The organism is Mesorhizobium sp. ORM8.1 (assembly GCF_053005525.2).
On sequence record NZ_JBRKPX020000002.1, the window covers coordinates 230,289 to 287,959 of the forward strand.

Sequence of the window (57,671 nt, forward strand, 5' to 3'; positions counted from 1 at the left end):
CTCTCCGCAAATTTTCCATGGTTCATGCTGTCGTCGCTTTGCACCTTAGTGAGATCGATGGCGGTGATCCCAGCCTGTTCGAGTTTGGTTCTATAGGGCTCCACCGATGGGTTAATCCCACCTAACCGAGCCACCCGGCCGGTGATAAAACTGGATGCTGCTAAGGCGCGATCATCCTGGGATACAAAAATCGTGAATTTTGGCTTCGGGGAGCCCATTTCGACATATTGCTTGGCAAACACTTGGATATCGATATCCGGCGAGGCGAGAATGACATTGTGGATTTTGGAATTTACGTGACCGTCGCGGATACCCATCTGTCGGAGAGACTCCATAGCCAACCACGTGCCCATGGAGTGGGCTAGGATGGTGATATCCTTGACGGCGGGATCTTCGATCAGAATTCGCAGGCACTGCTCAAGTGCAGTGCGCGAATAATTGGTGCTCTCTTTGTCGTACTCATAACCAAAGACGCTTGCGCGAGAGGGCCAGGTGAACAGGAACGGCGTCGCGCGCATGCCGCTGTCGTGAACGATCTGCGCCAATCGAAACACCGAGTCCTCATATGTGTTGTTGAAACCGTGGATGAACACCAGCGCGTGTCCGTCCTCAATGTGCGCTCGGAACCAGGCGCGACCTTCTGATACAGTGGAGATTTGCTTTACATGGGTGACGGCAAAGTCCGTTGCCAAATTTGGCGGCATTTTTAGTGGCCATTGCACTGTCCCTACCTGCCGCGTTGAGGGGATCGAGACTGATATGTCGGTCAGATATGCCGTTGGGCTGCGTTCTCCGTTGAAGAGCGTTGCCGGATCACCGGACGGCTGACGAGTCGTTGCCACAAGCATGCTAACGTGTGCCGTCGACGGCGAATCAGCCGTTAGGTTGATTGGCGCCATGGCTCCGTTTGGATGGCCGCAACCAGACAGCAGGACCAAGCCCGCTACAACCACCTTCGTACTTAGGGGCATGATTCTCATCAGGTCCATCCTGAACTTCGAAGTAACAGCGTAAGACGGATTTCACGTCCGTTATGTCGCCGCGGCTCAGCATCGGACCGATCGTACCGCTGGAATGCCGGCATAACACCTCCAGTTCAGTCTTACCGCTGCCCGGCGAGCCACACCGTCATTCCCGGTTCCAGCCCGTCGACGGGGGCGACAGGCTCGAGCCGCAGGCGAAAGGCGTTGAGATCATGATCGCCGGCGGCGCGGGCGGCGCGCCAGGTTGCGAACTCGCCCAGCGGGCGCAGTTCCGTAACGCGAGCCTCGATGCTCCGCCCCTCCTGCGTCGTCAACGGCACAGTTGCGCCGACTGTCGCTCCTTGCAGGGCATCTTCGCGCAAGGTGAACGTGAACCAGCGCTGACCGTCGACTTCCATGGTCATGACCGGCTTTCCGGGACCGATGATCTCGCCGGGCTCGGCAACGCGGATCCCGATGGTGCCGTCGACGGGCGCAACGAGACGGGTCTTTTCCAGGCGCGCCTCCAGATCGGCGGCCGTCGCCTCGCCCAGCGCCACCTTGGCATCCGCCAGGGCGCGCTCCTCGGCGATAGGACCAGCGCTCGCTACTGCGGACTGCGCCCGCTTGAGGTCAAGGTCGGCCTGCGCCTTGGCCAGCGAGGCCGTTGTCTCTTCGAGTTGCTGGCGGCTGGCGAAGTTCTTCGCAGCCAGAACTACCATCCGGGCGTTCCGCTGCTGGGCCAGCTGGAGATTGGCCTGCGCCGTCTGCACCGCCTGAGCCGCGATTGCGACCTCTTCGGCTCGAACGCCTGAATAGACCCTGTCACGATCGGCTTTGTTGCTGGCCGCTGCGGCCTTGGCCTCGCCGAGAGCGGCCGTCAGGTCCGGATTATCGAGCACGGCGAGAAAATCACCTTGCGCACGTGCTGGCCGGGATTGACCGCGACAGCGGCCAGGCGGCCCGTGACTTCGGGCGCGATGCGGATTTCGGTCTGCCGGACCATGCCGGGGTTTGCCGGACGCGGCTCCTGTTCCCGCCAGGCCCTCGTCACCAGCATAGCGAACCCGACCGCAGCCAGAACCGCCAGCAGCATTGATAGACGATGTCTCGCCTTAGCGCTCATCCGACGCCCTCCCTGCGGTGACTATCCAGGCAGCGACGACGGCGAGGACCGCATAGGTGCCGGTGAGCAGCCAAAGCCTGGCCCAGTCCTGCCAGACGTCCGCCAGCGTGGCCCCCATCTGGTTGATGCGCACCAGCCCCTGGATCCCGAATGTGCTGGGAAACACGGCGCTGACTGTTCGCAAGATCGGCGGAATCGCCTCAGGCGGCCACGCGACGCCGACGAGGAAGAACAGCGGCAGGCTGATGGCGATCAGCAGCAGCACCGCCGTCTCGCGACGCCGGAACCACGTGCCGACGAACTGCCCGAGGAAGCTGACAGCGAGAATGAACGGAATGGCCAGCGTTAGGATGGCGAGCACGTCGCTGCTGGCAGAGAAGCCATAGACGCGCGGCAGCACGACGAGAAAGAGCGCGAAGCCCGGAAGTGCCAGCAGGAGATGCGCGAGCCCCTGGCCGATCACCGCCATGGCGCCGCCTCTCTGGCGTCGCGCGCCGCGACCGCCTGCTGCGAACGCGACGCCGCCGAGCGTCGCCGAACCCATCAGAAGCGTCTGCTGCAGGATCAGCAAAAAGGCGGCGGGAACGATATAGCTGCCATAGCCGCCGGTCGGATTGAACAGCGGCTGGTCCAGGATCTCGACGGGCGAGCTTCTCGCCAGCGCGGCGCGATATAGGCTGCCATCCGGGCGGGCGCTACGCGCGGCCAGGTCCGCTGTGACTGCGCCTGTGGCTTCCTGAATGCCCTGGAGGGTCCGGCTGTAGAGAAGGAAATAGGCGGAATCTACAAAAGCCGGCAGCCTCGCCTTGTCGCCCTTGAGCACATCGCGCTCCGTGCCGGCCGGAATGGCGAGGATCCCGAACACTTCGCGCCGGGCGAGGGCCGCCTGCGCTTCCGCGAGGGTGGTCGGCCGCAGCGCCACCGTGATGGCCTCATCGGCGTTGAGAGCCTGGACAATCGTGCGGCTCAGGTCGGAGCCATCGTCGTCGACGACGGCGATCGGAATGCCGCGGATGAGCTGGCCCAGATAGGGCTGCGGATAAAACAGGCCGTAGATGATAGGTGCCAACACGATCAGGCCGAAGGCGCCGCGATCGTGCAGCACGCGGCCGTATTCGGCGGCGAACGATGGAACGATGCCGGCGCGGACCGGCCGGCCGGCACCGGCTGCTTCCACGGGCTTCGACACCGGATGAGATGCGATGGCGCCGAGCCGCAGCCAGGCAAGCGCGAAGTAGAGTATCGCCAAGGAAGCCAGCATCATGAACGGCTGCACCGAATCGTAAGCCGGCACGCCGCGCGCCGCTTGATCGAAGAGTATCTGGATGTACCAGCGGAGTGGCAGCAGGCTGCCCCAGATGCGGGCGAAAGTGCCCATCGCAAGAAGGGGAAACCCGACCCCGGCGAAGCCGAAGGCAGGCGAGCAGATAATGCCGGTCACGCTCAGGCCGGTCGCAAGGTTCTTGACCAGGAGCTGGAAGAAGGCTCCGAGCGAGAGATAGGCAATGATCATGAGGAAGGCGGCGGCCGCCATTAGCACGGGATCGCCACGGAACGGGATCTGATAAAGACCGTGGATAATCCCAAGGCCGAGTGCCATCATCACTAGGAAGACGCCGAAATAAGGTGCCAACTTGCCGACCAGGGCAGTCAGTGGGCGGCCGCTCGCAGCCGCCAGCCATTCCTGTGTGCTGCGGGACGTGAATTCCGACCCAACGGCATAGCCGCCAGCGATGGCAATGATGATGTGCAGCACCGTCGGCAGGATCGCCCGCAGTAGGAACTGGGCATAGTTCAAGGCAGGGTTGGTCAGCACATATTGCTCTACAACCATTTGACCCGGCGTGAAGGCGGCGCTGCGCGCGCCGGCCGGCAGGTTAGCGATCGCCGCCGAGACCGCAGCGTGCAACGCGCTTTCGGCCACATTGCCGGGCGTGAAGAACTGCTTGTTGAAGAAAATCACGACCTGCGGCCGTCGCGAGCCCAAAATGTCACGTTCGAGGTTCTGCGGGATGTAGACCGCGGCGATCGCCTCGCCAGAGCGGATGGCATGCATCGCCCCGTTCAGGTCCACCGAGCGCCCGGTCACAATAACGCCCGGCGCCGAACTGATCGCCTGTACGAAGGTCATCGACGTCTGCGATCGGTCCTGGTCGACCACGTCGACCTTAAGGTCCCGGATTACCGCGTTGCTGAAGGTCGTGGCCAGCAGCGCGAAGGCGATCAGCGGAATACCGACGACGAGCAGCAGCGCCACCTTGTCGCGCCAGATCCACGCCACTTCGCGTGCGGCGACGCCGACGAGGCCGTGGCGAAAGGCTTGTGGCATCAGCGCGCTCCCGTCCAGTCAACGTAGACGCTCATGCCCGGCCGCAGCATCGCGACACTCTCGATTGGATAGGCGCGCACCTCGAAGGTTCGCAGGTCGAAATCGCCGGTGGCGCGCGTTGCCCGCCAGCCTGCATACTCGCCGCGGCTGGCGATCGTTCGCACCGCAACGGCGACAGGTGCGTCACCGAGCGCCGGGATTCGGACTGTGAAATGGTCGCCGACCTTCAGCCCCCTGACGAGATCCTCACGCAGATCGAAGCGTAGCCAGACGTCACCGAGATCAACAAGCGACAGCAGCGGCACGCCGGGCGAGACATATTCCCCGAGTTCGGCGCCGATCTGATAGACTTGGCTTGCCACCGGCGCCTTGACCGTCAGCTCGGCATTCTGGGCCTGGAGCGTGGCGATCGCCGCATCGGCCTTGGCGACAGCGGCGGTTGCGACGCCGCGTTCCTCCGCGGTGTATCCGGCGAGGGCCTCCTGATAAGCGAGCTTGGCCTGCTCGGCGCCGCGCTTGGCCACGTCGAGCGATGCCGTGGCTTCGTCGAGCTTCTGGACTGAGGAGAAGTCGCGCTCGGTCAGCTGCTTGGTCCGGTCATAGGTCTGCTGTGCCAGCGTCTGGCTCGCCTCGCTGGCGGCGACGGCGGCCTTGCGCGCCGCGACCACCTCGGGCCGGGTGCCGACCACGATGCGCGCAAGGTCGGCCTCAGCGACGCGCTTGGCGGCCTGCGCCTCGGCGAGCTTGGTCAGGAGTTCGGGGTTGTCGATCGCAACTAACACCTGCCCCGGCGCGACATTATCGCCGCGCGACACCGGCCGTAGCGCCACTCGGCCATCCACTCGCGCGGCGATGTCGATGCGCGTGGCATCCGCCTCTCCCTGCACCACCAGGGGTTGAGGCTGGACGAGGTACCACAATGACAGGCCGACGATCGCCCCAACGGTCAAGACGACGATAATGGCGGCGGTGTTGGAGACTTTGCTCGGCGGCGGCACAGGGGCCGGGGGAGACGAGACAGACCTCTCCTGATCGAATTGGGCCGGCTTTAACAGATCTGTCGCCATGTTGGAGGACTCGCTTTGCTCTTCATTGGCGCGACCCTGCGCTGCTTCGCAATTTTTGAACTTCCGAGAATCGGGTTCGAAAGATTGCAAGACGAATGCGTGGTTGCGACTGGACGCTGTGGGTACCGTTGCATTTGCATCACTTGGTCTATCGGCATCGTGGTATCGACGAGGTTGGCAATGAGCTGGCAAGCCGAGCGCCAGCATCAGGAAACGCGCCTGATCGCGCCGAGCATTCCAACTCAGCGCGCAGGACATCCATTTCGGGACGTCGCACCCGACCAGCGGCAAACCGATCGCCAACGAGCCGGCGGCGGTCAGTTGTCAAGCTCTGCGTGACGCTCACATGTCGCGGCGTCTGGAATCGGCGAGGTCATTCGGGCATGTCACGAGCGTCGGGGAGACCCACATCCAATGCATGGGAATGAAGGGAACGTAGAAAGTCATTGACATCCGGAATATCCCCCGAACGGGGCAGAAAGCCGTCGATGAAGGGGAGGGAAGCGGGCAGGGGCGCTCGGCGCCTCCAGAAGCGGACACATCGAAACGGGTGCGGCCAGGACGCACCGTGGTTGCGGAGCTGGTACACGCCGCACCCGGTCGCCCCCCACGACCATGCTCGCGCTCCCCCGCTTAGGGGATACGAGGACGACGTCCATCTCGCTAGCCTTTGTGAAGACGACGTCCCGACCGACGGCGCCCGTCCTCAACGTCATTGTGGAGCCTTCTATGCCAAATCTCAATTCGCACCACGCCTACGCAGGCAAGACGGCCGCCATCATCGGCGGTGGGGTGATCGGCGCCTCATGGGCCGCGCTCTTCCTAGTAAACGGCCTCAAGGTGATCGTCAGCGACCCCGATCCGGAGATCGGGTCGAAAGCGCGCGCCCTGATCGCTGCCGCGATGCCGGCGCTGAAGGCGCTGGGCTATGAGGAGCCAGATGTGGATGCCAACCTTTTGTTCGAAAAGGACAACGCCCTAGCGGTGGCGACGGCCGATGTGGTCCAGGAGTGCGGGCCCGAGAAAGTCGAATTCAAGCAGGCGCTCTGGAGGACCATCGAAGCAGCGGCGCCCAAGGACGCCCTGCTGTTTTCCTCGAGTTCAACTATCCCGGCTTCCGTACAGTTAATCCAAATGGCGGACCCGTCACGGCTGGTGATCGGCCATCCGTTCAATCCGCCGCATCTGATGCCGCTGGTCGAGGTCGTTCCGACGCCGAAAACCGATCCGGCGATCACCGCGCGAGCGCTCCATTTCTACAACGGCGTCGGCAAGGTCGCCTTGGAGATCAAGAAGGAGATCGCGGGTTTCGTCGCTAACCGCCTCCAGGCTGCGATCTTCCAGGAGTCGGTCTTCCTCGTCGCCCAAGGCGTCGTCACGCTTGGTCAGCTCGACGACGTGGTGACCAGCTCGCTGGGGATTCGCTGGGCGACCTCGGGCCCCTTTTTGTCGTTCCATCTCGGCGGCGGTCCAGGCGGCCTAGCTCACTTCATGGAGCACTTAGGCCCGCCGATGGAGCTGGCGTGGAAGCACCTGGGCAAGGCGAGCTTTGACGATGCCACGAAGACGCTGCTCGCGAAACAACTCGGGCCTTCCTATGGAGCATCGTCCTTCTACGCCTTGTCCGAAACCCGCGACGACAAAGAGGTCGCGGTCATCAAGGGGCTGGCTGAACTCGAGAGTGAAGCTTGAGCCCGCCCGTCGCCAGCCGCGACAGGATCGTAATCGTCGGCGGCGGGGCGGGCGGAGTGGAGCTTGCTGCCGCGCTCGGGCGCAGATTTGGCCGCTCGACCTTGGACGTGACCCTGGTTGATATCGCCTCGCACCACCTGTGGAAGCCGCGTCTGCACGAGGTGGCCGCTGGCCTGCTTGGAGCGGGCGAAGACGAGATGTCCTACCTGGCGCTCGCCCGGGCCAACCATTTCCGTTTTCGCCTCGGCGCCTTGGTCGGGCTCGACCCCGAGGCCAAGACCCTCTCGCTCTCCGCGGTCAAGGACAGCAAGGGCGGCGATCTCCTGGGGGCTCGCGAGATCCCGTACGACAGGCTGGTTCTGGCCTTCGGTTCGCAGGTCAATGATTTCGGCATTGAGGGCGTGGCCGAGTATTGCCACATGTTGGACAGCGGCGAGCAGGCCTTCGCTTTCCAGCGTCACTTCCTGGAGCAGGCGGTCCGGGTTTCGGACGGGGCTGTCGATCGGCTGAGCGTCGGCATCGTCGGGGCCGGCGCCACTGGCGTGGAGCTTGCCGCCGAACTCCACCACGCCGTCCACGCGATGGATCGTTTCGGCGGCCTGATGTCCGTCGGGCAACTTGAGATCACGCTGGTCGACATGGCGCCGCACGTGCTCGCTAACAGCAACCCGTCGACCTCCGCTTTCGCTATGCGCACGCTCGAGCGGATGGGTGTGCGGGTCCGCCTGAACGCGGGCGTGGAGCGGATCACGGCTGAGGGGCTTGTCCTTAAGGGCGGCGAATTCGTGCCGTGTGGGCTGAAGGTCTGGGCCTCGGGCGTCATCGGTCGGCCGGTGGCCGCCAATCTGAAGGGGTTAGTGGTCGACCGATCACGACGGCTCGTGTGCGACGATCATCTTCGCTGCCAGGGCGTCGACGACATCTTCGCTTTGGGGGACTGCGCCCTCGTCCTCCACCCGACGACCCAGCGCCCGCTGCCGGCGACGGCGCAGGTTGCCCACCAGCAGGCGGCCTATCTCACGAAGCGGCTAGCGCCGCAGCGGCGCAAGCGTGCACCGCGCCCTTTCGCCTACCGGCCAATGGGGTCGCTGGTCTCGCTGGGGAGCGGTCCCGCTGCAGGGGAGTTTCCGAGCCCGGCGCGCAGTCCCATCACCTTCCGTGGACTGACCCCAAAGATCCTCTACGTCGCGCTTCAGCTGATGCATCGCGGGGCCCTGATCGGCAGGGGCCATGCGGCTGTCCTCGCGCTGGCCGATCGGCTGCGACGAAGCTCGGCGCCCCCCGTTAAGCTCCACTGAAGCTCCCCTAACCGCGCTCACTCTTCCAAGGAGGTCACCATGTCCATCGAAACCGGCGAAAAGCTCACCCAGCAGCTCCAGTTCAACCTGGCAAATCGCGTGTCCGACGGCGCCTTCGATCTGGCGGGCGAAACCGAGGCCTTGCTTCAAAGTGTCGGCGCATCGTGCTCGCAGACGGGCGGTGCGCTCTCGTTCTACGGCAAGGACCCGATCGTCCCCAGCGTCGTACGCTTCGGCGCCATGTCGGCCGTAAGTCTTGCGGCGAAGGCGGCCCAGGTCGCTTCGATCTGGCGGATGAGGACCGGGCGCTCGCAAGATATCCATGTCGATGTTCGTAAGGCCTTGCGTCGGTTCAGCCCTTTCATTGACCGTCAATGGGAGACGGTGAACGGCTACGACGGAGGCATGTATTCCGATCCGGACAATCCCTACTTCGCAAACATGTACGAGACGAAGGACGGCAAATGGATTCTGCCGACCAATCCTTATCCTCAAATCCACCTCGGCCTGGCGAAATTGCTGAACGTGCCGAGCACGCCGGAGTTGGTGGCCAAGGCCGTAAAGAACTGGGACAGCGAGGCCTTGGAGCAGGCGGCGATCAAGGCCGGATTGGTGATGCCGGTCGCCCGGCCTCTCAGGCAGATTCTTGAAATGGACGTTTACCAGCAGGGCCTGCGGGATGTTCCGCTGGTGTCCGTAGAGAAGATAGCGGACGGCAATCCGAAACCCTTCACGCCAGATGCCCGCGATCCGCTCTCCGGCATCCGCGCGCTTGGCCTTGCGCACGTCATCGCGGGCGCTTCGATCGGGCGAGGGCTGGCGCTGCATGGTGCGGACGTCCTCAATGTATGGGCGCCGGAGGATTGGGAGCACAACGTCTTCTACTACACCTCCCATGTCGGGATGCGGTCGAGCTGGCTCCGGATCAAGGACCTCGATGGGCGCGCCAAGTTCATGGATTTGATGGCAGGGGCCGACATTTTCTTCTCGAACCGCCGCGCGGGCTATCTAGAGCATCACGACCTCACCGCCGATGCACTTTGCAAGGCCCACCCTGGTCTGATTCATACCCAGGTCGTCTACGCCAATCCTCACGGACCTTGGTCAGATCGGGTGGGCTTCGATGTTTCCACTGGCGTGACGATGGGGCTGTTTTGCCTGGAGGGCAGCGATGACAAGCCCGTGCCGCCTCCGATCAAAGTGGTCAACGACTACGTTGCTGGCTGGCTGGCGACTGTTGGGGTGCTGCAGGCGCTGAAGCGCCGCGCCGTCGAAGGAGGCAGCTACAAGGTCGTGGTCTCCCTATCCCGAGTGACCCTCTGGCTGATCTCGATGGGCATCTTCGAAAAGGACTATGCACAGTCGATGGCAGGCTCTGATGACGAGCACGCCTACGTGACGCCGGACCAGTTCACGGCGGTTACGCCCATGGGCGTTTATACCGGTGTCACTGAACAGGTGGTGATGTCGGAGACCCCCGGCGCCTACCGTTTCGTGCTCGAGCCACGCGGCGCGGCACAACCCCAGTGGCTTTAAGGATTTCAAATCCCATTTCGGAGACGATTCTCATGACCACAGACTCGGCCAGGCTTTTACTGCTCAATATTGGCAATCCTTCTCGCCTACTGTCGGTATCCCCCAACGGAGAGGACATACAGGTGCTGGCGCCCGATCTTGGCGTCGCGCCTGATGGCATCGCGGTCGACCCCATCAACCGTCACATCTTCTGGACTCACATGGGCACGAGCCACGACGGTGAAGACTTCTTCGTCAACGACGGCTCAATCGAGCGGGTTGACCTCGATGGCAAAAACCACGCCACCATCGTGCCCAAGGGGGGGACCTTTACCCCCAAGCAGGTGCAATGCGACGCGGAGCGCGGCTTAATCTACTGGTGCGACCGCGAAGGAATGCGCGTCATGCGGGCGCGCGCCGACGGCTCGGCGGTGACTGTGCTCGTGCAGACCGGCTCAACGGAGGAAGAGCGCCATGATCGCCGTCGCCACTGCGTCGGCGTGGCGTTCGATGCTGCCGGCGGCTTCCTCTACTGGACGCAGAAAGGCAAACCCGACGGCGGCGAAGGCCGCATCCTGCGCGCCGGCCTAGAGTTGCCAAAGGGCGCCGATCCTGCCCACCGTCCCGATATCGAGGTGCTTTTCGAAAATCTGCCCGAACCCATTGACCTCGAATGGGTCGCTGAAAGCCGACATCTCTACTGGACCGACCGTGGCGCTCCGCCTGCGGGCAACACCCTGAACCGCGCTCTGATTAGGCCAAATCAGCCGATGGTCCGTGAGATCGTCCTGACCGGCTTGCACGAAGGTATCGGCCTGGCGATCGACCGCCGCAACAAGCGCGCCTTCGTCAGCGACCTCGGCGGCTTCGTGCACGTCCTCAGTCTGGACCGCCCGGACGTGGGAAAGGTGGTCTTCTCAGGCCATGGTCCTCTGACAGGAATCGCTTACCTCGAGGAATGAGCCGCCGTGCCAAGCCCGCTTTCCTTCCCCGCGCAAACTCTGATCCAGGCCTTGGCCGGAATCAGCCTTCTCGCGTTCATTTGTTCGGAAGCTCGGGCTGAAGAGCCCTTAGCAGGGCAGGGCTCGGACTCGACCGTTCGGACAGCGCCTACGCACGGTTTCTACGTGAATTTCGGGCCAGGAACGCTCGCCTTCAATGCCGGCGCCACGGTAAAAGCCGCCGGAACGGTCATTCCCGGCGGCACGGTCAAGATCGGGTCGAATGAAACCCTTATCACTGAGTTTGGCTATCGTTGGGGCAATATCGGTATGTCCCTGACCGGCGGGTATCCGCCGTTGGCAACTGTGGAGGGTGCGGGCTCGCTTAGTTCGCTGGCGACCTTAGGGCGCATTCGCTACGGTCCAACGGTCCTGACCGCCCACTACCATTTCACGCAGTTTGGTCGCTTTCAGCCCTATGTCGGGGCGGGCCCGGTCTTCCTACTGATCTTCAACAACGAAGATGGGGCCATCCGCCATCTCGACGTGCGTGATCACGTCGGCGCAGCGGTGCAGTTCGGCGCCGAATACGTCGTGAACCGTCACTGGTCGCTATTCTTCGACGTCAAGAAGGCGCTGCTGAAGACCACTGCGACGGCCTACCTGGGCTCGGCACCGATCAAGGCGGATATTCGGCTCAATCCGACTGTCCTCGTGGGTGGGCTGTCTTACCGGTTCTGAAGGTTGGCCGCGCCTGCCTCCGGCGCAGGCCTCCATCCGAATTGGTGCTTAGATCCCCCAGGCGGGGGATAGAGCGCGGCTACTCGGTCCAACAGTATTCCGCGAGGGTCTCCGAGGCTCACTATTCTACCGCGAGGTTAAATCCATGGACCATCTGCCGAGCGCGCTTGATCTTGCGCGAGCCCAATTCGCCTTCGTGGTGGTCTGGCATTTCCTGTTTCCAGCCTTCACGATCGGCCTCGGGAGCTTTCTGGCGGTGCTTGAGGGCCTCTGGTTGGCGACCAAAAAGGCCGTCTTTCTCGATGTCTTTCATTACTGGCTGAGGATCTTCGCGGTCGCGTTCGGAATGGGAGTGGTTTCGGGCCTCGTTATGTCCTACCAGTTCGGTACGAACTGGTCGGCCTTTTCCGATAAGGTCGGCCCCGTCATCGGACCGTTCCTTGGTTACGAGGTATTGACAGCCTTTTTCCTGGAGGCTGGCTTTCTCGGCGTCATGTTGTATGGCCTAAGGCGGGTTGGCCCAAAGCTGCACTTCGCAGCGACGTGCCTGGTCGCAATTGGCACCCTGATCTCCACCTTCTGGATCCTGGCGGCGAACAGCTGGATGCAGACGCCGGCGGGCTTCGTTAGGTCACCCGATGGCCGTTTCCTGCCAGCGAACTGGATCCAGGCGATATTCAACCCGTCGTTCCCGTACCGCTACATGCACGTGGTGGTGGCCGCTTACCTGACGACCGCGCTCGTTATCGGGGCCGTCGGCGCCTTCCACCTCTTGCGGGATCGCGCCAATCCACGGGCACGGGTGATGTTCTCCATGGCGATGTGGATGGCGGCGGTCATCGGTCCGCTGCAAATGGGGCTAGGTGACCTGCAAGGCTTGAACTCTTTCGAGCACCAGCCGACGAAAGTGGCCGCCATGGAGGGTGCCTTTAATACCGAGCGCGGAGCGTCCTCCATCATTATCGGCTGGCCCGACGCCGAGGCCGCTGAAACTCGCTACGCCATCGCGATTCCCAAACTGGCCAGCGTTTACCTGACCCATAGCCTGAACGGAGAAGTGCGGGGTCTGAAGGCATGGCCTCGTTCCGACTGGCCGACCAACATCCCCCTGGTCTTCTTCGCCTTCCGGACGATGGTGGGACTGGGTCTTCTGATCGTGGCGCTCGGTTTAACCTCCCTGGTCGTCCGCCTGAAAGGGGGCTCTACGACGCCCGCTGGCTGCACCGCTGGGCAGTGGCGATGGGCCCTGCCGGTCTTCTCGCCGTCACAGCGGGGTGGATCACGACCGAAGCAGGGCGTCAGCCGTTCACGGTTTACGGCCTGCTTCGCACTACCGACAGCGTAGGCCCGGTGGCGGCGCCCGCGCTTGTCGTCTCGTTGCTGGCTTTCGTCGTTGTCTATACAGCCGTGTTCGGCGCCGGCGTAACCTATTTGCTATACCTGTTCCGCCAGCCGCCAGAGGCGGCCGATCCGGGGCTGCCGCCTGATCAGCCGGTGCGTACAGCTGGCATCACCGGTGCTTCGGCCATCGCCGGCCTGCCCGAACGGGCCGGCGTAATGGCGGCGATCCATCCCGCGGAGTGATCCCATGACTTTAGATCTGCCCTTGATCTGGGCCCTGCTCATCGCGGTGGCTATCTTTGCTTATGTCGCCTTGGACGGCTTTGACCTCGGCGTTGGCATCCTCTTCCCCTTGGTCCACGGAAAGGCGGAGCGAGATCTCATGGTCAATTCGATCGCGCCGGTCTGGGATGGCAACGAGACTTGGCTGGTCCTCGGCGGCGGAGGCCTATTCGCCGTCTTCCCGCTTGCCTACGCCACTCTCCTGCCGGCGCTCTACATGCCGCTGATCTCAATGCTCCTGGCGTTGGTATTTCGGGGGTAGCTTTCGAGATGCGGTTCAGGGCTCGGACCGATCGTGAGCAGCGCCGTTGGGACAGGTCGTTCCAATGGGGATCCTACGCGGCCGCCTTCTCGCAAGGGATCGCACTGGGCGCCTACGTTCAGGGTGTGAAGGTCTCCGAGCGAAGCTATGCGGGTGGATGGTGGGACTGGCTCTCACCCTTCAGCGTTCTGACAGGTGTAGCCCTCGTGACCGGATATGGATTGCTTGGCGCATGTTGGCTGATCTGGAAGACCGAAGGCATGCTTCAGTCCCGCTTTCGCGTTGTCGCGACGCGCCTTGGCTGGGCGCTCCTCGTCTTCATCGGCGTTGTCTCGCTCGCCATGCTAGGCTTGAGCGCTCCTTTCCGAAGCCGGTGGCTGACGCTGCCCGGCGCGTTCGGTGCGGCGCTGGTCCCAGCTCTTGTGCTTGCAATGGCCTGGATGTTCTTCACCGCCCTCAGGCAAGGCCGAGAGCTTCGGCCCTTCCTGTGCAGCCTGGGTTTCTTCCTGCTGTCCTACATCGGGCTAGGCGTCAGCATGTGGCCGATGATGGTGCCGCCGGGACTGTCTATCTGGGACGCCGCGGCGCCAGCTTCGACCCAGGGCTTCCTTTTAGTCGGCGCCGCCGTGCTCATCCCCTTGGTCCTCGCCTACACGGGGTTCGTGTACTGGCTGTTCCGTGGCAAGGTGAAACCTGGGCTTGGATATCACTGACGATGGTGCGCCGGCTGCTCTGGTTCGTCGGACTTTGGGCAGGTGGCGTGATCACCGTCGGCGTCCTAGCCGCCGTGATGCGCGTTGCCCTTCCGCATTGATATCCCGCTCCTGGCCATCTTGACCGCACCTGCCTGTCGGTTCGAAAGGCCCGTCAGCGGGCGACGGCCAGTGTCCAGTGTCAACGGAGATGTGGGCTTGCCGCTTTACGACGTAGTCGGCGCGATCTTCATCGGGCACCAAGGGGCGCACTCCAACCCAGCCGCCAAATTTGCCCTAACGGCCCATCGAGGGAGCTAGACCGTGCAATACGCGACCGAGCGCGGCTGTATGCGGGCGCAACCATAGGGTACCCGTCCGGAAGGCCCCATTTGCGCCTATGCGGACCCGACGGTGAACGCCAGGCAGCGCTCTGGCTCGACCAACTGCTGCGCAATTTGGCTGAGCGGCACAGGCCCGAGCTCGGAGATTATCTGCCACCTGTTTCGAGCGCAGGTTCACAGGCCTCCTGAAGTTCCGGTGGGCGAGCCGCCGCATGCAGCGCTCGCCATCTTCGTTACAATGCTTGGCTCTCCACGCGCTAACCTCGGCGAAACTCGCATAAGCCCTATCTGTTTGGGCATTGGGCGAGCAGAACAAGGCCCTCTGTTACCCTCGTCGACGTGCTCCGATCGGCGGAGGAGAGCGGGCTGCGTCAGCACTTGGTCGACGCCGGGCCACTCCTGGCACCGACGATCGGGCAACTGTCGCCGGACGAGCGTATCGACCAGGGTCTATTCGCCTTCACGATTTGCTTGATGGAGAATTTCGAGCGCCCTTCCGGCGCACGAAAGGCTAGTCTCACCCGCCGAATGATCGATCGCCCCCTTATGGGGGATGGTTCGCACGGGGCGCATGATTCAATGTCTGTGCGGAGGTCAGCGAAGGTGTCATAGCCGATCATGGGAAGAGAATTCGTGTTGCTCGAGATTGTCCTACGACTATTGACCACCGGAAGCGTGTTTGTTGGCGCCACGGCCGTTTACGCAGCGATGCACAATCACACCCGGCAGATCAACACCCAGATTTTTTTGGCCTACTCGGACCGACTCCAGAGCATCCGGCGCTCCATGCGTAGCGATCTGCTCGCGACCCGGGCGGTGGACAAGGACATGTCCGACGATTCGGAAATTCCGGCAGGCGCAATGGAGACGCTGCATCTGATCTTTGAGCTCTTCGAGTTAAGGGACCAGGGGTACGTGAGAACAAGCATCTGGACTGTCTGGAGTCGAGACATCGATCGGTTCTTGAACGCGCCGAAGATCCGTCATGGTCGCGAGCAAATCAGGCGCGAATTCGAAGGCCATCGCAAGTTCATCGCTTGGATGGACCAACGCCTCGACGTGTTGGTGGCGCGGACGTCCGCGACGCCGCGACCAGCCAACCAGGTGAGCTGACCAGGGCGTGAACGGCATCATTGATGAGTCTTACCCTATTCAGCCGGAGGCCGCACAAAATGCAAAATCCATCCATGTCAGGGCGCCGTTCGGAGCATCGGCGTCTGCTGAGACCGTCCGCATAGGTTAACAACAAGGAGGCAAATTCCATGGCGACCATTACTCTCAAAGACGGAACAGAAATCTTCTACAAGGACTGGGGCTCCGGACCGTCCATCGTCTTCCATCATGGGTGGCCACTCAGCAGTGATGACTGGGATGCCCAGATGCTGTTCTTCCTGTCGAAGGGCTATCGCGTGATCGCGCACGATCGTCGCGGACATGGGCGATCGACCCAGACTTGGCAGGGCAACGACATGGATACCTATGCCGATGACGTCGCGCAGCTTGTCAAGGCGCTTGATCTGCGAGACGCGATTCATATCGGCCACTCGACTGGGGGCGGGGAAGTGGCTCGCTACGTCGCGCGCTATGGAAAAGGCCGTGTTGCGAAGGCGGTACTGATCGGCGCGGTCCCGCCGATCATGGTCAAGAGTGTGACCAATCCGGGGGGCCTGCCGATCGAAGTGTTCGACGGTTTCCGTACGGCACTGGCCGCTGATCGAGCCCAGTTCTTTCGCGACGTTCCCTCAGGTCCGTTCTATGGATTCAATCGGCCGGGCGCGGAGGTGTCGGAGGGGGTGATCGACAACTGGTGGCGTCAAGGCATGATGGGCGGGGCCAAGGCCCACTATGACTGCATTAAGGCGTTTTCGGAAACTGACTTCAACGAGGATCTCAAGGCGATCGAACAGCCAACGCTGGTCATGCACGGCGAGGACGATCAGATCGTGCCGATCGCCGCCTCCGGCCTCTTGTCGGCAAAGATACTGAGAAATGCGACTCTGAAAACCTACCCAGGATTTCCACATGGCATGGCAACTACCCAAGCCGACGTGATCAATGCGGACTTGCTTGAGTTCGTCCGGTCCTGAAGCCCTTAGTGGATAAGCACTTCGACGAGTGGCACGAATGGCGGAGAGGCATGGCCGGCGAGATCGGTGAAGAGATCGCGCAGGTGCTCCTCCGCCAGGCGGCGGTACCAGACCCGGTTGGAACGCCGCTCGCCGCTCGCGGTCTCTCCATGCGGACCGGGCACGAGCTAGCCCAGGGCATGTGTGAAGGCATATGCCTCGACGGTAGCTGAAATCGTTCAGCGACCAATCTACTCCCAAGATTGAAGGTACAACATTGCCATTCCGGGCGAGTACTCACGCCTGAGCTTAGACCGAACGCGCATCATGATCGACCTGGGCTGGAAAGCGTGCCGTCTTCAGCTGGCAGGCTGTCGATCTGACCTCGCGTTCCGCCGTTTCGGCCTTCAGCAGTTCCGGCAGGATCGGAATAGCGGCTTCAAATGCAGGCGCTCCCTGTTCGGTGAGCTCGCCTACCGCCAAGAATCGGGGAAGAGTCGAAGGCTACGTTAAGGACTGGTTTAACGGCTCGGTTGACGTTTTCTCTGCGTCCTAAATCCGGCGAGCACCAAAACACTACCAAACGAAAACCCGGCGTTCACCTAAACGGGTCGTGCGGAAGCTAACGTCAAATCTCATCGGTGTGCAGAGGTGAGAACATGACGGCGACAGCAATAGGTATTTCTCCACGGCGCATTTTCGCTGACGGTTATGGGTGGGAGGACAATACCGGCCACCGCTCGGGTTTGGTCCCAGCCGATCTCGACCCGACAGCTCTGCCGATCCAGCAATCATTGTTCCTTACCGAAACATCATCCTTGTCGCCCGCCAGTTTGCGCCAGCTATGGCGGAACATCCGCGGCAGGAAGCCGATGACGGCTAGCGGAATTTGTGAAGCGATTGAGGTTGAGCTCATCTCCGATCACGCTGGTGCGACCACGATGGCATGGGGCGATCTTTACGCCGTTAACGCCGTGACACTGACGCTCGACGACGACACAATTAGTGCTGCGGCGGCAGCCGAACAAGCGCTGCGATCCCAGGCGAGCGACTCCTTTGCACGGTTGTCACGCCTCGTGCTGCGATTCTGTGCCTGGAAAGCAGGGGCTTTGCCGCTGGCTGGAGACGCAGCAACTCAGGTTGCCCTGCAGGCCGCCGGCAATCAGCAGGAAGGCTCTCCCACCGACATCTTGGTCGATGTCCTCGACCTGACCTTGGCGGCCGCTATCGAATTCAGCCAACTGCGGGTAGCAACGGCAGAACGCTTGGCGCGCTGCGCCTTTCGCTACGCCGCTCAAACAGCTCCAACGGGCGTCTTGCCCGCCGGAATTCTCGGCCGCATTCTCTATTCGCAAGGTTTGGTGCGCGAAGCGGAGCAACTTGTCAGGCCGTGGCTGGCACGTTTACACAGCGCCGGTAGCCTCGATTGTGTCTGCGAGGCCTATATTGTCCTGGTGGGAGCCGCGGTCCATGCTGGCGACTACGCAACAGCCTTGGCAACCCTCGACGAAGCCTGCGCCTTGGCCGAAGAGCGCAACTGGCCCCGCTTGTTGGCCGCCATGTTGGCTGAGCGGGTTCGACTATGCGAGCCAGATTGCGAGCGCCATGCTCGCGCGTGGCTCGAGCAACTTGCTAACCTGTCCAAGCGCTACAAGCCGAAAGTGCGATGCGCGCGTTCGGAGATCGCATGCTACAGCTTCAGGGCGCAGGTTTCCGCCTTCCTGAAGTTTAAAATCGGCCCGCCACCACATGCAGCTCTTGCCCACCTTCAGCACAATGCCTGGCTCGGGCGCGATCCGCAGGCCTTGCGCTGGCTGAAGCTCGCGCAGTGCCAGGTGTTGTGGACCGTTGGGGAAGAGAATGCGGCGCTTGACCACCTTGTCGAGGTGCTACAGACCACTGAGGCAACGGGACTGCGCCAACTCCTGATAGATGCCGGCCCCCCGCTTGGTACGATGATCGGTCATCTCGTCCAGAACCAATGTCTTGACCCGGCCCTGCTCGCATTCTCGATCTGCCTCATGGAGGATATCGGAAGCGCCGCCGGGAAGCAGGCCGCATCTCCTCGCCGTCGCACGGGCATGGGCGGCGGTCGCTTGACCGATCGCGAGCGGGACGTTCTGCGAATGATAGGCGAAGGATATACCAACAAGCTCATCGCTCAGAGACAGGGCGTGGCCCCGGAGACCATCAAGACCCATCTCAAAAACATATTTCTCAAGCTCGGCGTCGAGCGGCGCGCGCAAGCGGTTACGAAGGCCAAGCGATTAGGAATGCTCTAAAGGGCCCTCTCACAGTGGAGGCGCCCAACATTGCCGGGTGCACCGTCCGGCGGATGTGGTAATCAAGATGGACTTATTGGTGACAACACCGACGGCGCAGACATCCTTGCGAGGCCGCTCGGCGTTCACGGACCCGCTAAGCACTAGGCAGGAAACAATGAGGGCAAAATCGACTTTTGAGGGACATCTGCGTGTGAAGTGGAAGAAACATCCGTGTTTCCCCCATGGTGGGCGCGGATGAGCACGCAGAGGGGACTGTTAGTCAATCCTGGCCAGAGCGATGATCTGCGTCACATTAAATTTGGGAATCCGAACGATACGCGCAGTGTCGCGGCTCTCTATAGGACAGATGGTCGAGATGAGACTGAAATGGCGCCCCACCCGGAGTTTGATGGTTTTCTGGTCGTCCTTGTCCTGCAAGACATGATGCCTTTTCCGTTGAAGCGTAACGGACGGCAGCTGGAGTGCCCGGCCACGTCCCGAGGCGCATTCGGCATCCATGACTTGCGAAACATCTACTCTGCACCCAAGCGGCCTCTATTCACCCTGAATTTGGTCATGTCCAGGGACTATCTGGACGAAGTAAAGTCCGCCTCCATAAGCGGCAGAGATCTAGTTTCGGACCATGTTGAGTACACAGAGTGTGATGAGACGCTCTATCACCTCGGGTCAGCACTGGCGCCGGCGTTCCAGAATCCTGGAATTAATGACAGGTTCTTCGTCGATCACGCTGTATTGGCTATGTCGTCGTATCTATTGAACAGGTATGGGCGACAAGCCGCATCGCCGTCCCGACTTGGCCCCATGTCGCACAAGCAGGAAAGAACGGCGAAAGACTACTTGATCTCGAATCTTGAAAGCGACGTCGCATTAGCGGACGTCGCGGAGGCGTGTGGCCTCTCGGCCGCTTATTTTGCCCGGTCCTTCAAACAGACAACTGGAGTGTCGCCCTATCGCTGGCTGACTTTTAGGCGCATCGAGCTTAGCAAGAGCTTGCTCGAATTGACCGACAAGCCCTTGGCCGAAGTGGCCGTTTCGTGCGGCTTTTCCGATCAAAGCCATTTCACGCGGACCTTCTCGCGCGTCATTGGCGTCAGTCCCGGGGCATGGCGGAGGGGCAAAAGCCCGCGTCCACTGTCTGAGAGTGAGCACAGGTAACACAGCCGACTTCAGACAAAATACCTTTGGAATCGTTAAAGACGAACCCCTTGTCTGCGACGTACAGGTAGGCCTATGACGGATGTGTTTCTGTTCGGGACATTCAGGCTAGACCGCGCGACCCGCAGCCTGCTCCGCAGCAGTCCCGACGCAGTAGAAGAGCGGATCGCGCTGCGGCCAAAGGGCTTCGATATCTTGTGCTATCTGGCAGAACATGCCGGTCGCATCATATCACAGGACGAATTCCTTACAGAGCTGTGGCCTGACACCTATGTTCAACCTGAGGTGTTGAAGAGTCATATTCTCGCCGTTCGCACCGCACTTGCCGACCGCGATATACAACCCAAATACATCGAGACCGCTCGTGGGCGCGGTTACCGGTTCATCGCCGATGTCAGGACGACACGCATCATATCCTCTTCCGATTCCGCCCCCCATGGGTGTTCCTTGTTGGTCGGACGGGATTCTGCACGGGCCGAATTGGAACTCGCGTTGCACCGTGCACGCTCAGGGGAGTTCCAGCTTGCCTTTATCACCGGCGAGGCCGGAATTGGAAAAACCGCCCTTGCCGAGTCCGTCATAACCGCAGCGACCGCCGCCGGCGCGGCAGTCTTCGTTAGCCGATGTCTGCCAAGCAACGGCAAGACCGACGCCTACTATCCCATCCTCGAAATTCTCACGGCGATGAGCCGAGACCCTCTACGCAATCGTTTGGCGACTACCCTTGCTGAGGTGGCCCCGACGTGGATGGTCCAGTTGCCGGGTCTGGCACCCCAACAGCGTAGTGAAGTGATTGCGGTGACCCCTCACCGGGTCGCCCGGGAACTGGGCGATGCAATTGAGGCGCTAGCGCGCAATCGGCTGATCATTTTGGTGTTGGAGGACATCCAATGGGCTGATCGGGCGACCATCGACTTGATCCAAGCACTCGCCAATCGTCGCCTACGCGCACGGATGGCGATCTTTGCCACTCTGCGGACTTCCGGAACGAGCGAGGCGGGCTACGCAGCCGAGGCCATGGTACAGAAGCTATCCCTTTACCGGCTGGCGCGGGAGATCCAACTTCAACGCTTGGCGATTGAGGACGTTGAGGCCTTTGTAGCACGCCAAATGCATCCCAATCCGCCCGTCGAATTGACGCGGCTCTTGCATCAACGCAGCGAGGGGAACCCTCTGTTCATGCGTGCTACGCTGGATGCGCTGCTCCAGCATAAGATCGCGAACTGGACCGAGGACGGCTGGTGTCTACACCAGCAATTCGACGTGGTCAGTCAACAGACGCCACCGGACCTGGTGCAGCTTATCGAAGCGGAAATCCAGGCCCTTCCTCAGGACGCGCAAGCCGTGATTGAGGTCGGAGCCCTTGCGGAAGGCCAATTCTCTCCGTGTATCCACCATGTTGCCGCTGGTGTCAGCGTGCAGGACTTTGAGCGCATTTGTGAAAACCTTTCCCGGCAGGCTCACCTGATTCGCCGTGGTGACTTGGTCGACATGCCGGACGGCGGTCGGGTGCAGACTTACGTGTTCCAACACGTGCTCTTCCAAGAGGTTGCCCACAACCGTCAGGGGTTGCTCAGCGGGCAGCCCGTCATGGCGCCATCGCCCAGCGGTTGGAGCAGATCTTCGAGGATTTGGCCGGTATCGCGCCGAGTTTGGCGCAGCACTACATCCACGCCGCGCTCTGGCCGCAGGCGATACGGGCCTTGCAGATAGCCGCCAGAACCGCAAAGCAGCGCTTTGCCATGCGCGAGGCAGCGGCTGTACTCCAGCAGGGTATTGAGATCAGTCGCCGGCTACCCGGAGCGGACCAAAAGTTGGTCGAACTCGATCTCCTAGATGAGCAAAGTCGGCTTTATCTCGGAATCTTCGACAGCCGCGCTGCGGATGCGTTCGATCGCTTGGCAAAGTTGGCGCAGGAGCTTGGTCTCGTCGAGATCGAAGCGCGGGCGCTGTTCGGCCTAGGTTATGTCGTGAGTTGGTCGAGCCGCGACCGCTGCATCGAGATTATGGGCGAGGCCATCCAAACGAGCGCCGATATCGGCGATGCCCTCCAGCGGTCGCGAATCCGTTGCAGCGCCCATAGCTGGCGGTGCTGGGTACAAGGCTGGAGTACTCCCGACGCAGAAGGATTCCTGACGGCACATCGCGTCGTGGTGGATAGCGCAAATCGTCTGGCAAGGGCGTCGGCCGACCTTGACTACAGCGTGATCTTGTTGGCCGGCAGCCGCTACGCGGAAGCCATCGATCACAATCGTCGAAGTTTGACGGTGCTGATCGACCACGTCCATCGTGCGTCGGTCGATCTCAGCCTGCCTCTCTGGATGGCTAGGTTGGGTATTCCTTGGGCGCAGATGTCGTCCGGTCATCTCGGGGATGCGCTTGACGGGTTCGCCGCAGGAGCAGCCGCCTGCGAAGCCGATGGCGAGATCAGCCGTAGCGCAACACTCCGCCTCTATCACGCCTTCGCCTTTGAACGCATGCACGATTATCAGACGGCGCTATCGATGGTGGACGAGGCGTCTGCATTGGTGAAGAACCACGGGCTCGAATTCGGTGCAAACGAGCTTAAGATCGAACTGATCCTTCGCGGTCTGGCCCATCTGGGGCTGGGTCAAACCGACGAAGCGTTTGTACATCTCTTGGCCGCCCGTAAGGAGATGGAGGCGCGCAGTAGCCTCACTAGTTGGTATTGGTGGCTCGTTGGCGAGGCCGGCCTCGCGGAAGCTTACCTTGTCGTGGGAGATCTTGAACATGCGGAAATCTGCGCGACCGCTTTGCTAACCCGAGTTAGCGCTATCGAAGAACGGACCTGGCGAGGCTTTGCGGCTGAGATTTGCGCTCGCGTCGCACTCGCCCGCGATCGCTTCGCTGAGGCCAATGCATTCCTGGCCCAAGGTTGGGCCGGCATTGATGGATATGATGTCGCCTTGGTGCGCTGGCGACTGCACGCCGTCGAAGCCTGGATTGCGGGGGTGACCGGTGACAGATCGGGGCAAGCCTATCACAATGCCGCTGCAGCGATGGGACTCGGCAGGCTTGTCTCGTCCTTACCACCGGATCATCCTTGCGTCGAAAAACTCTCGCGCGCTCGATCTTTCATGTCCATGCCGTCTCGGAGTGGAAAGACGGCACCAAGGATCGATGCCCATTCGGTGATGAGGCGGTCCTCGAGGCTATAACCTATATGGAACTGCTCCACTTCGGATCCTTCCGCCTGGATCGGGCGGGCTACAACCTGGATGCTCTCGACGCGAAGGGGGAGCGACAGCGAATTTCGATGAGGCCGAAGGCCTTTGAAGTTCTAGGCTACCTAGTCGAACATCCTGGCCGCATCATCTCACAAGAAGAATTCCTCGCGGCCTTATGGCCGGAGATCCATGTCCAACCCGAGGTGCTGAAGGGCCACATTCTGGCTGTGCGAACGGCTCTCGGAGACCGCACGGAATCACCCCAGTATATCGAGACGGTCCGCGGACGCGGCTATCGCTTCCTTGCCGATGTACAGGCCGAAGCGCCGGAGGGTGCGGAGGACGACCGTTCGCCAGATATCCTAGTCGGTCGTGACGCGGCGCGCGCGGAATTGGACCTTGCCCTACGGCGGGCGCGATCCGGAGAGATGCAGTTGGTGTTCTTATCTGGGGAAGCCGGAATCGGCAAAAGTTCCTTGACACAAGCCTTCGCCGCTGCCGCGTCGCAAGACGGTGCCACGGTCGTGACAGCCAATTGCACAGCGGGGACCGGCGAGACAGATGTCTATTATCCGATCCTCGAAATTCTCGGCGGTCTTTGCCGCACGTCGGCTCGCGGTCACCTTGCGTCGGTGCTTCGAAACATGGCTCCGACCTGGCTCGTGCAATTGCCGAGCCTCGCTCCTGGCAACCTCGCTGATCTGCACAAAGAGATCACCGGCGCGACCCCGCATCGGATGGCAAGGGAGTTGTGCAACGCTCTTGAGATCCTTGGCAGAGATCGGCTCCTCCTCCTCGTCTTCGAAGATATTCATTGGGCCGATCAGGCCACGCTCGACCTGATTCAGGCGTTGGCCAACCGGAGGCTGCGAACCCAGCTCCTCATATTGACTAGCCTGCGGTCGCCCAGTCCCAACGAAGCGGGATATGCGGCCGGTGCCCTGGCTCAGAGGTGCTCACTCTATCGATTGGCGCGCGAAATCAAACTGCCCCGCCTGGAAGAAAAGGATGTTGCGACCTTTCTCAATCGCTTGGCTCATCAGGCGGCGCCGGCCGCGCTAACCCACCACCTCTTTGCGCGCAGTGAGGGCAACCCACTGTTCCTCCGAGCGATGTTGGAGCGGTTGCTCAACCGGAACCTCGTGTCGTTTGACGGCGGCGGATGGCGACTCCATGCCGAATTCGAACCTCTCAGCGCGCAAATGCCACCAGATCTGCTTCAGTTTATCGAGTCCGACATCAATGGTCTGTCGCTGGAGGCTCAGAATGTCCTCGAGGCGGCAAGCCTTTCTGACGGTACCTTCTCTCCCCGTGTGCACCACGTGGCTTCGGCACTAGATGAGCGAAGCTTTGAGGCGGTTTGCGAAGCCTTGGCCCGACGCGGCCAATTCATCCGTCGAGATGACATTATCGAGATGCCCGACGGACAACTCACCCAGTCATACGTCTTCCGCCACGCGCTCTTTCAGGAAGCGACATACGACCGCCAGGGGCCTATCCGCAGGAACTCACGGCATGCCGCCATCGCGGCCCGACTCGAAGGAATTTTCACGGATGACTTGGCCCTTGCAGCATCAAACATCGCCCGCCACTTTCTGCAAGCCCAACTTTGGCCGCGCGCGATCCACTATCTGAGGATCGCGGCGCGGACGGCGATGCAGCGTTTCGCCATGCGCGAAGCGGGTGCGTTGCTCGAACTGGCGGCCAATCTCAGCCGTAAATTGCCGCCGGGCGAGCGCGAGAGCGTAGAGATTGTTCTGCTGGATGAGTTGACCCGAGTGTACCTGGGTGCCTTCGACAAGCGCATCTTGCCCACCTATGAGCGCGTTCACCAATTGGCGATACATCAAGGCCTGGTCCACATCGAAGTTCGGTCCCTGCTTGGGATTGGGTATGTTAACGCCACGGTCAACAGCGATCGCTCTCTTGAGATCATGAGCCAGGCACTGATCCGCAGCGCCATGATTCCCGATCCTGTCCAACGCGAACGCGCCCGCTGCAGCGCGCATGGATGGCGCAACTGGATTCTAGGAGGAAGCGAGCCGGATACTCTTGGCTTCCAAAGAGCGATCTCCGAGTTGGGATCGATGGGCGCTCCGCTGGCCTACGCAGCCAGCCAGTTCGACGAGGGATTGATCACGCTTCCGGCGGCCCGCTACGCGGAAGCAATCGAAACCGTCTCCCGTAATCTCGCAATCCTCGCCGACCATGTCCTGGAACCCGAGGTGGATCTGGGATTCCCACTTTGGACCTCGCGGCTTGGTATCCCGTGGGGACTGATGTCCCTCGGACGATTTGGCGAAGCGCTCTCCAAGTCTGAAGCCGCTTGCGCGGCTATAGAAGCAAACGGCGACATTGTTCGCAGCGTGACGCTCCGACTCTATCGTGCCTTCATGCACCAGCAGATGCACAATTATAACGAGGCTCTGGCGATGTTGGATGGTGCGGTTGCGATGATCAGGGATAATGGCCTCGACTTCCCGACCAACGAGATCAAGGTCGAAGCCGTCGTTCGCGGCTTGGCTTGCCTTGGTCTGAACCAGACGGAGCAAGCCTTCTATCACCTGCGGCGTGCCCGTGCTGATATGGAGGCGCGAAACACCCTGACCAGTTGGTATTGGCGTCTTGTCGGCGAATGGGGCCTAACCGACGCCCACCTCGCCGTCGGTGATCTCGACGGGGCTGAAGCTTGCTCAGGGGCCTTCCTGGAGCGTTCATTCGGGATGCAGGAGCGGACTTGGCGCGCCTTCGCTGCGGAAGCATGCGCGCGCGTTCAGATCGAGCGGGATCGATCCGATGCCGCTCAGTCCTATTTGGACAAAGCTTGGATTGAGATCGAGGGTTTCGACGCGCCCCTCGTCCGGTGGCGCCTATATGCGGTTGGAGCTCATCTTGCGGACCGCGCCGGGGACCCGCCTGCCGCCGCGCGACTTCGGGCAAATCAAGCCTTGGAACTTCAACAACTCGCCCACAGCCTGCCGGAGAATCACCGCGGCCGCGAAACCTTAAGGGCGGCTCAGCCCATGATACGCGGGCTCACAAATCCATAACCGGAGGTCTACCGTCGGTTCTCACCTGTCGCGCGGCTTGGCGTCCCCCGTTTCGGGGATAGTTCCAAACGCCCGCGCGCTGGAAGCTGAAATTAAGTGATCGGATGATGACGGCTTCGTGGTCTGGCAAAAGAGGTGGCGCTGCTGGAAGTTGTCGGACAAGTAATGACAACTGGTGGCGGCTTTCGTAAAGGCCATGGAAGCTTGTAGATCAGCACGCCGATCTTGGCCACCACATTCGGCGGTTCAGCCGTTCGTCCGTTTTGCTGTGCCCCGGAATGATGTCATTTCCCCCTCACGCGGCTTTGGCCCCCATTCCCTTAACTCTGTCGATGTCGGAACGACGGCGGTGCCCGAAAAGGGACGCAGAAAGGGCCGGACATGACTGACCTCCCTGGCGCGCCGCCTGTCGGACTAAGCAGGCGCGACGTCCTCCTGATGGGATCAGCGACGTTCGCCTTTGCCGCGCTGCCGCATCCCGCCCGTGCCCATGCCCTCAACCTCAGCGAAAGGCTACGATCACCACCAGAGACGGCGCCGAAATCTTCTACAAGGACTGGGCCCGCCCGACGCCCAGCGGATCACGGCTGGCAGCTCAGCTCGGACGACTGGGATGGCCAGATGCTGTTCTTCGTCGGCCAGGGCTATCGCGCTGTCGCCCATGACCGCCGCGGTCACGGCCGCTCGTCGCAGGCCGGCAAGGCCATGACAAGGATCACTATGCTGCGGACGCCTCGGCCGTCGCAGAGCATCTCAATCTGAGGAATGCCGTCCATGTCGGCCACTCCACCGGCGGCGGCGAGCTGCGCTGTCCCCAGCGCTGCTCACATGCTTGGCGCGGGCGTCTGCGCTGACGCCAGCGTCAGAGGCAAAGGGGGGAGGGGAGGTTTCTGACGGGCTTGGAGGTCCGGGGAGAGGCCCCGGGCCGCCCGTCATGGAGAACCTGACCATGGCAAAGGCCATTCAGAAGATCGCTATGAACCCATCGGAAAACATTCCTTACGACAAGCTCGTGCTGTCGCAGAAGAACGTCCGGCGGGTGAAGGACGGTGTGTCCATCGAGCAGCTCGCAGAAGACATCGGACGGCGCATGCTGCTCCAAAGCCTGAACGTCCGTCCCGTGCTCGACGAAGGTGGAGAGGAGACCGGCACGTTCGAAGTGCCCGCCGGTGGCCGCCGCTATCTCGCGCTCGGCATGCTCATCAAGCAGAAGCGGCTGGCAAAGAACGAGCCGATCCCCTGCATCGTCAATCGCAGCACGGTGACATCAGCGGAAGAGGATTCCCTGGCCGAGAACTTCCACCGCGAGGATCTTCATCCGCTCGACCAGTTCCGGGCGTTCAAGATACTGAGCGACCAGGGACTTGATCACGAAGAAATCGCCGCGCGCTTCTTCGTCTCGGCGGCGACCGTCAAGCAGCGCCTGAGGCTCGCCTCGGTTTCGCCAAAACTTCTCGAACTCTACGAACACGACGAAATCTGCCTCGAGCAGATCATGGCGTTCTCGATTTCGGACGACCATGCCCGCCAGGAGCAGGTCTGGGAGCGCATCAATAACAACCAGCATATGCAGGAGCCCTATTACATCAGGCGTCTCCTCACGGAGACGACGGTGCGTGCCGACGATCGCCGGGCGGTCTATGTCGGCGCCGAGGCCTATGAGGCCGCCGGCGGCGTCATACTGCGCGACCTGTTCGAGCAGGATTCCGGTGGCTGGTTCCAGGATGCAGCTCTCCTCGAGCAGCTGGTCTTCGACAGACTGAAGGTAGATGCCGAGACCGTTCGTGCCGACGGCTGGAAGTGGGTCGAGGCGGCGATCAGCTTCCCGTACGGCCACACCTCCGGCATGCGGCGCGTTTATGCCGAGCCGGCGGAGTTGAGCACCGAGGAGATCGCCCGCTATGACGCGGTGAAGGCCGAGTATGATGCGCTCGATGCCAAATATGCCGAGATGGAGGACGCCGACCAGGAGATCGAGGACAAGCTCGATCAGCTCGGCGCCGAACTCGACGCGTTCAGCGATCGACCCCAGGTCTATGCTCCGGCGCAAAAGGCCATCGCCGGAGCGTTTGTCGCGCTCGGCGCCAACGGCCAACTGCAGATCGAAGCCGGCTTCGTCCGCCCCGAGGACGAACCACGGGTCGAGACGGGGAATGACGATGAAGAAGCCGAAGGCGGGGATCGCGACCCGTCGCAGTCCGACGATGACAGCGCCAACCACATCGTCGTCAACGGCCGGTCCGTGAACGGCGCATCCGACACGGCCGAAGAGCCCGAGGATGAAGGGATCAAGCCGCTGCCCGATCGCCTCGTCTTCGATCTCACCGCACAGAAGACGCTTGCGCTGCGCAACGCGTTGGCAAGCCACCTCGACATCGCCTTCGTCACGGTTCTCCATGCGCTCGTGCTGCAGGTGTTCTATCGGTTCGCCAAGGACAGCTGTCTCGAGATCAACATGGTGAGCAACAGTTTTGGCCAGGTCCAGGGTCTGGCCGACACGCCCTGGGCGAAGGAGATCGCCGATCGCCACGAGGCCTGGGACAGGGATATGCCCGACAGCAACAATCTCTGGGAGTTCCTGCTTGGTCTCGACGAAGCGAGCCGCAAGGCGCTGTTCGCGCACTGCGCGTCGCTCTCGCTCAATGCCGTCGTCGAGCCCTGGAACAGGCGGTCAGGTGCCCTTGCCCATTCCGATGCACTCGCCGCCGCGCTTCAGTTCGACATGGTGGAGGCTGGCTGGTCGCCCACGGTGGACAACTATCTCGGCCGCGTCACCAAGGCCCGGATCGTTCAAGCCGTGCGCGAGGGACGCGGCGAGGATTCCGCACAGCTGATCGACCACATGAAGAAGGACTTGATGGCACGCGAGGCTGCTCGCCTTCTCGAAGGGTCGAACTGGCTACCTGAGCCGCTGCGCCTTGATGGCAACGACGCGGTTGGTGAAGCCGTCACCGACGACGTGACGGACGAGACGGCTCTCGGCGGCGATGCCGCCGAGCTACCGGCCTTCCTTGCCGACGATACCGGCACGCCCTCCGATGAACCGGTGACCGACGCCGGCGAGGAACCCGACCACCTCCAGGCCGCCGAGTAATCGGCCTCGCGCTCACCACCGGGCCCGGCGTCTCCGCCGGGCCCCTTTTTCGTTTTCTCACACGGAGACATACGCATGTCCGCACATACAATTTACGATTGCGCCTCTCTGGGAAGCGTTATCCGCTACTCGGACGGTGCCCCGAAACCGCCGGCCCGATTCACCAGAAAGGTCACCGCCTGGGAGAGCCGCAACGGCACCGGCCGACTGGTCAAGAAGGAGCCGCCGCGAACGCGCGCGACCTATAGCTCGCCAGCCTGTTTCACCTTGCATGAAGGCGATTTCGGCCAAGGCGGCACCATCGTTGTCTCTGTCCGACGCACCTGGTCCGTCGAGAGCGATCTGCGTTTCGAGATCGTCGAGCGTCCGTCGATCGGCATGGTCCGCGTGCTGCAGGACATCGGCGAAAGCCCGGAACTCCTGCATCTCGCCAACGATCGCGAGGCCGCCGAACGCTGGCTCGCCAACAATCCGTACAGCCGGGTCTATCTCGAGGAGGTCTCCGCCGATGAGGTCGGCGCCGACGTCATCGAGGGCCGCACGGCTGCCTGACTTCCTCAACGTATAAACCATCCCACGACAGCGGTCGTGCAATCGATCGCCGGGCATGTTCCGTTTCATGAAGATCGACATGTTCGACTGGAACACAAGCTGCTCCTACAACGAGCAGCAGAAAAGGCGTTTTCACACGACAGCGCGTTCAAGGCTGAAGAAGCTCGCAGCCGAACTTGATCTGCCGCACGGCAGCTTTGAAATTCGCTCCAACAAAGCGGGAATAGCCGTGTCGGGCGAAGTGACCCTGCATCATGAGCGCGCCTACATTCAGGTCGGTCAGTTCGGGTTTTCGTCGGGCCACGGCATCCTGATCCGCACCTGCAAGGGCCGCAAGGACTATACCGGCGGGGCCAACCACTTCGTCGCGCTCGGCATGCTCGACGACATCCCGGCGCTCGCCGCAGCGGTCCGCGCCATTACGGGCGTCGAACACGATGCCGCGCCTTCCGCGGATCGCCGCGCCGCCTGAACTGCCCACGATCCCGTCACCCAACGACAGCCACCCGCTGCAGCGCTGCTGTGGCGGGCGACCGGCTATTTCCGGAGAGCAGCCATGTCCACCCATCCCCCGTTCCGAAAGGTGTTCGACGGCGTCGCAACGCGCGAGCAGATGTTCCGGCTCTTCAACCGGCACAAAGACACTCGGGGTATAGATCCAGTTTCCGGTACGCCCTACGCCGGCGAGTATTTCGAGATTGCCGGCGAGCAATACCACTTCATGCTCGCGCTCCTGCCGCCGCTGTTCCAGCGAACCGGCATGTTCGGCATGTCCGAATACAAGGCTGGCTACGTGACCAGCGTCTTTTTCGCCATCAGGATCCGTGGCCGCGAACGATGGTTCCACGGCTTCTGCGACCTCTCCGACAAACGCAGTCCGGACGCCATGCGCGCGGCGATCATCGCCCACGAGACGGGCGCCGTCGACAGCATGACGCGCGAGGAAAAGCTGGAGGCGATCTGGTCCGCCACCCATTCCGACTTCAAGGGCATCGCCGGCGAGGCAAACCCGGATGCCTGGCCGCCGGAGCATCACGGCAAGCGAACCATCCTGATCAATGCTGGCGCGCAGGGGACAGTCCTCAAGCTGCTGGAGGATCTCTCCGACGAAGAGATCGACAATCGCATGCCAGCAATCCATGCACGGTCGAGGAGGGGAGGGGCGAGCGATGCGGAGCCATCATAAGCAGTCGCCGACGGCCAAACACACCTGGGAGGCGCACTCGACCTATACGGCCGACCTCGGTGTGCCCGATCGCCGCCGATACCGACGCACGCCGCCGGGCTCCCCAACCGTCGCCGATCTCGTGCGGCCCGGCGACACGGGTCTCGACCTCTTACAGCACCGGCGGCGTCGTGATCGAGGTGAAGGAATACTTTTACACCGCGCCGACGGGCGAGACGCTGTCGCATTTCACCATCGTCTATGTCCCGCCCGATCGCGCTGCAAAATACCGCGATTCCGATCATCACTGGATCAACGAGTGCGTCGCCGTCGGCGACAGGATTTTGATGCTGTTCGAGGCCAATAGGGACGAAGTCTTCGTCGTCGACCTCCGACCGCCCGACACCCAGCCATCCAGAACCATATTGAACACATAGGCACGTCGATGCCGAAAGCTCAGCGACCGCGAGTGTGTGCTCCATCCATTCTTCGAAAGGAACTCACCATGGCCAGAAAAGCCTTCTTCGCCGCCTTCATCATCGATGAGGAGGCATACACGCCCGAACCCGGTCCGGTGGATCGTCACTTTGTCGTTGCCGATCTCGCACAATCGAGTTTTGGCGAGCAGTCCGGCGTCTCGAACTTCATCGTCTGGGAATCCGTCGAGCATATGATCGCCGATCATCGACAGCGTGGTTCGGTCACCGTCGACTATCTGGTCGGCGATGAATCCGACGAACGCGCTGATCTTGTGCATACGCCAGATGCCTGCCCGTCGAACCACTGGAACCGTGGCGATGACATCTGCGGCGACTGCGGGACCGTCTCAACGTGTCGAAGGCGGCGATACCACCTTCCACAATCCGCCCATCATTTCGGGATCACCTTTCGCCGACGATGCGTGAGACGCTCGCCTTCGAATATTTCGAGGTGAGGCCCTGCATAGAGCGCGACCGTCAGGTGACATCCTACCGGGCCGAGGATGAGTTTATCGGCGAACTCACCAGGGCGCAGAAATCCGGCAGGGAGTTCCGTGCCTTCTGGTCCCTCTATGGGGTAGACGGAAGCTCTACCACGGCGATCGGCGACTTCGTCTCGAAAGATGCCGCGCACGAGGTGATGAACGCGATCTTGGCCATTCCCGCTGCGGTGTGCAACGCGATCAATGCGGAGAATCTCACCCAAGCCCAGAATAGTACCGATGCCGAAATGACGGCACGGTCTGCGGCCGCCTGGCTCGACGACATGATCAACCAGTCCTCGAACAATCAGCGGATCTGACCGCCGCCTGTCCTCTTCTTCAACCGCCTCTCAGTGCCCGACCTCGCCGGGCTTTTGCATTTTCTGGGCTGCATACCCGGCCCCAGACAGGGAGAAGCCACATGTCACGCCTGAATGATCCGGAGAACTTCCGCGGCCGCGTCAACTATGCGGCCAAGGTCATCGCCTACGGACGAAGCCCGACCCGCGCTTTCGACAATTGCTTCAAAAACTATGACGGCGACGAGGTGGCGACGGTGATCCTGAGACGTTCCCGCAAAAATGGCCGCCTCGCTGCCAATCTCCAGCGCTATCTGAATCTCTCCTCCATCGAAGCCGCCGCCGATCGGCTCGCCGGTGTTCCAACGCGCAAACTGCCGGAAGTTGCCCGGCAGACGCGCGCACGCCGCCCGGCCGAGTTCGACGCCTGGTTCGAACAGCGCAAGACGGTCGCCGGCGTCGATTCCTATACGACCTTCGCCGATGAGGGGAGCGCGCCATAAACCGTGATCCTGCCGTCGCATGCCACCCGACGCTCGTCGCCGTCGATGGCTTCGGCGTAAAGCGTGGGCCGAAGAACGCGCCCGCTTTCGCGCGATGGCCGATCAACTCCGGGGCGGCGACAATGCGCTCGACGTCTGTTCGGTCGCCCGACCGACCAGTTGCGCCGCGACGGGTTCCGATCGCGGCTGACACGAAGCGATGTCGCCTCAACCGACCCGCAAACCCACCATCAGCTTTGAACTCTATCCGGCGCGAGCGCCGGGCATCGCACATCCAATGCAGGAGAATGGCAATGCCAAACTTCACTCTCGAGAGCACCTACCATCTGCCCGTGTATCGCCACCGTACCTACGATGCCGCGACGCTCGCCGAGGCGTGTCGTCAGGCCGTCGAGGACGACGACTGGTCCGCCGAGAAATTCGACTACGAAACGGCCGGCGAGACATACATCACAGGCATCTGGTCCGGTGCGGATGCCGCTTACCGTGCCGAGTCAATAACCGTGCCATCGCAGTTTCATGAGACGATCCAGCGCAAGGCCGCCCACTTCCAGGAGCTGTTCGATCAGCTGGTCTATGTCGCCCAACCGATGGGTTTATCCAGGGTCGACTTCGAGCGCTGGCTGCCGAAGGCAATTGTCGCGATTGAGAAGGCAAAAGCGATCATCGAGGAACGCCGCGATCCCGATGAGCAGACAGAGCCACCAGGGTCATGATCAGCACCAATGCAGGACCGAAATCCTTTCGGAGCAAACCGTCAGATCACCCGACGAAGGGCTTTTGGCAGCCGACGTTTCCAACGCTGCCCACGAGGCAAATTTGGTTCGTCGAGACGTCTGACACGTTTTCGAGGCGACCGTGCAGGCTCCTCGTCAACGCCTTCCGTCTCGACCTCAGCGGGATGCGGTTCGGCATGGTTTGCGTCGGCAATGGCGTGCGCATGACCGTCTTCTGATGGGGTGTCGATTGAGGAGCCGGCGCTGCTCGTGCAGTCAACGTCGACGATCGGATCGGGATCGCGATCATTCCCGACCGGCCCTAGGGTCCCCTCGGAAACGGGCAAAGTGTCGGCGGCTACAGTGGAAAGGTCCAGGTCGCCCCAGATCGATCGCGGTTTTGCAGGACTGCCGCGCCTCTTCTTCACTTCCACGACAAACGGTCGCGTGGGTCGTTTCATAGTCGCGTTCCCTGGTGAGAATCGATCCCATTGCAGGATCCGGTCGTCATTTACTTCGGTCACGAGCAGCGGTCCACCAATCCCGCCGTCGCCGCGACCTCCAGCCGCTGGGTAGTCCGCAGCTTTCGTACCTGAATAGCCCCTGGCTACATCTCGCTTCTCGTCGCGAGAGGGAGAGCGGGGCTGGAAGGAGCGCGACCCGGCCGGGGCACAGAGAGTGCCGGCGGGGCAGGCACTCTCTCCCGCGAAGGACATCTCCATGAACATTGTTTCGACCCCATCGACCGTCGCTCGAACGGCCCCTCCCGTTACCGCGCCGGCATCCGATGCCATCGACACCGCCCACGCGATCCACCTGGCGGCCGCGGAGCTTCTGCCTCTCCTCGAACAAGGCAAGCCCATCACTACGAGGACATTGCGCGTTGCCATGACCGACAGCTTCGGCGGCACCGACGGGCAAGGCTTCTGGGTTTGGAAGGACGCCTATGAGGCGCTCGAATCTGCCCAGGTCCTGTTCATCCGCAGATTCGGACCGGCGATCTTGTCCCGGTCGGCCTCGCCCGAGGCAGCGCTGGCGATGATGAGGCGGATCGCCGATCTCGTTCCCACCCACACACGGCGCTCCTACGAGAGCCAGGCCATGCAGCAGCTGTCGACGCCGCTGCCGCTCGCCTTCGTCACCGCTCAAGCGGCCGCGATCTCCTCTTCGGATCTCGTTCTCGAACCCTCGGCCGGCACCGGCCTGCTCGCAGTCCATGCCGAGATTGCCCAAGCCTCGCTCGCCCTCAACGAGCTTGCCATGACCCGCGCGGATCTGCTCGGCTTGCTGTTCCCGCGCGCTCCCGTTTCCCAGCACGACGCAGCCCATATCGACGATCATCTCGATTCCACCATCGAGCCTTCCGTCGTGCTGATGAATCCTCCCTTCACGGTCGGCGCCTATGTCGACGGCCATGTCTCCGATGCGGCATGGCGGCACCTGTCCTCGGCCTTTGCCCGCCTGCGTTCCGGCGGCCGCCTGGTCGCCATCACCGGTACCGGGCTTTCTCCCGAAAACCCCAAATGGCGCCCCGCCTTCGAGCGACTCCAGCAGCAGGGCAGGGTCGTCTTCACCGCGGCGATCGACGGCCGTGTCTATGCCCGCCATGGCACGACGGCCGAAACCCGCTTGACGATCATCGATAAGGTACCCGCAGCAGACCCGTCCCTCTTCGCGGCCTCGCCGGGCAAGGCTGCTGACGTCGAGACGCTGCTGTCGTGGATCTCCGACCTGCCGCCCCGTACACCGGGCGGTTTTCCGGACTCGATCGGCGCCCTGTCGAGCACCATCCTGCGCAATGCCATGCAAATGGCCACGCGATACGCGCCGGGAGCGGCACCTACGGCAACTGCTGCCAAAACAATCCGGCCGGTCCGTCAAGTTGCCCGGGCAAAGCCCAACCGACCAGTCGTGCCGGAGGCCATGCCTACCGTTCCGGTTGCCTATGAACTGCGCGACTGGATGCCCGAGGAGGGCGGCCGGCTCACCGACGCAATCTACGAGCCCTACGCACTGCAGTCGATCCACATCGCGCGCGCCAAGCCGCATCCGACGCCGCTGGTGCAGTCGGCAGCCATGGCTGCGGTCGCGCCGCCAAAACCGTCCTATCGGCCTCTCCTGCCCGATGCGATCGTCGACGAGGGTCTGCTGTCCGACGCCCAGATCGAAAGTGTAATCTATGCCGGTGAGGCACATTCCGGCCATCTCGCTGGCGCCTGGACGGTTGACGAGACCTGCGATGTCGTGTCCGCCGCCTCCGAAGGCGCCGAGAACGCCGTCCGCTTCCGCCGCGGATGGTTTTTGGGTGACGGCACCGGCTGCGGCAAGGGTAGGCAGGTCGCCGGCATCATCCTGGACAACTGGCTGCAGGGTCGCCGGCGCGCGATCTGGATTTCCAAGTCGGATAAGCTGCTGGAAGACGCTCAGCGCGATTGGGCCGCACTTGGCCAGGAAAAACTTCTTGTGCAGCCGCTGTCGCGGTTTCGCCAGGGCACGCCGATCCGCCTTGCCGAAGGCATCCTCTTTACGACCTACGCAACGCTGCGTTCGCAGGAGCGCGAGGGCAAGAAGTCTCGCATCGCGCAGATAATCGACTGGGTTGGTAAGGACTTTGATGGCGTCGTCGTCTTCGATGAAGCCCACGCCATGGCAAACGCGGCGGGCGGCAAAGGCGAGCGCGGCGACGTCGCGCCGTCGCAGCAGGGCAGGGCAGGCTTGCGGCTGCAGCACGCGCTTCCCGATGCCCGCATCGTCTATGTCTCTGCGACGGGCGCGACCGCGGTCGAGAACCTGGCCTATGCGCAGCGTCTCGGCATCTGGGGCAGCGAGGACTTTCCCTTCGCAAACCGAGCCGAGTTTGTCGCGGCAATTGAGGATGGCGGTGTCGCCGCGATGGAAGTGCTCGCCCGCGATCTCAAGTCGCTCGGCCTCTATACCGCGCGCTCGCTCTCTTATGACGGCGTCGAATATGAGCTCCTCGAGCACGCGATGACCGAGGAGCAGATCCGCATCTACAACGCCTATGCGGACGGCTTTCAGGTCATCCACAACAACCTGACAGCCGCGCTTGAGGCGACCAACATCACCAGCGACGCCGGGACACTGAACCGCAACGCCAAGTCGGCAGCGCGTTCGGCGTTCGAGAGCACCAAGCAGCGCTTCTTCAGTCATCTCATCACCTCGATGATGACACGGACCCTGATCGGCGCGATCGAGCAGGATCGCACTCAGGGTCATGCGGCAGTGGTGCAGATCGTCTCGACCGGCGAGGCGCTGATGGAACGTCGGCTCGCGGAAATTCCCACAGATGAATGGTCCGATCTGCATGTCGACGTGACGCCGAGGGAATACGTTCTGGGATACCTCAGCCATTCTTTCCCGACGCAGCTGTTCGAGGAGTATTCGGACGCCGAAGGAAACATCTATTCGAGACCTGTGCATGACGCGGACGGCAACCCCGTTCAATGCCGGGAAGCGGTACGCCGGCGCGACGAGATGATCGAGAAGCTTGCATCGCTCCCGCCGGTCGGCAGCGCCCTCGACCAGATCCTCCACCATTTCGGCACCGATATCGTAGCCGAGGTGACCGGCCGCTCGCGGCGCATCGTCAGGAAGACCGGCCGCGACGGCATCGACCGGCTTGCGGTCGAGAACCGTCCGGCCTCAGCCAATCTCGCCGAGACCCAGAGTTTCATGGACGACGACAAAAGCGTGCTGATCTTCTCGGACGCTGGCGGCACCGGCCGCTCATATCATGCCGATCTCGGGGCGCGAAACCAGAGGCTGCGCAAGCACTATCTGCTCGAGGCCGGCTGGCGCGCCGACAATGCCATCCAGGGGCTCGGCCGAACGCATCGCACCAATCAGGCGCAGCCACCGCTGTTCCGGCCGATGGCCGCCAATGTCAAGGCTGGCAAGCGCTTCCTGTCGACGATCGCGCGGCGGCTCGACACGCTGGGCGCGATCACACGCGGCCAGCGCCAGACCGGCGGGGCAGGGCTGTTCCGGTCTGAGGACAACCTCGAAAGCCCCTATGCTCGGGCGGCGCTCCGCCAATTCTACATGCTGCTGAATCAGGGCAAGATCGACGGCTGCTCGCTCGCTACCTTCGAGACGGTCACCGGCCTGTCGCTGACCAGCGAGGATGGCGGTTTGCGCGACGACCTGCCGCCAATCACGACCTGGCTCAATCGCCTGCTGGCGTTGAGCATCGAAACCCAGAATCTGCTGTTCGAGGTGTTCGAGCAGCTGATGGTGGCAAAGGTCGAGGGCGCCATCGCCGCCGGCAACTATGACAAAGGGCTGGAGACGATCACGGCGGAGAGCATTGTTATTACCGATCGCCGCACGGTCTACACTCATCCGGTCTCGGGCGCGCAGTCGCATGTGCTCACCGTTGCGCGCAAGGACCGCATCCGGCCGCTCGGTCTCGTCGATGCGCTGGCCATCGCCCGCGCCGAACCGCAGTCGGTCCTGGTGGTCAACACGCGGTCGAGCCGCGCGGCGATCCAGCTGCCGACAGCCAGCCTGATGCTCGACGATGGCGCGATAGAGCATCGCGTGCGCCTGCTGCGGCCGACCGACGAGCTGCGCTTCGGTCTCGATGCCCTCGCCGAGACCCATTGGCAGCCGGCCGAGCGCAAACTGTTCTGCGAACTATGGGACGCCGAAGTGGCAGCGATCCCGGAATTTACCACAAGCACCTTCCACATCGTCACCGGCCTGCTGCTGCCGATCTGGCGGCGTCTGCCTGACCATGATTGCCAAGTCTACCGCATCCAGACCGATGCCGGCGAACGCATCATCGGTCGCCACATCGCGCCGACGCTGGTCGCGACCATGTTGCGCAATCTCGGCGTCGACCATGTGCCGACCCTCGCGCCGGACGAGACATGGACCAGCCTGGTGGATGGACGGATCGGGTTGCAGCTTGCCGAAGGCTTGGTCCTGCGACGCAGCCGCGTCATGAATGACTATCGCGTCGAACTGATCGGTTTCAGCGACGCCATGATTCCGCGCCTCAAGGCCCTCGGCCTGATCTCCGAGATCATCTCCTGGAAGCTGCGACTGTTCATCCCAACGGGTGGGCAAGGCTGCGCCATTCTCGCCTCACTTCTCGATCGCCACACGCTGGTCGGGGTCACCGACCGCATGGCCGCAGCGTGAACGGAGGCGATCATGACCGGCTCGGCGTCCGAGCTGGCGCGCCGTCTTGGCGACCACGCCGAGGCGGTGTGCCGCGAATATCTCTCCAACGGCCGTCGCTCTGGCAACCACTGGATCGTCGGTGATGTCCACAACACGCATGGCCGCTCCATGCATGTGCGGCTGAAAGCCAATGCCAAAGGCGCCGCTGGTAAATGGGTGGACGAGGCGACCACCGAATTTGGCGATCTGCTCGATGTCATTCGAGAGAGCTGTGGCCTCATCGAGTTCCGTGATGTCGCCGATGAAGCGCGGCGCTTCCTCGCCATGCCACGGCCGCAGGCGCAAAGCCATGGCGCACAGCGCCAGCCTGCCGCGGCACGCGGCTCGCCCGACGCGGCGCGTCGCCTGTTCGGCATGTCGCAGCCGATCGCCGGAACGCTGGCCGAACGCTATCTTGCCGGCCGCGGTATCATCTTGACCGCAGGTGAGCGCGCCCTGCGCTTCCACCCCGGCTGCTACTACCGCGATCTAGTCACCGACGAGACGCAGACCCTTCCCGCCTTGATCGCCGCGGTCACCGGCCCCGACGGACGCATCACCGGCCTGCAAAGAACCTGGCTCGCTCCGGACGGCAACGGCAAGGCGCAGATCGCCGATCCGCGACGATCGCTTGGTCATCTCCTGGGCAACGGCATCTGGCTCGGCCTGGAGCCCGACACGTCGGTCTCGGTCATGGCCGCCGGCGAAGGGTTTGAGACGATGGCCTCGCTGCGGTCGGTGATGCCGGCGCTGCCGGTGGCCGCCGCCACTTCGGCCAATCACCTCGCCGGCCTTATCTTCCCGCCTGGCTGCCGTCGCCTCTATATCGCGGCCGATGCCGATGCCGCCGGCCGGCACGGCATCGAGCGTCTCAGCCAGCGAGCCGGCAAAGCCGGGATCCTCACCCTGGTGTTGCGGCCGCAGCTCGGCGATTTCAACGACGATCTGCGTCATCTCGGGCCCGCCCATCTCGCGGCATGGCTCAGCGGTCAACTCGTCCCGGAGGATGCCCGTCGCTTCCTGCCGCCCGGATGAATGGGTCGGGCCGGCACGCGGGCCGGCGCGGCGTCGCCGGATGGCCTGCAGACATGGCGGCGGTCCACCGGAGAGGCTGCGCCCGCAGCCTGCCTGAGAGGCGACCCCTGCCACCCCCCGGTCACGGCCGCAACGGCTTCGCCGTCCTCCGCTCGCGCTCCGGCCTTCGGTGCGGCCGCGCCCGGCGCGCGGCCGGGATGCGCTGTCAGGCCGCGATAGGCGCGGCCACAACCGACGGAGACCCGCCATGACCTACGAGCTTCCTCTCGACGACGCCTACGAGCCCTACCATGCCTCCTCGCCGACCGACCGCGTCATCCTCGAACTGCAGATGTACGGCCATCGCCCGCATCAGGACGAACCTGATCCTCGGCCACTTCCCGACGACGAAGTGATCCGGGCCGGCCTCGCCGGGATCGTGGAAACCTTCGCCGGCATGCTCGGCGACACCAGGCTCGAACCCGACCTCGACGACCTGCTCTGGTCCTTCGCAAACGTCTTTCACCGTGCCGCCGAGCGCATCGCCCGCAGCCTCGACCGCAATGAGGAGGCGCAGCGCTCGAGCCAGCAGGAGCAAGACGGCTCGGAGGTGAAGTCGGTCGAGCTGGAGCGGCTCACTGCCGAGGGCATCACCTATATCGAGCGCCGCAACGTGCTGGAAATCATGCGCGACGAGGCCGCCGACCTCTACGAGGCACAAACAGGATCGGCATGGCGGCCGCGCACCGGCTCCAAGGTCTCCCACCAGGCAATGACCGCGGCGGTAATCGACAGCCGCGACTTCCTCGCCGCCCGCCGCCACGCCGAAACCGAGGTGCTCGTCCCGGCCGGCACCAAGATTGCCTTCGCCGGTGGTCTCGACTGCAACGATCACGACCGGATCTGGGACGCGCTCGACAAGGCCCGCGAGAAGCATCCCGACATGGTCCTGCTCCACGGCGGCAGCCCGCGCGGCGCCGAACGTATCGCCGCCTGCTGGGCCGAGAACCGGAAGGTCACCCAGATTGCCTTTAAGCCGGATTGGAGCCGGCACGCCAAGGCAGCTCCGTTCCGCCGCAACGACCAACTTCTCTCGGTGGTGCCCTACGGCCTGATCGTCTTTCCCGGCTCCGGGATCACCGACAACCTTGCCGACAAGGCCCGTCGGCTGGGCATCCCCGTCTGGCGGTTCGCGGAGGGCGGCGCGTGAAGCGCCGCTTTCCTCGCAACCACACTACCGAGCCCGACCGGGCGCGGTCGGGTTCGGCCCGCGCGAAGCGCACCAAAGCCGCGCGCGAAGCACGGCACCCTCAGCTTCCAAAGATCGTATCGACGCGGTGGAGCGTTCCGTTAGGTAACGTGCATTGCGTTCCGCGTTACATAGATGTATATACGTCCGCAGCACAGGAGCGCGCCATGGCCACCACAGCCACGAGGAAGGAAACACCCGTCTCGATGCGGTTCCGCGACGATGATCTCACGATCATCGACCGCGGCGCGGAGCTGCTCGGTCTGTCGCGCACAGAGTTCGTGCGACGCGCCGCACTCCACGAGGCGCAGGCGGCTATCCTCAATGAAACCGTCATCCGGGTGTCCCCGGAAGCCTATGACGCCTTCATGCAGGCGATCTCAGCTCCTGCCGCTGCGCCCCCGCCGAAGGCCGCGGAACGGCTACGTCGATCCCCGCCCTGGGATCGCTAGGTGGCGCTTTCAGGCATCGAACTCCTCGACGACGCGCACCGCCTCGACAGCTTCGATTGCGGCAAGCCGGCGCTCAACGCTTGGCTGGCCGGCTTCGCGCGAACGAACCAGGCCCGCGGGTTTACCCGCGTCCTGATCGTTCACGACGAGGGAACAGTCGTCGGCTATTACGGCCTTGCGCCGGGCGTGATCCAGCCAAACAGCGCACCGCGCGCCATCCGCACCGGACGCCCGCCCGATCCGATCCCCTGCCTGCTGATCGGTCAACTCGCCGTCGACCATCGCTATGCCGGACAAGGCATCGGCAGCGGCCTGGTCAAGGACGCGCTGCATCGCTGCGTCGCCGGCGCCGACATCGTCGGCGGCCGCGCGGTGGTGGTGCGGGCGATCGACGCCGAGGCCGAGCGCTACTGGCAGAGCTGGGGTTTTGTCCCGTCGCGGGACAACCCGTCTATCCTGATGCGCTCGATCCAGGACGTGAACCTCTGGTTGGCCGACAAAGGCCACTAGCTCCCGGCGCAGCGCCACGGGCATCGGCAGGTCCGGGCGCGCCGGCCTGCGGCTGGCCGGGCTCTAGTCGCGGCGTCCCGCCGCTCCCCGGCCCGGCTTCGCCGTCTCGACCTTCGGGTGACGATCCCTCGCGCAGGGCCAGAGGGAGAGGGCGGCTGGCGCGGGGCGGGGGACGCTCGATAGAAGGAAAGTCACGATGTCGATGATATTCATCGGTGGATCACGCGAGATATTCGAGCTGCCGGAACCTGTCATCGCCCGCATCGGCGCAATCGTCGCTGCCGAGCACGGCGTGCTGATTGGTGACGCGCCCGGAGCCGATGCCGAGGCGCAGGGCCTGCTCGCGGGTTACAAGTACGAGCATGTCGGCGTCTTCCATGCCGGCAAGGAACCCCGCAATAATCTGGGCGACTGGGCCGCCTACCATGTTCCTGCTCCCGGGGGCGCCGAAGGAGACTGGGTCGATGCCGCCAAAGACCGGGAGATGGCGCGGCGCGCCGACTTTGGCATGATGGTCTGGGACGGCGCATCACCCGGCACGGCCGTTAACGTGCTTCGGCTCGCCATCGCGAACAAGCCGTGCGTCATTTACGATCTGGCAAGGGGCAGCATGGCGACTACCTACAATGTGGAAGATTGGTGCGCCATGCTCCGCCATGCCGGTCCGGACATTCGCCGCCAAGCCGAAGCCCGCATGAGCCTGGACGCGCGTCTGGCCTTGCCAGGATGATGTAGGCGCGGCCCCGCCGACAGCCCGGCGGGTCCGAACCGATAGGCTTGATCGGCCCCGCGTCCCCACCTCCAAGTGTATGAAGGGCCGGGGCCGGCCCCTCTCGAAACCGGCCAACGCGCAGAGCCGCGGGGTGTGGTGTAGGATGATCATCTTGACCCGTCTCGCATCTGAAGCGGGTGCAAGCGTGCCGAACATCCTGGCTTGCTTGGTCATCCAACCTGGCCGCGAGGCATCGCCACCGAGGGGCGTGAAGTTCGCTGCCAGCCGGCTCCGATCTCGAAACCGCTGTGCCGCCATATCGAATACGCCGGCGGTTCACGCGCCATGCTGCTGGAGGTATCGACGGCGCAGGCGACATGGCCCGAGAGGCTGCAGGCTGTTCCTGCGATCCGGCAGCGCTGCGTAGGCGGTCAAGCGATGGCGGCCTGGGTTCTTTTCCATCTGCCGCATCCGGGGCCATTCCCGTTTCATGTCGCCTTTGTAGACGACCGCCTGCTTTGTGCGGTCAACCCCCGTTGGGGGTACACTCGGCGAATATTCAGGAAAATTCGATTTCTGTTTTTGTCCGCGGGCAGGCGAAGGGCCTGCCCGCTATTTTTCGGCAAATAGAATTTTCCAGAATTTTCGCCGAGATGACCGCAGCAGGACGGCCCTCTCCTTTGGCGCCATCGGGAATGGTCCCGATGCAACCGAAGGAGAACTACCATGGCCACCACGATCGCAAACCTCACCACCAAGGCCGACGGCTCGATGGAAGGCGTCTTTGCCACGCTCCGGGTCAATGCCCCGATCACCCTCATTCCGAACACCAACAAGTCGCGCGAGGACGCCCCCGACTACCGGATCGTCAACAAGCGCACGGGCTTCGAGATCGGAGCCGGCTGGCACCGCATCTCCCAGCGTTCGGGCGAGGAATACCTCTCGGTCAAGCTGGAAGCCCCGGAGATCGGCGTCATCTTCGGCAATCTCGCTCCCGCCCCGGGTGGCGAGGAAAACAAGAAGGTCATCCTCTGGAACAACCCCCAGTGAGGCATCGGTGGCCGGCCCCTCGAGGGGCCGGCTTCCCCACCGGCAAGAGGAGGTTTCAATGAGCCGCTACACCATCACAGTCATCGGCACCGTCACCGGACAGGGCCGCTCGGATCCAGACGCTGTCATCGGCTACGACCCACCGCTTCGGACCTACTTCCTGCAGGCGTTCCCGCACGAAGAAACCGACGAGCCCGCGCTCTGGCTTGGCACCAGCGACCACGCGTTCGAAGCGCTTGAAGATCTTCGCCATGCAGCCATCTCACAGGGCTACGACTTCATGCCGCTGTCGTCCGAATTGGCCGCAAAGCTGGTCGACGACAAGGCGGCAGCCAGCGGTCGTCGGGACCGGGACGGCATCTTCGGCGATACGCTGAAACACCTCAACCAACCCAAGTAGGCAAACACGATCTCAGGGCCCGCGACGGAGCGCTCCGTCGCGGGCCCTCTTTTTTGCGCGTCGCAAAGAGCGACGAACATCAGCCGTTACAGCAAAAGATAGCGACTCCCTACAGCCGATTATTCCTTCGGCAGTTTGTGCCGATGAATGCGGATATAATCCTGCACAGCCTTTCGCAGCAGCTCTGTCATGCTGTGCCCGTTGCTGATCGCCAGTAACTTGAACTGGCGCTGCTCCACGGCCGTCAGGTAGTAGCCGCAGCGGACCATCTCCTCCTCGCGAATCTTCTTTCCGGCGATCGGATCCTTTTTCTGACCCTGCCGCAGCAGCTTGCGGAAATCGGGCCCAACTGCCGGGGACGGCTTTGTCGGTTCCTGCATCTGTGGCGTAGCTTGCTCCTTGGCCCCTGACGTCTCGGCCTTCGGTGGGATGAACATGCTGGGCAGCGCCGGCGGCTGCGTGGAGATCGCCTTCATCATGCGGGCTTTCTTGTCGTCACCGGGTTTAGGTGCGGTTTCTTCACTCATGCCGCGTTCCTTGTGGCTTCGATGAAGGTTTGCAGAAGGTCGTCAAAGACCCCTTCGCTCTCGGCAATCGCCTTCGCGTCAGGCTCCGCGGGACTGTAGAGGGTCTGCCCGGTCTGAAGGTCGCGGTAGGCAACGCGATTGTGCAGGACGTGTTCTGCAATCGGCGTGCCGTTGGCCTGGATGATGGCGCGCAGTTCGGTCAGGGCTCGTGCCCTGCCATCGATGATGGTCTGCTTGGTCAGCACGAATATCGCAGGCAGCGGTCTGCCCCGGCTCTCGACTGCCAGCGGAATGTAGTGGTCGGTAATCTGGATGGCGGCGGTCACATCGTCGAGCGCAAAATAGATTGGCACGACGACAATGTCGGCCGCGAAGAGCCCGGCCATGAGGTTGTCATTCGTGGTGCCTTCAGTATCGATCAATACGACGGAGCGCTCACCGTTGTGAGTGGCTGCGGCGTCAAGGATTTCCTGCGGGGTCATCGCGCTCACCAGTTGCAGCCTATCAGGACGGTTGCCAGCGTCACCCAGCATCTGGAACCAGCGGTTCATGTTCTGCCGGCGATCGCCATCGACAAGAGTGACCGAATAGCCCCTATGCAGCGCGACGGATGCGAGGGTGCGCAGCATCGTCGATTTGCCAGTGCCGCCCTTTGGGATCGCAGCGGAGATGATCATGGAGCCTCCTTCCGGCGTGGTCTCCTTGTCCCCATGTTAACATGGGGACAAGTCATCATGGACACATGGAACAATGTCACAGTCGAAACATGGTGACATAGTCAACGCGGCAGACCGGTTTGGCAACCCAGGCGCGCATCATAAAGGCTCGATCACAGGCGCAATTTTTGCGCGCTGCTATCTTCAGTGAGGAGCGGATCCGGTGGGCCGATCCCCGCCTGCGAACCGCTCGAACGTTTCCATGTTAACATGGAAACAAGTCTCCAACGCATCATCGACGCATCACAACAAATCACTATGGAAACATGTCCACGCTGGCGTGCCGCGATCTAGTGTTGAAAACTGGGCTGGCTCCCGAGCGGACGTCCGCTCGGTTTTTTTGGCACCCCTTTCTGCTTCTTATTGGCAGGATAGCCTATTTTGTGATACACACAAAACAGGCGGCGCGGCCTTGGCAGGCCTTAGCGCCCGCAAGCGGGCTTAGAGATGGATGAAGAGGGCCAGAAAGCTGCGGTGAAGAGCGCGTCACGGCGCTATGGCGAGGTGACGCACATCCGGTTTTCGGGTGACGAGCTGGCTAACCTTAAAGCCATTGCGGAGCGGGACGGCGTTACCATCAGCGAGGTCGTGCGGCGTCTGGTGCGGGCAGGGGCCGGGCATCTGCCTGTCGCGTCAGAGGCGTTGCGGCCGGCGATCGTGGAGATGACCGATCAGCTGCGTCGCGTCGGCATCAATTTCAATCAGGCCGTGCGCGCCATGAACGACGGCCGTGTTGCCCATGATGAGGATCTTGAGCAGGCGCTGATCGCCGTGGGCGACCTCGTGCGGCAGTTTCGCGACGAACTGAAGGCAATGACTGGCGGGTCCCGCAAGGCGAGGAGGCCAGGCCTTGAGCGGTCGTCTTGCTGGCTACGCGGCCGAAATCGAACGCTATCTGAGGGGCGCTGCCGGCGTGAAGCGTGAGGAGCTGGACGACGACAAGTCCCTAGCGGGGGCCCAACGCGAGGCCGGCGAATTCCAGGCAATGAAGAGCTCTCAGCGGACCCTTGGCGGCGGACGGCTCGGCCAAGGACAAGCCGGGTCGATGGTAGGTGGCGGCAGGAACGCCCCTCGTTCGTCGCCGACAGGGACAGGAGTGATGAGGAGCTCCGTCTCCAGCGGGTCTCCGAAGTTCATGGCTGCGAGGTCGCAGAAGGCCGCTAGCGCGCCGATCATGGTCTATGGCGCCACGCTCGCCGGTTTCCGGCCGGAAGAGGAGGAGGAAGACTGGAAACGTCGCGGCGGCGGCGGCCGTGGTGCTGGTCGCCCGAGCGGTACAGGACGAGCGGCTCGGGTCGCCTATCAGGCGCGGGCCGTCGCGGCACGGGCAGGCTATGCGGCGGGCGCGCAGCCTGCTGTGTTCAAGGTTATGCCCAATCCGCCATCGACCAAGGAAGCCGCTGCTCGGCTGCTTAATTACATCGGGACGCGCGAGGACGAAAAAGGCGAGAAACACGACATCGAGATGTTTGACGAGGACGGGCAGGTCCTTGCGACAGCCGGCGCACGAAAAGCGTTCCTGGAAACGTTTTGCGAGACGTTCGAACCGCCCTTGGAAAACACCAATTTTATCGAAGTTCGTTTCGAGCTTGCCGGCGAGGTCACCGACGCCGCCCTGAGCGAAGCGTTGAACAAGGCCTTCGGTGCAAAGCCGTTCATCTATGCACAGGACGGCCAGACGGTGGAGGTATACGCACACACCGATGAGCGGGCGGGGCCGCTCGCCAAGGTGCTTGCCGGTGGTCGTGAGAATTCGCGCAGCAAGGCTCTCGACAAGATCGAGGCGCGGTTGTTCGAGGCCATGGGCGCGGCGGGGGTGGCAGCCAAGGCAGAGGTAACGGCGGCCGTCAGCCGTGAACCCAAAGCGAAATATTTCCTACAAAGTTCATCCGCACCCACCGCCAGGTTCGCCATCCAAATGGCGAGGCTGTGCCCGGGGCGAAGAACTCCACCAAGGCGGCGGCTTCGGTCTACGAACAATGGCGCCCGCAGTTTTCGGGGCGTGAGCGCCGCAATGCCTATCACCTGCTTTTCTCGGCAAGAGCCGGCACCGATGCAAACGCCGTGATGGCCGCGGCGCGCGCCGTGCTTGAGGAGCGAGCGCCAGGATACAAGTTCGTCCTGGCGCATCACAAGGACACCAAGCACGTCCATATCCATGCGATGGTGCAGGCGCGGTCGGCCGACGGCGAGCGCCTGAAATTCTACAAGCCAGATCTGGTCGCCTGGCGCGAGACTTTTGCAGAGAAGGCACGGGAGAACGGCATTGCGATGGTGGCGACGCGGCGCATGGATCATGCGATGACGCGGCCATTCACGAAGGAGCATGCCGGAGCCTACAGCCGCGCCCAGAGCGATCCGCGCTATCAGGTTAGCGCCAGGACGGTCGAGCGAGTGGAGGCCAAGCGGCAACACCGTTTGGATGGACAATCCCTTGTCGTGAACGGCGATGCAATCGCTGCCGCATGGCAAAAGACTGTGTCGACAATGCGTACCGCGGGCGTAGTCGGTCAGGCTCTCACGGCAGCGGAGTCGATCGGAAACAATTTTCTGCAGTTCCGTCGCGTTCGAGCAGGGGAGGGGCAGGCAGGTCCTGCCGCGGGTCGCGGAGCTGATCAATTGGGGCAGAAGTCTTTCCTGTCTCACCCCGGTATGAGAGAATTGAACGCACTGATAGGAGATTTGGACATGGCGCAAACCCCCTTGGAAATGCGGCGTCAGATGGCCCGCGTCAATCAGGCTCTCGACAACATGCGCGAGACGCTCCCGCCGGCGCATCAAGGACAGTTCGAAGAGTATCGTGAAGAGGTGAACGACAAGATGCACGATCGTCTCGTGCGGCTGCAATTCGAGCGGCAGCAGCAGCGTCGTGGTGGTGGAGGTGGCGAGCCGACCCCCGAGCGCGAGGCGCGAGGGCGAGACCTTCCAACTCGGGACGATCCCCGCCAGCCGGAGCAGCCGCGCACCGGCACCGAGCAGAGAGCCAAGCAGAAGGATGCCAAAAAGCAGAAGGCTCAGCAGGCTGAAGAGCAGGACCGTAAAACCCAGCGCTCAAACGATAACGATTACGAGCGCTGAGCGAGGGCCAACCTAGCGTCCTCGCGCGGTGAGCTATCAAAACGACGCATTCGTCACAGAATGATCAGGCTGAACGGCAGCTTTGCGCCCAATGTCGGCCGTTCTCAGCCGTTCTCAACGAAACCAAAACCTGCCGTCCGCAGAACAAAGTGCCGTGCTCACTTGATCGGGAGGGCGACTCCTTGCAAATCATGTCGATGGTGGAAAAGAAGCCTAGCCCTGAAATCGCACACGGTTCGAGCCCGGCATCGCGTGGGCCGGCCGGCGCCTATATCGAAGGTGAGATCGGCGCGCTTTATCTGCTCGCGTTGCTGACGGGCAATCGGGCACCGGGCTTGCCCGACGCTCGAGTTGTCAGCGTTCGGTTCCAGGGGACGGAGCAGGGATTCAAGCTCGATGACCTGATAGTATCGGGCGCAGGATCGGCAGGCGACTTCGTCCTGGAAATCCAGTCGAAGAGGGATATCACCTTCTCGCCCCACGATAGCGTATATCAGGATGTCGCGTCGCAAATCGCGGGTAGCCGCGTGGGTTCGGTACCGGAAGACCGGCACCTTCTTGGAATCGCGACTCAGCGGACGAGCCGCAAGATTTCTGGCGCCTATCAGGATGTGCTCAAATGGGCGCGAACCGCGGACAGCGCGACAGCGTTCTTCAACCGCATCGGTGCCAAGGGCGTCGCGAGCAAGGACATGCGCGACTTCGTCGCGACAACGCGAAAGCATCTAATCACCGGCGGCGTCACTGACGATGACCAGTCGATCTGGTCGTTTTTGAGCCGAATGCTCATTCTCGAGTTCGATTTCGAAGCGGCAGTGCCTTTCGCCCGGACGTATGGTCAAGCACTCGCGCGGGTGGCGCTGGCAGATGAGGATGTCGACCGTGCCGAGGCGCTATGGAGCCGGCTGATCGATCTGTCGATCAAGACCGCGACCACTGGCGGTAAAGTTGATCGAGATAGCCTCAGGGCCGATCTCGCCGAGGCAGGGTTCCGGCTTGCCGGCGACCGCGATTATGGGCCGGCACGCGCCAGGCTCGCCGAACTCGCGCGGAATACGCTTGCCCATATCGGGACGAGCGTGGCGGGTGTGACCTTGCCGCGATTGGAAGCTGTCGCTGCCGTGGATGACGCGTCCGAAGCGCATCGGTTCATCGAAATCCGTGGAGATTCCGGTGTCGGCAAATCCTGGGTCCTTCGGCACGTCGCCGAGCGTGTGGCGCGCCAAGCGCCGATCATCGTGCTTGACCGCGACTCGATGCCGGCAGGCGGCTGGCTGCCGTTCTCCAACGCGCTCGGTATTCCGGGTTCGGCGGTCGAGTTCCTGACGGATCTGGCCGCGAGCGGCGGCGCGATGCTCTTCATCGACGGCATCGATATGTTCGATGATCGAGGCCGCCAACGCACAATTATCGAGCTCATGCGCGCGGCGAGCACGATCCCGGGTTTCACGGTAATCGCAACCACGCGCACGGCCGGCCATGTCGATGTCGAACCCTGGCTCGACGAAGAGATCGTTGCCGCCCTGGGCGGCGCGCAGTCGGTAGCCGTCGGCCCCTTGTCGGACGATGAAGTCGCGATCCTAGTTAATCAGGCGCCGGATCTTCGGCTGCTGCTTGCCCCCCAACATCCCGCCGCCGGTCTTGCTCGTAATCTCTATCGGCTATCCCGGTTGCTGAAGGTGCCGAGCGCGACCGAGGTTCGCACCGAAGCAGCAATGGCTGATCTGTGGTGGAAGAGAGCGGACGGCGCGCCGGCTGCAGAGGTGCGCGCCGCGCAGCGGCTGCTGGCAGCGCTCGCGGCGAGTGCCATAAAGGGAGAAGACGGGATCGAGCTGAGCGAGGATTCTTCTGCTCGGTCGCATCTGCTTGAGGCACTGACGCTCAAGGAAGTGCGCCGCGACCGGCTAGATTTCTATCACGACGTGCTGCGCGACTGGGCGATCGGGAACTACATCGCAGAGAATCCGAGCCGTCTGGTCGCACTCGATCTGAGTGTGCCGGTATCGCCGCGTGTGGCGCGCGGTATCGAGTTCGCCGCCCGTCTCGCGCTCGAGACGGGGGCAGATTGCAGCGCCTGGACCGATCTGATCGCTCATCTGTCTCCGCGAGGGGCGCACGGATCATGGCGGCGCCAAGCCATCCTCGCCTTGCCGCGGTCGGAGGCCGGCTTCGAATTGCTCGAAAAGTGCAGCGCTGGTCTATTGGCAGACGGCGCAGCTCTCCTTATCGAATTGTGCACGGCGATCGCGGCGGCCGAGACCGTGGCGACGGCCGACTTGATGACGATGCCGGACGGTTCCAAGATCAATCTGCCGCGCTCGTACCGTACAAATATTACCGGGTCGGCAGTTCTGGTCCTGCGCTGGGTGGTGGCGCACGCTGCCGAGATTCCATTGTCGGCGATCGACGCGGTGGTCGAGCTGGTCCAAATACAGGTCTATTTCCTCAAGCACCTTCGACCGTTCGCCGAGCAGACGGCCATCATGCTGTTTGGCTGGTTGCGTCAGCTTGATGTTCGCGACGCCGAGGTGACGATCCCCGGAGAGCGAAGCCGCGGCCGGGCAGCGAGCGACGCGTCGCGTAGCACGATAGAGCAGTTGCGCCTGATTGCGATCTTGCTTGGCGAATTCGCGCCCGATCAACTGAAGACTTATTTAAGGGAACTCGGCGCCGAGAGGGACAGCTACAAGGTCAAGGCGATCCGGCCATTTTCCAAGATAGTTGCGCCGGTTGCGCCGGCCGAGCTTGCGGACCTCGTGCTGTCGAGCCTCATTGAGAAGCGGGATCGGCGTGGCCGCCGTGACCGCTCGATGGGGCGAGCCTTCACCTTCGCAGACAGCGACTATCTGCCGGCCTCGCCAGCGCAGCCGCCATTCCTCGATCTGTTGGAGTCCGGCGCGACCGAAGGGTTGAGACTGATTCGAACGCTGGTCGCGGAAGCGATTGTGTTCAACACCGACGAGCTTGTGTCGGAAGACGACGGCTATACCGTCGATTTCGGCAGTGGCCCGCGCTTCTTTCCCTGGACTTCAAGCTACTTGTGGTCTCGCGATCAGAGCCACGAATATTCGGCCGCCTCCGGACTGAAGGCCCTCGAGGCGTGGAGCCAGCAGCGCCTCGACGACGGTGTCCCCGTCGATGAAGTGCTCACCGACATCCTTGGGGCAGAGGGCAGCTGTGCAGCCTATCTGCTGGTCGCAATCGACGTGCTGATGTCGCATTTCCGTGTAGGCCGTGATGTTCTCGCTCCTTTTATCGCGGCCCCGGAGCTGCTGGCTGCCGACCGTGCGCGTCAGACCCATGATCATATCGGTTCGGGAATCGATTTCCCTATCGGGAAGGAGCCGGATGGAAAGGTCAAACTGGCCGACTTGAAAGCCCGCCCGTCACGGGGTGCGTCCTTGTTTGATATCGTCCCGAATTATATGGGCGACGATACCATTGCGAAGCGTCTGCGTGAGCAGATGAGCGCTGCGGTCGAGAACCTGGACCCCTATGAGCCCTATTCGAACTGGGGAGATGACCGGTTCATCGCACGCGTTGCCAACAACATGCTCCAGCGGTCGAACTGGACAGACATCGGGGGCGGGGAGTGGGCCTATCAATCTCCGGCGGACGAGGCCGCTCATTTTGCAGCGATGGAGAAGATGCGGGGTGAGTTTGTTCTATCGAGCGAGCTCGAGGCGCGCATCAGTTTGGCTATGGGCGGAGAAGGCGAACACGCCACTGCTTCAACCGCACGCGATGCGGTCGAGTACGCAGAGGGTGATCTCCCCGACGACAGTGACACCGATGCTCTCAAATCGCGCTCGACGAGGCTGATCAAGACTGCCTTGCTGGTGGCACGCGATGGGGATGACGAGTTGCTGGCAACGCACGAGAGATGGGTTCGTCAGGTCATCTCGATCGCGTTGGAAGAGCAGTCCGATCGCGGAGGTGGTTCGCAGGATACGCTGCGCTTCAACCGCCCGGCGATCGCGACGCTTGCGCTAATTCATCTCTGGGAGCGCAAGGGGAGCAACGCGGACCGAGATGCGCTGATCCGGCTCGCGACCCGCAAGGACCGCAGCGCCGCGCCGGCCGTTTCCGCCGGCCTTGCGCGGATCCTCGAGATCCAGCCCAGGCTTTTCAAAGCGGCGATGCGCGTAGCCTTCTCAAGCATGACCTGGCGCTGGAAGAGCTATCAGGAGGAAGACGCCGCCGAGCATGCGTGTTTCGAAGCAGAGCGGGCCGCGGCTATCGATGCCGCGGTCGCGGCCGAGATCGCTTGGCTGGATGGCGGCGACGAACCTGCATGGCCGATTTGGCCCAGGGAGCGTCCACATCTGAGCCGCGGCTCGCGCATCCGCGTTCCCGGACCAGTCACACCGAGAGAGTTCGACGAAGACGAGGCGATCGAGATCGTTCACGTCGACAGCTCGGCTGCAGCGCAGTGGCTGGCGATGATCCAGGCCGCGCCAAAGGGATCGATCGGCTGGCGGCAGGAGGTGGTCGCGGCCTATGCCGACTGGACCGCGCGAATGAACGGGTTGGGGCTATCAGTTGATATCGAGATCGACCGCGATCCCCACGACTGGAACCTGCACTATTATGCGCTTTTCGCCGAGCGACTACTCGATGGCACGCCCGCGTCATTCGATACCGATCTGAAGCTTGTGACCGATTTGCCAGACGACCCCTTCGCCGACGTTGCGCAGGCGGTCATGCATGCGGCCGACGCGCTCTATTTCAATGATCCCCAACGCCCCGCCTCTCGGCCTGCCGATCTGCGCGCCAAGCTGGTGGAGCGGGTGATCGCGCTCAGGCGGTGGGAATATGCCGGCGATCCGGCCAGCTCGCGGATCGACATAGAAAGTGGCGGCATCATCGCGAAGATGCTCCTCAATACCCACGATCCATTTAACGGGACGCATAGCTATCTCCCGCCATTTCTCTTCGACCGCGTCGACCCGCTGCTAGCCACAATGCGCCCACTGCTGGGGGGCGGCCCGACGGTGTTCGTGGCGCTTTGCACTATGAAGCTGCTCCTCGTTGCGCCGCGGGCGCGACACCTCGACTTTGTCCTCGATGCCGTGGAGGCCTGGTTCGATCGCACCCGCGCGGCGGGCCTGTGGATCACCGCTGGCATCGGTGGTCGCGTCGTGCGCTGGTTCGACGCCGCGTTCGCCGAACAACCGAGCCTGCTGATCCCGACGCATCCCGCGCGGGGCCGGATCGACCGCGCGCTGGGCAATCTGATCGGGGTTGGCGTCGCTGAGGCGCACGAGCTGGAGCTGCGGGTGGAAGCGGCGGCGGGCGACCCACAGGCATCGGTCGCGCATCTGGATGGGAGAAGCTGAAAAGGTCCTCCTACGCGATCGGCGCGCAAGGCGAAATCGCCAGACATCAAGCACCGGCTCAAACAGCTCGGCCAGCGGAGGGTGACTCGGATTGCAGATTAGCGTTCGCGCCGGCCAATGTGTAAATGGAAGCGAAATATCTTGCGCTGGGGTAGATATTACTCCGCCCGCATAATTCCTGACTATCTTTCGCTGTGCCAGGGCTGAGCTTGTGGATATTCTCGACTCACAGATCAATGCGCCAAGCAAGTGGCAAACCTTCGAGGACCTGTCTTGCGCCTTGTTCGCGGAAGTATGGAGGGATCCAACCGCGCAGAAGAACGGCCGGATCGGCCAACCGCAGCACGGCGTCGACGTATACGGCTCGCCCGAATGGAAGCCGGGTACATACTTTGGTGTTCAGTGCAAAGGCAAGGACCAAGGCTTTGGCGGAAAGCCAACTAAGGCCGAGTTCGATATCGAGCTCGCCAAAGCAGAGGCGTTCGCACCACCCCTCGGGAAATGGTATTTTGCGACGACTGCCAAGGTCGATGCGGATCTCCAGGAGCACGCCCGCACTGTCTCCGCGGCCCGGGTTGCCGTCGGCAAGTTCGAGGTAGATATCCTTGGCTGGGGTGCTCTCAAGGCCTTGCTGGCAAAGCATCCATCGGTCATCCGCCAATTTTACCCTGAGCTTGCGGCCGGCGCCGCCGATCTCGAGCGTGTTGCCGATGCCGCCGAGGCCGCCTTGGGATCAATCGAGGACCGCTTGCGCCGCGGCAGTGAAAGTCTCCAGCTGCCCCGGTCGGATCTCGTTGCGCGCGCGTCGGTCTACCTTGCTGAGCATAATATCGTCCGCGTCACCGGTGAGGGCGGAGGTGGCAAGTCGGCTATCCTGAAGCGCCTGGCACTTGAGCATTTGGGTCCGCTTTTTGTTCTGAAAGACAATAGGGTTCGGGCAGGCTCGCTCGCCGAATATCTGGTGCAACTCGGGATCGGCGAGACACCTACAAAGCTGTTCGAGCGCCTCAGGCGCGGTGGCAATCTGCTGGTCCTGATCGACGGGGCCGACCGTCTCCTGCTCTCGGAGCGGCGCGGGGTCGTGACCGACCTGCTGGCGCTCGGGGCACGTTATCTAGATGCCGGAAATTGGCGGATGATTACTTCCGCTCGCGCATATCAAGACCGGGACCTGGTGCTCGCCGCGCTCGATGACGCGGGGATCAGCGAGTCGGCGAGCCTTCCGGTCGATGCGATAGACAAGGAGGATTGTGAAGCAGTTGCGGAAGCGTTTCCGGCCTTTGCATCTTTACTCAGACGGAATGATCTTGCCCAGCAGAACCGGCGGCTCTTTCTTCTTCGCGAGCTTTTAAAGCTCGACGTACCGCCCGAGGGGCGTCTCACCGAAATGGATCTAGCAGGAAAATGGGCTAATGCAGATCAGAACGATGCCCGCTTAACCGCTTGCCGGACCAAGGCTTTGTCGCAGATGGGGCGGTGGCTTGTCGAAAATCCGACGCGCGCGCCTGGGAGCTCCGTTTTCGATCAGGAAGGAGCGCTCTGCCTCATAAGCGAAGGCACGCTGGTTTCAGACCCTCGTGCCGACGCAATCACGCTTGCTTTTGACGTACACGAGGATTGGCTCATCGCCCGTGGTCTGCTGCCCGACTGCGACCGGCTTAGCGAACGTTTGCGCGACAGCGGTGAGCCGTTGTGGTGGCTTCGAGCGGTTAGGCTCCTCGGACAATTGTGTCTCGAGCAAGGCCACTATGTCCGTTGGCGCGAAGTGTATGCGGCACTCGAAGCCGACACCTCAATAGATCCTGCCTGGGCTCGGGCCTGGCTCGTCGCGCCGCTCTATACCGAAGCCTCTAGCGCAATCCTTGACGATCTCGGTTCCGCCCTCGAAGCCGACGACTTCCGGCTGATCCGCCGTCTTCTTGACACGCTCCTCGTATCCGAGACAAGGCTAGACGAAACGCTCCTACACGCGCCTCGCCTCGCCCATTTTAGCGAAAGCCAACGCTACGCGATCGCAAGCTGTGGCAAGCAGCCGGTGTGGCGAAGCTGGGTTCCATTTTTACGTTGGTCGCTGTCGAAATGGTCCAATTGGCCGAAGAGTCTTGTTCCTCAGCTTGCCGAGACTGTGCGCGTTTTCTGCCGAGCAACGCTCAACATCCCGAACGCCCATAGCCAGGCCATAGGACAGATCGTACGCCCCTGGCTGGATGAGATCGAGGAATGCCGTCACTTGCTCGGTTGGAGCGATAGACGTGAGCCATTCGGGATCGATTTGCCGGACCGCGACGCTTGGAAGCTAATCGAAGAGAAACTTCGGGAGGCTCTTATATTCTGCGCTGAGTCGGACGCACGCGGTGTCGAAGCCTATCTCGCGCGTCTGGCTAATGATCGGCGTCTCGGCAGCCCGCAACGCAAGTTGCTGAAATCCCCTGGTTTCCTGCCCGGTAAGTTTCCAGCCACGTGGGCCAAGCTTTGCGCCTGCCATTATCTGCCGCTGCGACGCCGCTCGCGTAACGATCAGTCGATCCTCGGGCGTGAGCTATTTAGTTTTTCCGACGCTCATAGCGCGGGGCTCCCTGACGGTCAGAGTTGCTACCCGCCTGGCCCTTCACGCGGGGGTTTCCTTGAGTTGTTCGAGGCCGACGAAGTGTTGGCGCTGGATCTTTTCCATCGAATCGAACGGCGAGCCTCGGTCTTCTGGCGCTGGTACGCCCGCTGCCGCGACGGGGAACAACCGCTTGCGCTGACGCTCAAAATCGATGGGCATACCATCGCTCTCTGGGGTGACGAGACCGTTTACCGCTGGTCCCGAGCTGTACTCGGATCAAACATCCTGGGTTCGATGCATCTGGCGCTCGATGAATGGATGCATCGGCAAGCATCCAACGGACGAGATGTCGGAGACCTTATTAGGCTCGCTCTCCAGCCCAACGGTCTGGTGGCGACGGCGGGTCTGTGTATTTCTCTCCTCAAGGCGCATGTAAACACGCTGGGTGCGATTGATCACGCTGCGCCATTTCTCGGGACGCCGCGGTTCTGGAACTACGACATTCGCAAGCATATCGACGACCAACAACCGACGCATCGCATAAGCTACAGTCTCTCAGAGCGTGACCACCACTTCGATCAGGTCGAGGCGATCTTCGAGCGACATAAGGCGCAGTCGCCGATGTCGCACACGTTGATGCTTCCATTCCGCCTGAAGGCGGGCGAGACAGTCCAAGCCGAGTTCGACGCCTTGCGTGGCACGTGGAGTTTGGAGGATCTCGCCGAAGATGAGCGACAGCTTGCCGATTCATCCTGGGTGGCGGCGAACAAAGAGCGGTTTGCCCGCATCCTCTCCGATAGCGACCGGGATCAGGTCGAGATCAGCTACAATGAGGCCAAGCAGCGTATCGAAGCCCATATCAATCCTCCGGCCGAGCAGCTCAAGATTATCGAGGCTGCAGAAGAAAACCGCCGCAGAATGGGACAGGTAAACCGGTTGGCGATGTGGGCAATCCACTCGCGCGAGAAAGGTGGTATCGAGGAAGGCTTGACCCTCGAAGAGGCTATCGAACTAGCTGATCAAGTGATGGCCGAACCGCCCGAGGATGCCGATGATGGCGGATTCGGACTGGCCCGAAAGATGACCTCGTTCGCCATTGTTGGAGCAGCAGCAATTGTCGTCGCAAGGGCCGACATGGCGTTTCTCGACGCAAGGCTCGAATGGGCTCGCGAACGGCTTGAGGCGGGTTGTCAGAATCGGCGCTCGCCAGCAGAAGAACACTTTACTGTTGATGAGGCGCTACTCAGCTTCGACCCTCAGGAT

General features: G+C 62.4%; 42 protein-coding genes and 5 pseudogenes (2 of these 47 cut by a window edge). 36 read left to right on the top strand and 11 right to left on the bottom strand.

Going from position 1 to position 57,671, the window contains the following annotated elements:
* The 5 genes from ACVDG8_RS37950 to ACVDG8_RS37970 form a co-directional block, all read right to left on the bottom strand.
* Positions 1-971 carry the 5' portion of an alpha/beta hydrolase gene (locus ACVDG8_RS37950; RefSeq protein WP_447250674.1) on the bottom strand. 244 nt of this gene lie to the left of the window's left edge, so the window shows 971 of its 1,215 coding nt (coding positions 1-971); the start codon lies at positions 969-971; its stop codon lies off the left edge, out of view.
* 131 nt (positions 972-1,102) lie between these two features.
* Complete coding sequence (locus ACVDG8_RS37955; protein WP_455707945.1) at positions 1,103-1,864, bottom strand: HlyD family secretion protein; 762 nt, start codon at positions 1,862-1,864, stop codon at positions 1,103-1,105.
* The gene (locus tag ACVDG8_RS37960; protein WP_455707946.1) at positions 1,843-2,058 is read right to left on the bottom strand and encodes a hypothetical protein; all 216 of its coding nucleotides are present in this window, start codon (positions 2,056-2,058) and stop codon (positions 1,843-1,845) included. The genes ACVDG8_RS37955 and ACVDG8_RS37960 overlap by 22 nt, the downstream gene beginning before the upstream one ends.
* Before the next feature lie 19 nt (positions 2,059-2,077).
* Complete coding sequence (locus ACVDG8_RS37965) at positions 2,078-4,345, bottom strand: ABC transporter permease (protein WP_455707947.1); 2,268 nt, start codon at positions 4,343-4,345, stop codon at positions 2,078-2,080.
* A gap of 71 nt (positions 4,346-4,416) precedes the next feature.
* Positions 4,417-5,787 (bottom strand): HlyD family secretion protein, encoded by a 1,371-nt coding sequence (locus ACVDG8_RS37970; RefSeq protein ID WP_455707948.1) that lies wholly within the window; start codon positions 5,785-5,787, stop codon positions 4,417-4,419.
* Positions 5,788-6,213: 426 nt separating this feature from the next.
* Between ACVDG8_RS37970 and ACVDG8_RS37975 the strand changes: the two genes are divergently transcribed.
* The 7 genes and pseudogenes from ACVDG8_RS37975 (at position 6,214) to cydB (ending at position 14,269) form a co-directional block, all read left to right on the top strand.
* Positions 6,214-7,176, top strand: a complete 963-nt coding sequence (locus ACVDG8_RS37975; RefSeq protein WP_447250520.1) for a 3-hydroxyacyl-CoA dehydrogenase NAD-binding domain-containing protein — start codon at positions 6,214-6,216, stop codon at positions 7,174-7,176.
* Positions 7,173-8,474 carry an NAD(P)/FAD-dependent oxidoreductase gene (locus tag ACVDG8_RS37980; protein ID WP_447250521.1) on the top strand — a complete coding sequence of 434 codons (1,302 nt, stop codon included), beginning with the start codon at positions 7,173-7,175 and terminating at the stop codon, positions 8,472-8,474. Before ACVDG8_RS37975 ends, ACVDG8_RS37980 begins: the two co-directional genes overlap by 4 nt.
* Positions 8,475-8,513: 39 nt before the next feature.
* On the top strand, positions 8,514-10,010 hold the full coding sequence (locus tag ACVDG8_RS37985) for a CoA transferase (protein ID WP_447250522.1): 1,497 nt from the start codon (positions 8,514-8,516) through the stop codon (positions 10,008-10,010).
* 32 nt (positions 10,011-10,042) lie between these two features.
* Positions 10,043-10,951 (top strand): 3-hydroxyacyl-CoA dehydrogenase, encoded by a 909-nt coding sequence (locus ACVDG8_RS37990; RefSeq protein ID WP_447250523.1) that lies wholly within the window; start codon positions 10,043-10,045, stop codon positions 10,949-10,951.
* Positions 10,952-10,957: 6 nt separating this feature from the next.
* Positions 10,958-11,671, top strand: coding sequence for an OmpW/AlkL family protein (locus ACVDG8_RS37995; RefSeq protein WP_447250524.1), 714 nt, complete (start codon positions 10,958-10,960; stop codon positions 11,669-11,671).
* A gap of 145 nt (positions 11,672-11,816) precedes the next feature.
* Positions 11,817-13,255, top strand: a pseudogene (locus tag ACVDG8_RS38000) (cytochrome ubiquinol oxidase subunit I).
* Positions 13,256-13,259: 4 nt separating this feature from the next.
* Positions 13,260-14,269 (top strand): annotated as a pseudogene (cydB, locus tag ACVDG8_RS38005) (cytochrome d ubiquinol oxidase subunit II).
* 229 nt (positions 14,270-14,498) lie between these two features.
* Here cydB and ACVDG8_RS38010 read toward each other — a convergent pair.
* Positions 14,499-14,705, bottom strand: a complete 207-nt coding sequence (locus ACVDG8_RS38010) for a MucR family transcriptional regulator (protein WP_455707949.1) — start codon at positions 14,703-14,705, stop codon at positions 14,499-14,501.
* 523 nt (positions 14,706-15,228) lie between these two features.
* Here ACVDG8_RS38010 and ACVDG8_RS38015 point away from each other — a divergent pair.
* Both ACVDG8_RS38015 and ACVDG8_RS38020 read left to right on the top strand, forming a co-directional pair.
* Positions 15,229-15,705 carry a hypothetical protein gene (locus ACVDG8_RS38015; RefSeq protein WP_447250526.1) on the top strand — a complete coding sequence of 159 codons (477 nt, stop codon included), beginning with the start codon at positions 15,229-15,231 and terminating at the stop codon, positions 15,703-15,705.
* 149 nt (positions 15,706-15,854) lie between these two features.
* A complete protein-coding gene (locus ACVDG8_RS38020; RefSeq protein ID WP_447250527.1) occupies positions 15,855-16,679 on the top strand; it encodes an alpha/beta fold hydrolase in 825 nt (274 codons plus the stop codon).
* A gap of 5 nt (positions 16,680-16,684) precedes the next feature.
* Here the strand turns inward: ACVDG8_RS38020 and ACVDG8_RS38025 are convergent, their stop codons facing one another.
* Both ACVDG8_RS38025 and ACVDG8_RS38030 read right to left on the bottom strand, forming a co-directional pair.
* Positions 16,685-16,843: an FAD binding domain-containing protein gene (locus tag ACVDG8_RS38025; protein WP_447250528.1), complete on the bottom strand. Its 159-nt coding sequence runs from the start codon at positions 16,841-16,843 to the stop codon at positions 16,685-16,687.
* A gap of 145 nt (positions 16,844-16,988) precedes the next feature.
* A pseudogene (locus ACVDG8_RS38030) lies at positions 16,989-17,141 on the bottom strand (ATP-binding protein); the annotation flags it as partial.
* A 176-nt stretch (positions 17,142-17,317) separates the two neighbouring features.
* On the opposite strand from ACVDG8_RS38030, the gene ACVDG8_RS38035 reads away from it, so the two are divergent.
* The 15 genes and pseudogenes from ACVDG8_RS38035 to ACVDG8_RS38105 all read left to right on the top strand — a co-directional run bounded on the left by ACVDG8_RS38035 (position 17,318) and on the right by ACVDG8_RS38105 (position 33,626).
* Complete coding sequence (locus ACVDG8_RS38035) at positions 17,318-18,940, top strand: LuxR C-terminal-related transcriptional regulator (RefSeq protein WP_455707950.1); 1,623 nt, start codon at positions 17,318-17,320, stop codon at positions 18,938-18,940.
* Positions 18,941-19,309: 369 nt separating this feature from the next.
* The gene (locus ACVDG8_RS38040; protein ID WP_447250531.1) at positions 19,310-20,098 is read left to right on the top strand and encodes a helix-turn-helix domain-containing protein; all 789 of its coding nucleotides are present in this window, start codon (positions 19,310-19,312) and stop codon (positions 20,096-20,098) included.
* Positions 20,099-20,173: 75 nt separating this feature from the next.
* Positions 20,174-21,811, top strand: coding sequence for an AAA family ATPase (locus ACVDG8_RS38045; protein ID WP_455707951.1), 1,638 nt, complete (start codon positions 20,174-20,176; stop codon positions 21,809-21,811).
* On the top strand, positions 21,709-23,277 hold the full coding sequence (locus ACVDG8_RS38050; RefSeq protein ID WP_455707952.1) for a hypothetical protein: 1,569 nt from the start codon (positions 21,709-21,711) through the stop codon (positions 23,275-23,277). The genes ACVDG8_RS38045 and ACVDG8_RS38050 overlap by 103 nt, the downstream gene beginning before the upstream one ends.
* Before the next feature lie 5 nt (positions 23,278-23,282).
* Positions 23,283-26,336: an AAA family ATPase gene (locus tag ACVDG8_RS38055; protein WP_447250533.1), complete on the top strand. Its 3,054-nt coding sequence runs from the start codon at positions 23,283-23,285 to the stop codon at positions 26,334-26,336.
* Positions 26,337-26,854: 518 nt separating this feature from the next.
* Positions 26,855-27,142 (top strand): annotated as a pseudogene (locus tag ACVDG8_RS38060) (alpha/beta fold hydrolase); the annotation flags it as partial.
* A 143-nt stretch (positions 27,143-27,285) separates the two neighbouring features.
* Positions 27,286-29,430, top strand: a complete 2,145-nt coding sequence (locus ACVDG8_RS38065) for a ParB/RepB/Spo0J family partition protein (RefSeq protein ID WP_447250534.1) — start codon at positions 27,286-27,288, stop codon at positions 29,428-29,430.
* A gap of 75 nt (positions 29,431-29,505) precedes the next feature.
* Positions 29,506-29,982 carry a hypothetical protein gene (locus tag ACVDG8_RS38070; RefSeq protein ID WP_447250535.1) on the top strand — a complete coding sequence of 159 codons (477 nt, stop codon included), beginning with the start codon at positions 29,506-29,508 and terminating at the stop codon, positions 29,980-29,982.
* A 55-nt stretch (positions 29,983-30,037) separates the two neighbouring features.
* Positions 30,038-30,454 carry a hypothetical protein gene (locus ACVDG8_RS38075; protein ID WP_447250536.1) on the top strand — a complete coding sequence of 139 codons (417 nt, stop codon included), beginning with the start codon at positions 30,038-30,040 and terminating at the stop codon, positions 30,452-30,454.
* 84 nt (positions 30,455-30,538) lie between these two features.
* On the top strand, positions 30,539-31,168 hold the full coding sequence (locus ACVDG8_RS38080; RefSeq protein WP_447250537.1) for a DUF1419 domain-containing protein: 630 nt from the start codon (positions 30,539-30,541) through the stop codon (positions 31,166-31,168).
* Positions 31,169-31,227: 59 nt separating this feature from the next.
* Positions 31,228-31,584 carry a hypothetical protein gene (locus ACVDG8_RS38085; protein ID WP_447250538.1) on the top strand — a complete coding sequence of 119 codons (357 nt, stop codon included), beginning with the start codon at positions 31,228-31,230 and terminating at the stop codon, positions 31,582-31,584.
* Between the two features lie 68 nt (positions 31,585-31,652).
* Positions 31,653-32,081 (top strand): hypothetical protein, encoded by a 429-nt coding sequence (locus ACVDG8_RS38090; RefSeq protein ID WP_447250539.1) that lies wholly within the window; start codon positions 31,653-31,655, stop codon positions 32,079-32,081.
* Entirely contained in the window at positions 32,045-32,428 is a 384-nt protein-coding gene (locus ACVDG8_RS38095; RefSeq protein ID WP_447250540.1) for a hypothetical protein, read from the top strand. The genes ACVDG8_RS38090 and ACVDG8_RS38095 overlap by 37 nt, the downstream gene beginning before the upstream one ends.
* A gap of 101 nt (positions 32,429-32,529) precedes the next feature.
* Entirely contained in the window at positions 32,530-32,910 is a 381-nt protein-coding gene (locus ACVDG8_RS38100; protein ID WP_455707953.1) for a hypothetical protein, read from the top strand.
* Between the two features lie 293 nt (positions 32,911-33,203).
* Positions 33,204-33,626 carry a hypothetical protein gene (locus tag ACVDG8_RS38105; protein ID WP_447250542.1) on the top strand — a complete coding sequence of 141 codons (423 nt, stop codon included), beginning with the start codon at positions 33,204-33,206 and terminating at the stop codon, positions 33,624-33,626.
* A gap of 41 nt (positions 33,627-33,667) precedes the next feature.
* Here ACVDG8_RS38105 and ACVDG8_RS38110 read toward each other — a convergent pair whose 3' ends face one another.
* Complete coding sequence (locus ACVDG8_RS38110; RefSeq protein WP_447250543.1) at positions 33,668-34,150, bottom strand: hypothetical protein; 483 nt, start codon at positions 34,148-34,150, stop codon at positions 33,668-33,670.
* Between the two features lie 196 nt (positions 34,151-34,346).
* Here ACVDG8_RS38110 and ACVDG8_RS38115 point away from each other — a divergent pair, with 196 nt between their 5' ends.
* The 8 genes from ACVDG8_RS38115 to ACVDG8_RS38150 all read left to right on the top strand — a co-directional run bounded on the left by ACVDG8_RS38115 (position 34,347) and on the right by ACVDG8_RS38150 (position 44,200).
* A complete protein-coding gene (locus ACVDG8_RS38115; protein WP_447250544.1) occupies positions 34,347-38,792 on the top strand; it encodes a strawberry notch-like NTP hydrolase domain-containing protein in 4,446 nt (1,481 codons plus the stop codon).
* Between the two features lie 12 nt (positions 38,793-38,804).
* Positions 38,805-39,848 carry a DUF7146 domain-containing protein gene (locus ACVDG8_RS38120; protein WP_447250545.1) on the top strand — a complete coding sequence of 348 codons (1,044 nt, stop codon included), beginning with the start codon at positions 38,805-38,807 and terminating at the stop codon, positions 39,846-39,848.
* Between the two features lie 247 nt (positions 39,849-40,095).
* Positions 40,096-41,037: a DUF2493 domain-containing protein gene (locus ACVDG8_RS38125; protein ID WP_447250546.1), complete on the top strand. Its 942-nt coding sequence runs from the start codon at positions 40,096-40,098 to the stop codon at positions 41,035-41,037.
* 206 nt (positions 41,038-41,243) lie between these two features.
* On the top strand, positions 41,244-41,528 hold the full coding sequence (locus tag ACVDG8_RS38130; protein ID WP_095204806.1) for a type II toxin-antitoxin system TacA family antitoxin: 285 nt from the start codon (positions 41,244-41,246) through the stop codon (positions 41,526-41,528).
* Positions 41,529-42,038, top strand: coding sequence for a GNAT family N-acetyltransferase (locus ACVDG8_RS38135; RefSeq protein ID WP_447250547.1), 510 nt, complete (start codon positions 41,529-41,531; stop codon positions 42,036-42,038).
* A gap of 196 nt (positions 42,039-42,234) precedes the next feature.
* Positions 42,235-42,768, top strand: a complete 534-nt coding sequence (locus tag ACVDG8_RS38140; RefSeq protein ID WP_447250548.1) for a hypothetical protein — start codon at positions 42,235-42,237, stop codon at positions 42,766-42,768.
* A gap of 708 nt (positions 42,769-43,476) precedes the next feature.
* Positions 43,477-43,800, top strand: a complete 324-nt coding sequence (locus ACVDG8_RS38145; RefSeq protein ID WP_006205585.1) for a DUF736 domain-containing protein — start codon at positions 43,477-43,479, stop codon at positions 43,798-43,800.
* 58 nt (positions 43,801-43,858) lie between these two features.
* The gene (locus ACVDG8_RS38150; RefSeq protein ID WP_447250549.1) at positions 43,859-44,200 is read left to right on the top strand and encodes a hypothetical protein; all 342 of its coding nucleotides are present in this window, start codon (positions 43,859-43,861) and stop codon (positions 44,198-44,200) included.
* A 119-nt stretch (positions 44,201-44,319) separates the two neighbouring features.
* Here the strand turns inward: ACVDG8_RS38150 and ACVDG8_RS38155 are convergent, their stop codons facing one another.
* Positions 44,320-44,727 carry a hypothetical protein gene (locus ACVDG8_RS38155; RefSeq protein WP_447250550.1) on the bottom strand — a complete coding sequence of 136 codons (408 nt, stop codon included), beginning with the start codon at positions 44,725-44,727 and terminating at the stop codon, positions 44,320-44,322.
* Positions 44,724-45,404: a nucleotide-binding protein gene (locus ACVDG8_RS38160; RefSeq protein WP_447250551.1), complete on the bottom strand. Its 681-nt coding sequence runs from the start codon at positions 45,402-45,404 to the stop codon at positions 44,724-44,726. The genes ACVDG8_RS38155 and ACVDG8_RS38160 overlap by 4 nt, the downstream gene beginning before the upstream one ends.
* 486 nt (positions 45,405-45,890) lie before the next feature.
* On the opposite strand from ACVDG8_RS38160, the gene ACVDG8_RS38165 reads away from it, so the two are divergent.
* The 4 genes and pseudogenes from ACVDG8_RS38165 to ACVDG8_RS38180 form a co-directional block, all read left to right on the top strand.
* The gene (locus ACVDG8_RS38165) at positions 45,891-46,367 is read left to right on the top strand and encodes a hypothetical protein (RefSeq protein ID WP_455707954.1); all 477 of its coding nucleotides are present in this window, start codon (positions 45,891-45,893) and stop codon (positions 46,365-46,367) included.
* Between the two features lie 1,005 nt (positions 46,368-47,372).
* Positions 47,373-48,521, top strand: a complete 1,149-nt coding sequence (locus ACVDG8_RS38170) for a relaxase/mobilization nuclease domain-containing protein (RefSeq protein WP_455707955.1) — start codon at positions 47,373-47,375, stop codon at positions 48,519-48,521.
* Positions 48,522-48,703: 182 nt separating this feature from the next.
* Positions 48,704-53,860 (top strand): hypothetical protein, encoded by a 5,157-nt coding sequence (locus ACVDG8_RS38175; protein ID WP_447250554.1) that lies wholly within the window; start codon positions 48,704-48,706, stop codon positions 53,858-53,860.
* 211 nt (positions 53,861-54,071) lie between these two features.
* Positions 54,072-57,671 (top strand): annotated as a pseudogene (locus ACVDG8_RS38180) (hypothetical protein); its annotated part runs 1,078 nt beyond the window's last position; the annotation flags it as partial.

Bases quoted from the DNA above. Each gene is read 5' to 3' on its own strand.
- ACVDG8_RS37960 (WP_455707946.1), bottom strand. From the start codon at position 2,058: ATGCTGCTGGCGGTTCTGGCTGCGGTCGGGTTCGCTATGCTGGTGACG.
- ACVDG8_RS37975 (WP_447250520.1), top strand. From the start codon at position 6,214: ATGCCAAATCTCAATTCGCACCACGCCTACGCAGGCAAGACGGCCGCC.
- ACVDG8_RS37985 (WP_447250522.1), top strand. From the start codon at position 8,514: ATGTCCATCGAAACCGGCGAAAAGCTCACCCAGCAGCTCCAGTTCAAC.
- ACVDG8_RS37990 (WP_447250523.1), top strand. From the start codon at position 10,043: ATGACCACAGACTCGGCCAGGCTTTTACTGCTCAATATTGGCAATCCT.
- ACVDG8_RS38020 (WP_447250527.1), top strand. From the start codon at position 15,855: ATGGCGACCATTACTCTCAAAGACGGAACAGAAATCTTCTACAAGGAC.
- ACVDG8_RS38035 (WP_455707950.1), top strand. From the start codon at position 17,318: ATGACGGCGACAGCAATAGGTATTTCTCCACGGCGCATTTTCGCTGAC.
- ACVDG8_RS38040 (WP_447250531.1), top strand. From the start codon at position 19,310: ATGGCGCCCCACCCGGAGTTTGATGGTTTTCTGGTCGTCCTTGTCCTG.
- ACVDG8_RS38045 (WP_455707951.1), top strand. From the start codon at position 20,174: ATGACGGATGTGTTTCTGTTCGGGACATTCAGGCTAGACCGCGCGACC.
- ACVDG8_RS38055 (WP_447250533.1), top strand. From the start codon at position 23,283: ATGGAACTGCTCCACTTCGGATCCTTCCGCCTGGATCGGGCGGGCTAC.
- ACVDG8_RS38065 (WP_447250534.1), top strand. From the start codon at position 27,286: ATGGCAAAGGCCATTCAGAAGATCGCTATGAACCCATCGGAAAACATT.
- ACVDG8_RS38070 (WP_447250535.1), top strand. From the start codon at position 29,506: ATGTCCGCACATACAATTTACGATTGCGCCTCTCTGGGAAGCGTTATC.
- ACVDG8_RS38075 (WP_447250536.1), top strand. From the start codon at position 30,038: ATGTTCCGTTTCATGAAGATCGACATGTTCGACTGGAACACAAGCTGC.
- ACVDG8_RS38080 (WP_447250537.1), top strand. From the start codon at position 30,539: ATGTCCACCCATCCCCCGTTCCGAAAGGTGTTCGACGGCGTCGCAACG.
- ACVDG8_RS38090 (WP_447250539.1), top strand. From the start codon at position 31,653: ATGGCCAGAAAAGCCTTCTTCGCCGCCTTCATCATCGATGAGGAGGCA.
- ACVDG8_RS38095 (WP_447250540.1), top strand. From the start codon at position 32,045: ATGCGTGAGACGCTCGCCTTCGAATATTTCGAGGTGAGGCCCTGCATA.
- ACVDG8_RS38100 (WP_455707953.1), top strand. From the start codon at position 32,530: ATGTCACGCCTGAATGATCCGGAGAACTTCCGCGGCCGCGTCAACTAT.
- ACVDG8_RS38105 (WP_447250542.1), top strand. From the start codon at position 33,204: ATGCCAAACTTCACTCTCGAGAGCACCTACCATCTGCCCGTGTATCGC.
- ACVDG8_RS38115 (WP_447250544.1), top strand. From the start codon at position 34,347: ATGAACATTGTTTCGACCCCATCGACCGTCGCTCGAACGGCCCCTCCC.
- ACVDG8_RS38120 (WP_447250545.1), top strand. From the start codon at position 38,805: ATGACCGGCTCGGCGTCCGAGCTGGCGCGCCGTCTTGGCGACCACGCC.
- ACVDG8_RS38125 (WP_447250546.1), top strand. From the start codon at position 40,096: ATGACCTACGAGCTTCCTCTCGACGACGCCTACGAGCCCTACCATGCC.
- ACVDG8_RS38130 (WP_095204806.1), top strand. From the start codon at position 41,244: ATGGCCACCACAGCCACGAGGAAGGAAACACCCGTCTCGATGCGGTTC.
- ACVDG8_RS38140 (WP_447250548.1), top strand. From the start codon at position 42,235: ATGTCGATGATATTCATCGGTGGATCACGCGAGATATTCGAGCTGCCG.
- ACVDG8_RS38145 (WP_006205585.1), top strand. From the start codon at position 43,477: ATGGCCACCACGATCGCAAACCTCACCACCAAGGCCGACGGCTCGATG.
- ACVDG8_RS38150 (WP_447250549.1), top strand. From the start codon at position 43,859: ATGAGCCGCTACACCATCACAGTCATCGGCACCGTCACCGGACAGGGC.
- ACVDG8_RS38155 (WP_447250550.1), bottom strand. From the start codon at position 44,727: ATGAGTGAAGAAACCGCACCTAAACCCGGTGACGACAAGAAAGCCCGC.
- ACVDG8_RS38160 (WP_447250551.1), bottom strand. From the start codon at position 45,404: ATGATCATCTCCGCTGCGATCCCAAAGGGCGGCACTGGCAAATCGACG.
- ACVDG8_RS38165 (WP_455707954.1), top strand. From the start codon at position 45,891: ATGGATGAAGAGGGCCAGAAAGCTGCGGTGAAGAGCGCGTCACGGCGC.